This window comes from Thioalkalivibrio sp. ALR17-21, from assembly GCF_000420185.1.
Taxonomy (GTDB): domain Bacteria; phylum Pseudomonadota; class Gammaproteobacteria; order Ectothiorhodospirales; family Ectothiorhodospiraceae; genus Thioalkalivibrio; species Thioalkalivibrio halophilus.
Genome location: NZ_ATUL01000001.1, coordinates 111,035 through 166,856, shown reverse-complemented (window position 1 = coordinate 166,856; position 55,822 = coordinate 111,035). Strand labels below are relative to the sequence as shown.

Genomic DNA, 55,822 nt, shown 5'->3' with positions numbered 1-55,822 from the left:
GCGCGACCTGCTCCTGATCCAGCAGCGCGGTGAGCGCGGCGGTGTCTACCCCGCGCACCTCGCCGGTGTAATGGAAATCGACCCCGTCGCGCACTCCCAGCGGGCGGGCGGTGACGAAGTTGCCGCCGGCCACCCGCAGGCGTGCGTTGCCGGTGCCCGGCTGGCCCAGGCTGCGGGACAGAAGGCCCTCGATCTGCAGCCGCAGGCGGCCGACCGCGTCCAGCACGGCATCCAGCGCCGGGGCATCGGTGATCCGCAGACCCTCGGCGTACTGGGGCTGCAAACCACGTTCGGCCAGGCGCGCCTCGATCTGCGGGCGAGCCCCGTACACCAGCACCACGCGCACACCCAGTGCATGCAGCTTGGCGATGTCCCGCATCAGGGCCGGGAACTCCGCCGCCTGCGCGGCCTCGCCGGCCAGCGCGATGACCATGGTGCGGCCCCGGTGCGCGGCGATGTATGGCACGGCGTCGCGGAACCACGCGAGTTCCCCCGGAGCCGGGGCACGACGTGCGGGATGCGGGCGGGTTGGGTGGTCTGGCGGGTTCACGCGGCTCCCTCGCAATCCAGTTGGCCAATACAGTTGGGTGATGCGGCGGACGGGCACGGGTTCGGTCCCGGTGCCGGCATTGATTCCGGAGGCGGCGCGCGCATGGTCAGCAGGCGCCCGGTCAGGCTGTCAGTGGTCCCGGGCGGCCTCGCGCGCGGCATCCAGGCCGGGGATGCGCTCCCCCGCCTCGATCCCGTGCTGCGCGAACCATTGCGCGTTGACCTCCAGTGCGTACTCGATCGGCGCCGCCGACCAGTGCAGGCGGGTGGTCTCGGGCGCCATGGTCTCGATGTTGGTGATCTCGCCGTCGCCGTCGATAAACGCGACGTCCAGCGGGATGAGCGTATTGCGCATCCACATCGCCCGGCGATCCGGTGTATCCCAGATGAACAGCATGCCGCGGTCGTCCGCGAGCGCCTCGCGGAACATCAGGCCCTGACTGCGGCTGGCGTCATCCGCGGCCAGTTCCACCGTCAGTTCCCGGTCGCCGACCTCCAGGGTGGTCTCCGGCAGGCCGCCCTGTTCGGGCGGGCTGGCCGTGGCAGGCGCGGCCAGCGCCACCGCAGCCACCAGAACGACCAGGCCGGCCCGCCACCGTGCCGGGTGTCGGCGACGCACGGCCGGGGCCGGCCGGCCCCGGGCATGCCCTGTGCCATGGTTCATGCCGGATGCCTGCGGTCAGTTGTCACCGCTCATGCGTCCGACCGCGCAGCTGGCGAACGACTTCGCCCGGGCCCCGGCGGAGCGCAGTCCGGAGACCGAGCCGGCCTCCGGATAGCCCATGTGGGCCAGTTTCTCGCGGATCGCGTCGGCGGCGGACTCGGGCGCGGTGACCTCCACGGCCCCGTTCTCGACGTCCACCTCGGCGGATTCCACGCCCTCGACCTGCATCAGGCCCTTGCGGATGGAGCTGGCGCAGCCGCCGCACTTGATGTTCTCGACCTCGAATTTCATGAACGCTTCCTCCCCTACTGGGTATTGATGCTCGCATTATGTACGATTTCGCATTTCCACGAACGTTCGCGAGACCTGCCCATCATGCCTGCCTATCGTTCCCGCACAACCACCCACGGCCGCAACATGGCCGGGGCCCGCGCCCTGTGGCGCGCCACCGGCATGAAGGATGGCGACTTCGACAAGCCGATTGTCGCCGTCGCCAACTCCTTCACCCAGTTCGTGCCGGGACACGTGCATCTGAAGGACATGGGCCAGCTGGTCGCGCGCGAGATCGAACAGGCCGGTGGCGTGGCCAGGGAATTCAATACCATCGCGGTGGACGACGGCATCGCGATGGGTCACGGCGGGATGCTCTATTCGCTGCCCTCGCGCGAGATCATCGCCGACTCGGTGGAGTACATGGTCAACGCCCACTGCGCCGATGCGCTGGTGTGCATCTCCAACTGCGACAAGATCACCCCGGGGATGCTGCTGGCCGCGATGCGCCTGAACATCCCGGTGGTGTTCGTCTCCGGCGGGCCGATGGAGGCCGGCAAGGTGCAGGCGCCGGGGCAGGACAACGTGATCCACCTCGACCTGGTGGATGCGATGGTCAAGGCGGCCGATTCCAGCGCCAGCGACGAGGAGGTGGAGGCCGTCGAGCGTTCCGCCTGCCCGACCTGTGGCTCCTGCTCCGGCATGTTCACCGCCAACTCGATGAACTGCCTGACCGAGGCCCTGGGGCTGTCGCTGCCGGGCAACGGCTCGCTGCTGGCCACGCATGCCGCGCGCCAGGCGCTGTTCGAGGAGGCCGGGCGGCGCGTGGTCGAGCTGGCGAAGCGCTACTACGAGCAGGACGACGCCTCGGCCCTGCCGCGTTCCATCGCCACCTTCGAGGCGTTCGAGAACGCGATGAGCCTGGACATCGCGATGGGCGGTTCCACCAACACCGTGCTGCACCTGCTGGCGGCCGCGCGCGAGGGCGAGGTCAACTTCACCATGGCCGACATCGACCGCCTGTCGCGCCACGTGCCCAACCTGTGCAAGGTGGCCCCGGCGACGCAGCAGTACCACATGGAGGACGTACACCGCGCCGGTGGCGTGGTCGGCATCCTCGCCGAACTGGACCGTGGCGGGCTGATCCATCGCGACATCCCGACCGTGCATGCCCCGACCCTGGGCGCCGCCCTGGAACAGTGGGACGTGATGCGGCATGCGGCCGAATCCGAGCGTCTGTACAGTGCCGCGCCGGGCGGGGTGCCCACCCAGACCGCGTTCAGCCAGGACCGTGCCTGGGACAGCCTCGACCTCGACCGCGCCAACGGTTGCATCCGCGACATCGAGCACGCCTACTCGCAGGACGGGGGCCTGGCCGTGCTCTACGGCAACATGGCCCCGGATGGCTGCATCGTGAAGACCGCCGGCGTCGACGAGAGCATCCTGACCTTCTCCGGCCCGGCGCGGGTGTTCGAGAGCCAGGACGCCGCGGTGGAGGCCATCCTCGCTGACCGCATCCGGGCGGGCGACGTGGTGATCATCCGCTACGAGGGTCCGAAGGGCGGTCCCGGCATGCAGGAGATGCTCTATCCCACCTCGTATCTGAAGTCGAAGGGGCTGGGCAAGGACTGCGCGCTGATCACCGACGGGCGTTTCTCCGGCGGCACCTCCGGCCTGTCCATCGGCCACGTCTCGCCGGAGGCCGCGCAGGGCGGGGCGATCGGCCTGATTGAAGAGGGTGACACCATCGTGATCGACATCCCCGCGCGCGAGATCCGCATCGACGTCGACGACGCCACGCTGGCGGCGCGGCGCGAGGCGATGGAGGCCCGCGGGGCGAAGGCCTGGAAGCCCGAGTCGCGCAATCGGCCGGTGACCCAGGCCCTGCGCGCCTATGCCCTGATGACCACTTCGGCCGCGTTCGGCGCGGTGCGCGACATCTCCCCGCTGGAGGACGGCTGACGCCGGCCGCCGCGCTGCACCACCCGATTCACGCCCCGGGATCCTCCCTGCGCGCGGAGACCCCGGCGGTCAGGGCGTAGCGCATCGCGTCCTCCAGCGACAGCTCCAGCGGTTCCACCCGGTCGCGCGGCAGCATCAGGGTGTAGCCGCCGATCTGGTAGCTCATCGGCATGTAGACCGCGAGGGTCTCCGCCCCGCCCAGTGCGTCCGGCAGGCCTTCGAAGTCCTCGCGCGTGACGAAGCCGATGACGCGCGCTTCCAGCCCCGGCAGCGTGACCAGCACTGCCTGGCCGAACTGCTGGTGGATGTCGCCGGAGACCAGGTTGGTAACATCGCGCACCGTGCCGTGGATGGTCTTGACCACCGGGATGCGCTGCATCAGGCCTTCCAGCCAGTTGAACAGCCAGCGCACCACGTAGGCCTGCAGCAGTACCCCCACCGCGAATACCAGGCCGACGCCGGCCGCGATCCCCATGCCCGGCACGTACAGCAGCTCCGGCAGGATGGCCTGCAGCAGGCCGCCCAGCACCTGTTCCGCGGTGCTGCCCAGCCACCACAGCAGGGCCAGCGTGACCATCGCCGGCAGGATCGCGGCCAGGCCGGTGAGGAAGGTTCGGGAAATCTTGCGCACGCAGGTTCTCCGGAAGGGGCGACGCCTCGATCGTAACAACGCCGGGGCGGGTCGGTTCAGAACTGCCAGGTGGCGTGCAGCGAGCCGAACTCCGCGGCGCCGGTAGCCTGGCCGCTGAATTCGCGCGAGCGCCAGACATGGGTATAGCCCAGACGCACCCCGTGCCAGTGGAACACCACGCCCGCGGTGAATTCGCCCACCACCGGGTGCTTGTCCACCGAGGGCCCGTCGCGGAACAGCGGCCCGTCGAGGAACAGATCAAAAGCCATCAGGCGGGTGTCCACCCCGGCGAACAGGTAGCCGCCGGCGGTGTCGACCGCCTCGAAGGTGTGCGACCCGGACAGTGCCGGGTTGATCCGCGGTGGGCCGAAATCGCGGGGCAGGTTGCGGCCCGTGCGCAGGATCGCGCCGGCATTGGCGAAGGTGAAGGGGCTGCCGATGGAGGCGCCCCAGTGCGGGGTCAGATCCCAGTCCCAGCCGCTCCCCAGATGGCCGGATCGGCCGCGCAGCTGGCGTTCGTAGCCCAGCATCAGCGTGGGCTCGTTGCCGATCTGCGCGTCCCATCCGCGCGGATCGGGGGCGCCCGTCAGGTCATGGACCGTCTCCTGGGTGCGGTCGGCCAGGGACGCCGGGCCCACTGTCCCGAGCGTGACCTGCAGCCGGTCGAGCCGGTCGCCGTGGTCCTCGGCCAGGCTGAAGTTCAGGTACAGCCAGCCGGCGTAGGGGCGGTCGTCCGGGTCCGGCTGCTCGCGTTCGATGTCCTCCGGGGTGTACATGTTCTGCGCCAGGTGCACCGAGGTCTTCAGGCGGCCGCGTTCCTCGCGATCGACGAACAGCGGGAAGAAGTCCGCCACGTCCTGGAGCCAGGGCGGGATCCGTTCGCCGCGCCGGGTCCAGCCGGCACGCACGCCGTTGGTGTAGTAACGGTCCTCGCCGGCGAACAGGTCGTTCTCGAACTCGAAATGCAGGGCATCCACGCCGCCGCGTTCGGCCGCCGCGGGCGAGCCGGCCAGCGACCCCGCCAGAAGGGCGGTGACGGCGATTACGGAGACCGCGGGCCGGATGCGGGGAACGCTCTGGTATGATGGCGCCATGGATTTCTCCAGTCAGATCATCTTTCTCGTCGCCGTGGTCCTGCTCGGCAGCATCCTGTCCAGCGTGGTCACCTCGCGGCTGGGCGTACCACTGCTGCTGGTGTTCCTCGGCATCGGCATGCTGCTGGGTCCGGAGGGCCCCGGCGGCGTGGGTTTCGAGAATATCACCCTGGCCCATCTGATCGGTTCCGCGGCCCTGGCCATCATCCTGTTCGACGGCGGAATGCGCACGCCGGCGCGCAATTTCCGCATCGGACTCAAGCCGGCGGTGGGCCTGGCCACCGTGGGCGTGCTGATCACCTCCGGCCTGACCGGGCTGTTCGCGGTGTGGTGGCTGGGGCTGTCGTGGCTGGAGGGACTGCTGCTGGGGGCGATCGTCGGCTCCACCGACGCGGCCGCGGTGTTTTCCCTGCTGCGCTCGCGCGGGCTGGAGTTGAAGAGCCGCGTGGGGGCGACCCTGGAGATCGAGTCGGGATCCAACGACCCGATGGCGATCTTCCTGACCATCGTGCTGATCGAGCTGATCCTGATGGACCAGCCGGACTTCGGCGTGGTGGTGCTGGTCGAGTTCGTGCAGCAGATGGGGCTGGGGGCCCTGCTGGGGGTCGGGGGCGGGCTCGCGCTGCTGGCGCTGATCAACCGTGTGCCGATGTCGGCCGGGTTCTACCCGCTGTTCGCGCTGGCCGGGGCGCTGGCGATCTTCGGCCTGACCGGCATGGTGGGCGGTTCGGGCTTCCTCGCGGTGTATCTCGCCGGGCTGCTGCTGGGCAATCGGCCGCTGGAGGCCTCACAGAACATCAAGCGTTTCCACGATGGCATCGCGGCGCTGGCGCAGATCGGCATGTTCCTGATGCTGGGGATGATCGTCACGCCCTCGGAGCTGCCGCCGGTGGCGCTGGACGCGGGCCTGGTGGCGCTGGTGCTGATCCTGCTGGCACGGCCGCTGGCGGTGGCGCTGTGCCTGTACCCGTTCCGCTTCCCGTGGCGCGAGCAGCTGTTCATCGCCTGGGTCGGGCTGCGCGGGGCGGTGCCCATCATCCTCGCGCTGTTCCCGTTGCTGGCGGGGCTGGAGCTGGCGGAATACTTCTTCCACGTGGTGTTCTTCGTGGTGCTGATCTCGCTGATGGTGCAGGGCTGGACCGTGGCCTCCTCGGCGCGCTGGCTGGGTCTGGAACTGCCGCCGACCACTACCCGGGTCCAGCGCACCGAGCTGGACATCCCCGGGCAGCAGGAGATGGAGCTGGTGGGCTACCGGCTGGCGGAGACCACGCCGGTGGTGCGCGAGGCCTGGTCCGGTTTCCGTCTGCCCGGGTCGGCGCGGGTGGTCGCGCATCTGCGGGAAGGCCAGCTGCTGGAGACCCTGGAACTGCTGGACCTGCAGGCCGGCGACCATCTCTACATCATGGTCGCGCCGGCCGATCTGCCGGACCTGGACCGTCTGTTCGTGCCGCAGGAAGAGGTGCCGGAACGCCTGACCGAGCGCAGCGTGTTCGGGGAGTTTGCCCTCAACGGCGATGCCCTGCTGGGGGCGGTGGGCATGACCTACGGCGCGCCGGTGCCGCCGGAACGTCAGGGCGAGACTCTGGAGGCCTTCCTGCGCGCCGAACTGCAGACCGAGCCGGTGGTGGGGGACTTTGTGGATCTCGGGCCCACGCGCCTGGTGGTGCGCGAGATGGAGGGCGCGCGCATCACCCGGGTCGGCCTCAAGCTGCTGAAGAAGGAGTGATTATTTCTCCAGCATGGCCTTGAGCCCGGCGAGATGGGCGCGCGCCGTGAGCTGCTGGGTCTCCGGGTCCGGCGGCTTTGCGTCGGGCCAGTCGAGGTGTTCCTCGGGCAGCTCGTCGAGAAAGCGCGACGGTTCGCAGTCGAGGGTCTCGCCGTAGCGCTTGCGGCTGCGCGCGTAGGTGATCAGCAGGGTCTGCTGCGCGCGGGTCAGCCCGACGTAGGCCAGGCGGCGCTCCTCTTCGATGGCGTCATCCTCCAGGCTCACGCGGTGCGGCAGCAGCTCCTCCTCGAAGCCGACCAGGCACACGTGCGGGAACTCCAGGCCCTTGGCGGTGTGCAGGGTCAGCAGCTGCACCGCCTCGGTGTCGTCCTGGGCATCGCGGTTGCGGTCGAGGATGTCCATCAGGCTGATGCGGTTCACGATGTCGGCCAGCTCCATGCCGCTCTCGTCGTCGGCGGTTTCGTCGCCGTACTCGGCCTCCGGCGCGCGCGAGCCGGCCAGGCGCGCGACCCAGTCGATGAATTCGCGCACCTGTTCCATGCGCCGGGTGGCGGCGCGCGGGTTGGCGCTGTTGTCCAGCAGCCAGGATTCGTAGTCGATGTCCTCGACCAGCGCGCGCAGCAGGGCATCCGGGGCCTCCTCGGCCGCACGTGCGCGGAAGCCGTCGACCCAGTCGACGAAGCGTTCCAGACGCGCCCGGGCACGCTCGTCCATGTATTCGGCCAGGCCCGCCCCGCGCGCGGCCTGCAGCAGCGAGACCCCGCGCTGGTTGGCGTACTGGCCGAGCTTTTCCAGGGTGGCCGGTCCGATCTCGCGGCGCGGTACGTTGACCACGCGCAGAAAGGCGGTGTTGTCGTCCGGGTTCGCGAGCAGGCGCAGGTAGGCCACCAGATCCTTGATCTCGGCCTTCTCGAAGAACGACTGACCGCCGCTCAGGCGGTACGGGATGCCCTGTTCGCGCAGCAGCTTCTCGAACAGCCTGGATTGGTGGTTGCTGCGGTAGAGGATCGCGAAATCGCCCCAGCCGGCGTTCAGGCGGAAGCGCCGCCGCATCAGCTCGGAGACCACCCGCGCGGCCTCGGCATCGGAGTCCGCGCAGTCGATCACCTCGACCTTCTCGCCTTCGCCGAGGGCGCTCCACAGGCGCTTTTCGAACACGTGCGGGTTGTTGGCGATCAGCGCGTTGGCGGTGGCCAGGATGCGGTTGGTGGAGCGGTAGTTCTGCTCCAGCTTGACCACTTCCAGGCGCGGAAAGTCCTGCTGCAGGCGTGCGAGGTTCTCCGGGCGCGCGCCGCGCCAGGCGTAGATCGACTGGTCGTCGTCGCCGACTACGGTCAGGCCGTCGCTGACCCCGACCAGCAGGCGCACCAGCTGGTACTGGGCGGAGTTGGTGTCCTGGTATTCGTCCACCAGCAGATGGCGGATGCGGTCCTGCCAGCGGTTGCGCAGGTCGGCGTCCGCGCGCAGGCAGTCCACCGGGCGCTTGATCAGGTCGTCGAAATCCACCGCGTTGTAGGCGCGCAGGGCCTGTTCGTAGCGCGGGTAGAGATTGGCCGCGAGCAGGGCCCCGGGGGCTTCGTCGCCCGCCTGGCTGGCCTCGGCCAGCGCCTCGTCGGGGGTCAGCAGGTCGTTCTTCCAGCGGCTGATGTGGCCGATCAGGTCATCCACCTCGGCTGCGGTGTCGTCGCGGTGGGTGATCTCGCGCAGCAGCTGGCGGCAGTCGCCGGGGTCGAGGATGGAGAAGCCCGGGCGCAGGCCGGTGGCCGCCAGTTCGCGGCGCAGGAACTGCAGGCCGAAGGTGTGGAAGGTGGACACGCCCAGCCCGCGGCTCTGTTCCTTCGACAGTCGCCCCTGCACCCGCTCGCGCATCTCGCGCGCGGCCTTGTTGGTGAAGGTGATCGCGACAATCTGGCGCGCGGCCAGGCCGCGTTTCTCCACCAGGTGCGCGACCTTCTCGGTGATCACGCGGGTCTTGCCCGAACCCGCGCCGGCAAGGACCAGCAGGGGGCGGTCGGTGGTGGTGACGGCGGCGTGTTGCTGGGGATTGAGCTGTTCGGACACCGGCGGGTCGCTTCCTCGTGACGCGGGCGCGTAAACTACCCCACACATCATTGATCATAAAGCCCCGCGGCGAGTTTCCCCGCGGGGACGTCGTGGAGGCAGCGTGTCGCAATCGTCCAGTGCCGACAAGCCGGGTGCTTCCGGGGACCTGCCGGCCCTGGATGCAGGCGGTTTCCATCACTGTCTGCAGGAGGTGCCGGGTGCTGCCGTTGTCCTCTTCACCCGGCGAGGATGCAGCGCCTGTCACGCGATGGGCGACGCCCTGCGGCGCTGGCAGGTGGAGGGTGATGCTCCGGCGCTGTTCTGCGTGGACGCGGAGGTCGACACCGCACTGGTGCGCGAATTCGAGGTTTTCCACCTGCCGGCGCTGTTCGTGTTCGTGGACGGGGAATACCACGGGCCGCTGCAGACCCCGCCGCGCGTGCCGCTGCTGCGCGAGGCCCTGCAGGCGCGCCTGCGCCAGCCGCCGGAGGAGGCGCCATGAGCGCGGCGGACGTGCCCGTGGCGAAGGACTGGTGGCCGCTGGCGCGGCCCAGCGAAAGTTCGAATCAGGATGCGCGCCCGGCCGGGGTGCAGCCTGAGCTGATCGTGGTGCACGCGATCAGTCTGCCGCCGGGGGAATTCGGCGGCCCGCACGTGGAGGCACTGTTCCATAACCGCCTCGACCCGGCGGCGCATCCGTATTTCGCCGAAATCCATGGCCTGCGCGTGTCGGCGCATGTATTTATCGACCGCGAGGGTCGTGCCGTCCAGTTTGTCCCGTTTGCCCGGCGCGCCTGGCACGCCGGGGTCTCCGCGTGGCGCGGGCGCGAGCGCTGCAACGACTTTTCGATCGGGATCGAGCTGGAAGGCGATGACGATACCCCGTTCACCGCGGTGCAGTACCGTGAGCTGGCGACCCTGGTCCGCTGGCTGCGCGGCCGCTATCCGGCGATCGCCCCGGATGCCCTGGCCGGGCACTGCGACATCGCCCCGGAACGCAAGACGGATCCGGGTCCGTATTTCGACTGGACGCACCTGTACGCCCTGCTGGAGCAAGCAACATGATCGTGGACCTGATGCGACACGGAGAGCCGGCCGGCGGCCAGCGGTTTCGCGGCCACGGCTGCGATGATCCCCTGAGCGAGACCGGCTGGCGGCAGATGCAGCGCGCCGCGGCCACCGAGACCGGGTGGCAGCGGATTTTGACCTCGCCGCTGGTCCGCTGCCGGGCCTTCGCCGAGCATCTGGCGCACGAACGCGATCTGCCGTTGGCCGCGGCGCATGATCTGCGCGAGATCGGCTTCGGCGCCTGGGAGGGCCGCACCCGTGCGCAGCTACAGACCGATCGCCCGGAGGAATATCGTGCGTTCTACGCCGACCCGGAGCACAACCGGCCGGAGGGGGCGGAGATGCTGGATGCGTTTCGTCAGCGGGTGGCGGCGGCCTTTGCCGAGAGCGTGGAAGGGCCCGGCCGGTCCGACGAACACGTGCTGCTGGTGGTCCACGCCGGCGTGATCCGCGCGCTGGTCGGCGGCGTGATGGCCGTGCCGGACGGCCACCTGTTCCAGCTCGACTGCGACTACGCCAGCCTCACGCGTATCCACCGTCAGCCGGGGCGGGGCTGGCGGCTGGCGTTCACCAACCGGGTCGTGGCGGGCTGAGTCAGCCGGCGTTGCGCTTGCGCCTGGGGACCGCCTTCACCGACAGGTAGTAGTCGTTCTCGAGGATGTCGATCAGACGGTCGATGTTGGGGTGCCTGCCCGGGTTGGCGCGGGCCTCGTCGGCATGGCTGCCGTACATCAGCAGACCGGAATTGGCCGCCTTGGGGCCGATCCCGCCGAAATCCAGCGCCAGCTGGTAGTACACCTGCAGGGAGAGCTTCTGGCCCTCCTGGTTCTCGATGGTGGCGGTGGGGTTGTAGTCCTCGCCAAACAGTTCGAGGCGTTCGATATTGCTCACGTCGGGCAGTTTCCTGGACATGCCGGGCTCCTCGGATGAATCGGTGGCATTATCGGGGCTGCCCCGTCCGGCCACAACCGCCCGCAATCATGGCGGGTTCGTCGCGTCGTGCCGCTCCTGCTACGATAGCGGCTTTTCCCCGAGGACCGAGAACATGCAGGCAAGCCCGTTCCTGGAAGCCGCGCAGGCCGCGGCCGATGCCGCCGAAAAGGTGATCCGTCATTATTACGAACATGGCGTGGACGTCGAAACCAAGGCCGATGACACGCCGGTCACTCGTGCCGACGTGGAGAGCGAAGAGGCGATCCGCTCCGTCATCCGCGAACGTTTCCCGGATCACGGCTTCTACGGCGAGGAGACCGGGCAGTCGGACATGGATTCCGATTATGTGTGGCTGATCGACCCGATCGACGGCACCAAGAGCTTCGTCCGGCGGTACCCGTTCTTCTCCACCCAGATCGCGCTGATGTACAAGGGCGAGCTGATCCTGGGCCTGTCGAACGGGCCGCAGTTCGGCGAGCGCGCCTGGGCCGAGAAGGGGCAGGGGGCGTTCCTCAACGGCGAGCGCATCGGTGTGGAGAAGGGCATCACCGCGGTGGACCGCGCGACCCTTTCCACCGGCAACCTGCGCTCGCTGGCGGCACGCGGCGACTGCTGGAACGCGCTGGGCGGGATCGTCGCCGAGGTCAACCGCGTCCGCGGCTACGGCGACTTCTATCACTATCACCTCCTGGCCAGCGGCAGCATCGACTGCATCGTGGAGTCGGACGTGAACATCCTCGACATCGCGGCACTGGCGGTGATCGTGCGTGAAGCGGGCGGGACATTCACCGATCTCGCCGGCGGCGAGCTGGACCTGGACACCGGCACGGTGCTGGCGGCGGGCACCCCCGAGCTGCACGCCACCCTGCGCGAACGCCTCGGCTGGAGTTGACGGGAGTTAGCTTTCCAGCAGCCCGTGGCTGCGCAGTTTCTTGCGCAGGGTTGCGCGGTTGAGGCCCAGCACGGCCGCCGTGCGACTCTGGTTGTAGCCGCAGCGCTCCAGAACGCTGGCCAGCAGCGGACGTTCGACCTCCTCCATCACCAGGGCGTAGAGGTCGTGGCTGGACTGGCCGTCGAGGGTGTCGAAGTATTCTTCCATGGCCTGGCGTACGGATTGCGCAAGCACGCTTTCCGATTCCGCCTCGCCGGCCGGATCGCTCCCTGGCCACGCCTGTCCGTTGCCCTCCTTGCGACGTGCGGAATACCCGTTCGTGCTCATGCAGCCCTGCCAGAATCGTCCGCAGGCGAATCGCCTGATGGAATGATTGCCTCGAGGCGCCGGAGCTGTTCGCCGGCGTCCTCCAGGGCGAACAGCTCGGCCCGCAGTGCGCGGGTGGCTGCCTCGCCTCTCCCCAGCTGCTCAAGATACCAGCCGAGGTGCTTGCGGGCGATACGTACGCCCTGATGCGGACCATATTGCCGGTGCAGTGCGGCGACGTGCTCGCGCATCAGCGCCGCGATTTCCGCCGGTCCGGGTTCGGCCGGGAGGGGCTCACCGGCCAACGCGGCGCGGATCCGTCCCGGCAGCCACGGGCGTCCCTGGGCGCCGCGTCCGATCATGATCCCGGTGGCGCCGGTGCGGGCGAGGGCCCGTCGGGCATCCTCCATGCCGCGGATATCGCCATTGGCCAGCACCGGCAGGGCGGTGGCGGCCACCACCCGGGCGATCGCGTCGTAATCGGCCGCACCGCGGTAGCCCGCCGCGCGGGTGCGCCCATGGACCGTGAGCATCGCGATCCCGGCCTCCGCGGCGATCCCGGCAATGGTTTCCGCGTTCATGCGTTCGGTGTCCAGGCCCAGACGCATCTTCAGGGTGACCGGTACGCCGGTGTTTTCCGTCAGGGCCTGCAGTAGTTCGCGGACCAGCCCGGTATCGCCCATCAGGGCCGAGCCGGCGGCGCGGCTGCAGACCTTCTTGGCCGGGCACCCCAGGTTGAGATCGATGATGTCGGCACCGCGGGCGACATTCTCGCGGGCGGCATCGGCCACGGCAGCGGGCTCGTTGCCCAGCAGCTGGACGATGCGCGGTGCGGGCTCCGCGGCGTGGTCCAGACGGTGGCGGCTCTTGGCACTGTCCCACAGCTTCTGCTGCGAGGTGACCATCTCCGAGACCGCCGCGCTGGCCCCCAGGCGTCGTGCGAGCAGGCGGAAAGGCCGGTCGCTGACCCCGGCCATGGGCGCGAGGAAGACCGGCGGGTCCGAGAAATGGTGGGGGCCGAGCTGCATGCCGTCAGTTTAGCAGCCCGGACGCCCGGCGCAGGAATCCGCGTCAGCGGGGCCGGACGTGGACCCCGCTCAGGCGCGGGTGCTCGGTGCGTATGCGCAGGGCAACGGGCCAGGGTCGGTGGGCAGTCATTTGCGTGGGGGTATCACCGTCCGGGGCATAGACCCGCGGGTGGATGCGCTCGCGGGCATGGGTGCGGCCCAGAGTGTCCGACAGGGCAATATCCAGCAGCGGCCAGGCCTGAGCGCGGGATTCGCGGTTGTAGAGCTCGAAGATGAGCCAGCGGCCGCTGCCGGCGCCGGCCGGGTGCAGCGAAGGAGTGGAGACACGAACGAACTCGGGCGCGCGATGGGCGCGTTCGGGGCAGTGCAGGCGCTCGCACAGCGAGCTCCGCAGGGTCTCCAGCGCGGGCTCTTGCGTGATGGCGCGGGGCGGGAAAGTCAGTAACTGGAAGATCAGGCCCAGCAGGAGCAGCCCGGCCAGCATTGCGCCCCGGCTGTGGGCACGCGAGCGCCGGGATCTTGTGCGGAGCGATGGGGCCGGTGCGGCGGGTGCTGACGCGTGAGCCCGCTCGGGCGAATCGGCGGGCGCGGGGTGTACCGGCTCGGGTTCCGGGGATGGGTTCCACTCCGGGGTCGATGCGAAGAGCCTGGTCGGGGCGTCCGGGTTGCCGCTGGCCCGTGATGCCGTGGTCGGGGCCGCGTCCGCGCAGTCGGAGTCGGTCGGCGTGCGGGGGTATTCGTGCAGCCTCCGGACGGGCTGCACTCCGGGCCCGCTGACCGGCTCTCCGGCCGGTGCGATCTCCAGCGCCGGAAAGAATGCGAACGCCCGGCCGCAGGCTTCGCAACGCACGTGTCCGTGGGTCTCGTTCCCCGGAGGGCGGGTGACGACGTGGGCAACGCTGCAATGCGGGCAGCGGGCGAGCATTATCCGGACCGCCCGTTGTGCCGGCGAGCGGCGGGCGAATACTTCGCCGGCCGGTTACGTGCGGCGGCGACCGTCCAGCAGGGCCCAGCCATCGCGGGAATCGCGGACACCGATATCGAATGCATGGGCATAGGCCTCCATGACCTCTTCCGCCTGACGATCCAGCAGTCCGGCCATCAGGATGCGCCCGCCCGGGCGCGTGGCCGCGGTGAGCTCCGGGGCCAGTTCGATCAGCGGGCGGGTGAGGATGTTGGCCAGCACCAGATCGGAGCCGCCCTCGGGCAGCGGGTGATCGGTGAGCCCGGCCTGCAGACGGTCGCCGCCGATGCCGTTGCCCGCGGCGTTGGACTCGGTGGCCTGGACTGCCTGGGGGTCGTTGTCGATCCCGAGGGCGTGGCGCGCCCCCAGCTTGAGCGCGGCGATCGCGAGGATCCCGGAGCCGCAGCCATAGTCCAGAACCTCGAGGTCACGCGGCGGGTCCTCGGCCAGCGCGGTCAGGCACATGGCGGTGGTCGGGTGGTTGCCGGTGCCGAAGGCCAGGCCGGGGTCGAGGTGTACGAAGACCCCGTCCTCGACGTCCGGCTGTTCCTCCCACGAAGGCACGATCCACAGCGGCCCGCCGCAGTGGATGGCCTCCAGCCCGTCCAGGCCCGCGCGTACCCAGTCCTGGTCGGTAATGTCGGTGACCTGCAGCTCGGACGGGGCGGGGTCGCGCTGGAGCATCGAGGCCGAGGCCAGCTCCGCCGCGGTGCGGTCGGAAAACACGGCCTTCAGGCGGATGTCCGACCACAGCGGGTGGGTGCCCGGTGGCGGCTCGAACAGGGGTTCGTCGGCCGCATCGAACAGCTCTACGCTGACTGCACCCAGCTCGAACAGCAGCTCTTCCAGGGCCTCGGCATCGCCGGGTTCGGCCCGACATTCCAGTTCGGCAAGACTCATGCGGCCCTCAGTGTGTCTTCAGCTTCTTTTCCAGGTAGTGGATGTCGGTGGCACCCCGCTGGAAGTTGGCGTCGTTCATCAGATCGGAGTGCAGGCTGATGTTGGTGCGGATGCCGTCGACGATGATTTCGCCGAGGGCGCCGCGCATGCGCGCGATGGCGATGTCGCGCGTGGTGCCGTGGGCAATCAGCTTGCCGACCATGGAGTCGTAATGCGGCGGGACCGCGTAGCCGTTGTAGATATGCGTGTCCATGCGGATCCCGGGGCCGCCCGGCGCGTGATACTGCTGGATGGTGCCGGGGCTCGGGACGAAGGTTGCGGGGTCCTCGGCGTTGATGCGGCACTCGATCGCATGGCCGTGGATGGTGACGTCGTCCTGAGTAATGCCCAGCGGTTCTCCGGCGGCGATGCGGATCTGTTCGCGCACCAGGTCGATGCCGGTGACCTCCTCGGTCACCGTGTGCTCGACCTGCAGCCGGGTGTTCATCTCGATGAAGAAGAACTGCCCGTCCTCGTACAGGAACTCGAAGGTCCCGGCGCCGCGATAGCCGATCTCCTGGCAGGCGCGGATCAGGCGTTCGCTCATGTCGCGGCGCTGGGTGTCGGTGATCTCCGGGGCCGGGGCCTCCTCGATCACCTTCTGGTGGCGGCGCTGCATGGAGCAGTCGCGCTCGCCCAGGCACACCGCGTTGCCGTGGGTGTCCGCGAGGATCTGGAACTCCACGTGGCGCGGGCGCTCGAGGAATTTCTCCATGTACAGGGTGTCGTCACCGAAGCCCTGACGGGCCTCGTTGCGGGTCAGGGAGATTGCGTTGAGCAGCGCACCCTCGGTATGCACCACGCGCATCCCGCGGCCACCGCCGCCGGCGGCGGCCTTCACGATAACCGGGTAGCCGATCTCCCGGGCCAGCTGAAGGTTGGCCTCGGGCTCCTCGCTCAGAGCTCCCCCGGAACCGGGCACACAGGGAACGCCGGCCGAGAGCATGGACTGCTTGGCGGAGACCTTGTCCCCCATCAGGCGGATGGTCTCGGCCCGCGGGCCAATGAAGGCGAAGCCGCTGGATTCGACCCGTTCGGCGAAATCGGCATTTTCCGACAGGAAGCCATAGCCGGGGTGGAGGGCGCCGGCGTCGGTCACCTCGGCCGCGGCGATCAGTGCCGGGATGTTGAGATAGCTCTCGTTCGAGGGGGCGGGGCCGATGCAGACCGACTCGTCGGCCAGGCGCACGTGCTTGAGGTCACGGTCGGCGTCGGAGTGTACGGCTACGGTGGCGATGCCCATCTCGCGGCAGGCGCGCAGGACCCGCAGGGCGATTTCGCCGCGATTGGCGATCAGGATTTTTTCAAACATGCTCGGACCTGTGTTCGGCGAAGACGGTGAAGGCTCACGCGATGATGAACAGCGGCTGGCCGTATTCCACCGGATTGCCATTCTCCACCAGGATCTGGCGGACGGTGCCGGCCTGGTCCGCTTCCAGCGGGTTGAGCATCTTCATCGCCTCGATGATGCACAGGGTGTCGCCCACCTCCACCTGCTGTCCGACTTCGACGAACGGCGTGGCGCCGGGGCTGGGGGCGCGGTAGAAGGTGCCGACCATGGGCGCGGTCACGCGGTGGCCCTCGAGTTCCGCGGGTTCTTCCGCCGCTGCTTCCTCGGCCGCGGCCGCGGCCGCGGGAGCGGGCGGTGCGGGCGGTGGCGCGGCAGCCGGCATCGGTGCGGGCTGTGCCTGGGGTACGCCCCCGGGCGAACGGGTGATGCGCACCGACTCCTCGCCCTCGTTGATCTCGATCTCGTGGATCCCGCTCTCTTCGAGCAGGTCGATCAGTTTCTTGACCTTGCGGATATCCATGGTTGCCTATGACTCCTTGATGGCTGCAATCGCCGCGTCCAGCGCCAGCCGGTAGCCCCGCGGGCCGAAACCGGCCAGGGTGGCGGCGGCGACGTCGGCCAGCAGCGATGTCTGCCGGAACGCCTCGCGGGCATGGACGTTGCTGATGTGGATCTCGTAGAACGGGATCGCGACCCCCAGCAGGGCGTCACGCAGGCTGACGCTGGTGTGGGTCAGCCCGCCCGGGTTGATCAGTATGCGGCGCACACCCTCGGCAGGGGCCGCGTGGATGCGGTCGATCAGGGCCCCTTCATGATTGCTCTGAAAGCGGTCAAGGCTCACGCCCGCGGCGTGCGCCCGAGCGCCCAGTTCCGATTCGATGTCCGCCAGGGTGGTCTGGCCGTAGCGCTCCGGCTCCCGCTGTCCCAGCAGGTTCAGGTTGGGGCCGTTGAGCAGCAGGATGGTGGCCATGACAGGAATCGGAGGCGATCCGGGCGTGAATGGGGGCGAACACGCCGGAACATGCCGGCGAATCCACTGCCGCGATTCTGCCGCAGGGCGGGCGGGGTGTCCAGCGCCGCCGCGTGGCCATGCGAGAGAGCGACCGGCTCAGAGATACTGTTCGAGCCAGCCGTCAAGGTCGTCTTCGGTGACCTCGCCGCGATGGGTCGCGCGGATGGTGCCGCTGCGGTCGATGACCACGGTGTAGGGCAGGGCCCCGATCCGGTTCCCGTATTCAGTCTGGATCTCCATGGCTTCGTCCTGCCCGATCAGGATCGGGAATTCGATGCCGTAGGTGGCGACGAACTGTTCGGTGGCCGACTGTTCGTCCACGGCGACCGCGACGATGTTGAAATCCTCGTCGCGGTGCTGTTCCCAGGTCTCCTGGAACAGCGGCATCTCCTTCTTGCACGGCGGGCACCAGGTGGCCCAGAAGTTGAGCACCACCAGGTCGCCGTCCCACTGGCTGAAGGTCTGATCGGCCCCGTCGAGGTCCGGCAGGGTGAAATCGATCCGCGCATCCCCGGTCGGGGTGTCCTCCGCATCGGCCACATCCTCGGCATCGGCCTGTGGGTCGCCGCCGGTGGCGGTGTCCTCGGCAGTGCCGTTGTCGCCACAGGCCGTCAGCCCGAGGGCGAGCAGTGCGGCCAGCGAGCCGGCCGCGAGATGGGTGCGGGTCATGGGTGTACCCCCAGGGCATTATCCAGGTGGTCGAGGAACTCGCGCGCGTTCAGGTAACCGACGCGGCGAAACTGCGGCAGTGGTTCGCCGTCGCGGTCGTAGAACACCATCGCCGGCGGGCCGAACAGCTCGAAGTGCTGCATCAGTTCGCGGTGCTCCGAGGTGTTGTCGGTGACGTCGGCCTTCAGCAGATGGACATCCGCGGTGGCGCGGATGACCTGCGGGTCCTGGAAGGTGGTGCGTTCCAGGCGTACGCAGTCCACGCACCAGTCGGCATAGAAGTCCACGAACACCGGTTCGCCGCGTGAGGCGGCCTCCGCCACCTCCCGTTCGAGGTCTTCCAGGCTGTCGATGTAGGTGAACTCCATCTCCGTCGGTCCGCCGTCCGCGGTGGTGACGGCGGGCTGACTGAGGGTGGCCAGCGGGCGGGTCATGTCCTTGCCGCCGGTGGCCGCCCCCAGCATCAGCAGGATGCCGTAGATCAGGATCACCAGGCCGAGCCCCTTCCACAGGGTGTGCCAGCCGGACTTGCCTTCGGGCAGACTCTGCAGCGCCCCCATGTACACCGCGACCACGATGAACAGGGTGGCCCACAGGAACATCGCCACTTCGCCCGGGATGACCCGTTCCAGCAGCCAGATGCCCATGGCCAGCAGGCCCACGCCGAACACCGCCTTGATGGTATCCATCCACGGGCCGGCCTTCGGCAGCAGGCGTCCGGCCGAGGTGCCGATCGCCAGCAGGGGGGCGCCCATGCCCATGCTCAGGGAGAACAGCGCGATCCCGCCCAGCACGGCGTCGCCGGTCTGGCTGATGTAGAGCAGGGCCCCCAGCAGCGGCGCGGTGACGCACGGCCCGACGATCAGGGCCGAGAGGAAGCCCATGACACCGGCGCCGAACAGGGTGCCGCCCTCCTGGCGATTGCTGATGTTCGACAGCTTGCTCTGCACGCCCGCGGGCATCTGCAGGTCGTAGAAGCCGAACATCGACATCGCCAGCGCGACGAAGATGGCGACGAAGGTGCCGATAATCCAGGGATTCTGGAAGGCGGCCTGCAGGTTGGCCCCGGCCATGCCCGCCAGCACCCCGGCCACGGTATAGGTGAGCGCCATCGCGAGCACGAACACCAGCGAGATGAAGAACGCCTTGCGGGTGTTCATCTCCTTCTGCCCAAGGATGATGTTGGACAGGATCGGGATCATCGGGAACACGCAGGGCGTGAAGGTCAGCAGCAGGCCGAAGCCGAAGAACGCCAGGGCCACCAGCCACACGCGCCCGTCCGCCAGCTGCGCCGCGATGCGGTCCTGTTCCGAGGCCGGCGGGGCGACGGCGTCCTCGTCCTCGGGTGCGGCTTCGCCTTCATCGGGCATGGCCGCCGGGTCGGCCTCCTCGGCCAGATCGGCGGCGAAGCTGACCGCGACCTCCTGGGTCAGCGGCGGGTAGCAGATACCCGCGTCCGCACAGCCCTGGTAGTCCACCGCCAGCACGATGTCGGCGACGTCGTCGGCATCGCGCTGCACCGGCACCAGGATCTCCACCTCGTCGCGGAAGATGCGGGTCTCGCCGAAGAACTCGTCTTCGTGCAGTTGGCCGTCCGGCGGGCTGATGTTGCCCAGCTCGATGCCTTCCCCTTCGGCGACGCGCACGTCCAGCTGGTCGCGGTAGAGATAGTAGCCGTCGGCGATGTCGAAACGCAGCACCACGGCGTTCTGGCTGATCGCCTCGGCGGAGGCGGCGAACGCATCCTCGGGGTCGAGCAGATCCTCGTCCCCGGCAAGCTCGCCGGACATCTGGCCGAGCTCGTCCAGTGCGCCTTCCCCGGCCGCCGCGGTGTCGGCCTCGGCGTCACCCGGCAGGCCCGGCAGGGTGATGGATACGGTCTGGAAATGCGGCGGGTAACAGATGCCGGCATCCGCGCAGCCCTGCGAGCGTGCGGTCAGCTCGATGGTCTCGCTTTCGGCGGCCAGTACCGGAAGCTCGATGCTGACCTCGCCGCGATAGGTCTCGACCCGCCCGAAGAACTCGTCTTCCTTGATCTCGCCGTCCGGGATCGCCGGATCGCCCAGTTCCAGGCCGGGGCTTTCCGGTTCGAACTCGAACTGCTCGCGGTACATGTAGTACTCGTCCGCGATGTCCCAGGTCAGACGGATGGTGGATTCATCCACCGCCTCGGCACTGATCGCGAAGGCGTCATCCGGGTCGAGCAGGTCGTCGTCCATGCCGAACTGCGCCGCGGCCACTCCGGGCAGCAGCAACAGCACGGTGAACAGGGCGGCAAGCCAGTAACGGAGGTTCATCGGGTGCATTCGCGGATCCAGTTCAGGTAGTCGGGCAGTCCGTCCTCGATCGGCAGGGCGATGATTTCGGGGGTGTCGTACGGATGTTGATCGTGCAGGGTGGCCCGAAGTTCGGGCCAGGCCTCGCGCGAGGTCTTGATCAGCAGGGTGACTTCGCTGTCGACCTCGATGCGGCCCTGCCACTGATAGATCGAGCGGCCGGGCGGGAGCATGTGCACGCAGGCGGCGCGGCCGGCCTCGACCAGGTGGCCGGCCAGGCGTTCGGCGGCGTCGGCATCGTCCAGCGTGGTGATGACCAGCCAGGCCGGTGCGGGGTCGGATTCGCTCATGGTGATGTGCGTCCTCCTGGTTCAGTCCGGATGCTCATTCCAGGCCGAGTTCGATCCGTGCCGCCTGGCCCGCCCGCGGGGCGAGGCCCTCCGGGGGCGTGAACTCGACCCGCAGACGATAGGCGGGGGCGTCCTCTTCGCCGCTGCGCTCCCAGTCCACGTGCTCCACCCGGCCGTCGACGCGGGTGTCGTTCAGGATGACGGTGACCGGGTGCCCGGGTTCCAGGCGTGCGGCGGTATCCGCGTCCACGCGGCCGCGTGCATGCATCGGGTCGTCGCGTCCGATCACCGCGAGAACCGGCGGAACCAGCGCGGGGTTCACGTATTCGTTGCGGGTGACGTCCAGGCGCAGCACGCGGCCCTCTCCGGGCGCGGCGATCTCGGTGTCGTGCACGTCCGCGCGGGCCTGGCGGACCCGGGCGCGGGCCTCGGTCAGGCGCGATTCGGCCGCGGTGTGGTCGATTCGGGCCAGTTCCAGTTCGCGCTCGGCGATCAGGGTCTGGTCGTACAGGTCGCGGGCCTTGCGCAGTTCGCGTTTGGTTTCCGAGGCTTCCAGCTCCAGGCGTTCGACCTCGGCCTGCGCTGCGGACAGTTCCGCACGGGCCCGGCGATCGTCGATGCGGAACAGGGTGTCATCTTCCATCACCCGGTCGCCGGGCCGGACCCCGATCTCCCGGACCTGGCCCGCGACGGGCGCGGTGATCCGGTACTGCTCGCTCCAGGCGAGCTCCGCGTCCACAGTCTGGGCGCCCGCGGCCGGGCTCAGCAACAAGAGCGCGAGGCTCGCGCCGATCGCTCGCCGGGTGGTGTGCGGGATGGGGTGAATGCGGGTGTTCATGGGGTCCCTCCAAAGGCGGTGGCGTCGGCGGCGAACGGACTCAGGTCTTCGCGGCCGGTCAGCAGGGCAAGGCGTTCGTAGGCGAGGGCCAGCTCGAATTCGGTGCGGGCATTGAAATGCGCGGCCGCGCTCTGCTGGACCATGGAGTCGCCGAGGTCGGCCTCGTCTTCCATCTGATAGAGATAGCGAGCCCGGCTGATGTAGAGGTCGCGGTAGTCCATGCGTGCCAGCGCCTCGTCCCGCTGTACCTCCAGGGTCCGGATTTCGTGAACCAGTTCACGCACCCGGTTGCGGGCCCGGATCATGGCGTGGTCGCGTTCGGCCTCGGCTTCCCGGCGCTGTGCCACCGCGCGGCCGACGCGGGCATCGCCGCGGCGCCCCTCGAACAGCGGGACCTCCAGTACCAGCGCGGCGGCGAAGGGGTTGCGGTCTCCGCCGAACTCCTTGTTCCAGTAGCCGGTCTCGGCCTCGGCATACAGCCGGGGACGGCTTTCACTGCGGGCCGCCTGCACGCGGCCGGTGGCGGCCTCGACCCGCTGGCGTTCGGCGGCCAGGGCCGGGCTGCCGGACTCCAGGTCCGCCAGCAGGCTGCGCAGCTCCGGAAGCTCGGGCAGGTCCAGCGGCAGCGGCGGGCCGAGGACGTCGGCCGGCGGGCGTCCGCGGTGATGCAGGGCCTCGGCCAGCTCGGCGCGGCTGCGCTGCTGGCGGTACAGCGAGCGTTGCCGCTGGGTGAAGTGCTCCTGGTAGTCCGCTTCCGCCTCGAACAGCTCGATGTCCGAGACCTGACCCATCGCGTTGCGTTCTTCCAGACGCTCCAGCGTGACGAAGGCCGCGGCCATGGCCTCGGTGTCGCGGGCGAATGCGAGATCGGCCAGGACCACATCGAAATAGCGCTCCAGGACCTCCAGCCGGTGTCGCGCGAAGGCCAGCCATTCTTCCTGACGCGCGGCTTCGACCGCGCTGGCCTCGGCCTCCTCCCGCGCCCGGGAATGGCCGAAGTCGCTCAGCAGCTTGCGCGCGACCAGGGTTGCGCGCGAGTCGTTGTTGCGGTCGTCGGCGATGTTGTCGTTGGGCTCGATCCAGCGTGCTTCCAGGCGCGCGTCCACGCGCAGGTCACGGTCGGCGCGCGTGGCTTCCAGCTCCGCTTCGGCCGCTTCGCGTCGGGCGCGGGCCTGCTGCACGCGAGGGTGCATCGCATTCACCGCCTCGATGGCATGCTGCAGACGCAGGGGCTGGGGCAGTGGCTCGATGTCCGGCACCACCTCGGCCGCCGCGGGGCCGGCCGTGCCGACGGCCAGCACGAGGCACGCCGTCAGAAGGGCGCCGGCACGGCGCCCCCGGACAGGGAGACGAGGAGTCATGTCCGCTCCTTTGCGTTCAGCGGCCGCGCTGCTCGCGGCGGAAGCGATTGAAGTTGGTTTCTTCGTGGTGTCCCTCGGCGACAAAGCGCCCCAGGGTCAGGAATTCGTCCGCATCGCGGGTGGCCCCGGTAAAGCGGTGGATCGGTTCGCCGTCCAGGTCGAAGAACTGAAAGACCGGCGTGGCGCGCACGCGGAAGTCGCGCGTGGCGAAATCGGCCATCCGCCGGGTCTCGCCGTCGAAGTTGGTGATCTCGACGTCGCCTTCGATGTCCACGGTGAAGATGGCGAAGTGCTCGCGGTAGTAGTCCTGCACCTGCGGCTGATTGAGCACCTGGTTCTTCATGCGGTGACAGAAAGGACAGGCATCCATCTCGAAGAAGATCAGGATGCCCTTCTTGCCTTCCTCGCGAGCAAGCTCGAGCTCTTCCTGGAAATCGCCGAACGTCGGCTGGAAGAAGTGTTCTTCCGGATCACGCGGGTCTTCCTGGGCGACGGCCGTTCCGGCCAGCATGAACGCAAGGGTGAGCAGCAGGGCCGTGACGAGTCGATGGTGTAGCGGCGTGCGTGTCATGTGGCCTCCGTTCACTGGGGTCGTGTCTTGTCCTTATGACGCCGGGGAGGGTGGAGAAATTCCGTTTCTCGAGCAAGGGAACGGCGAGCAGGGTGCGCGCTCGATCGACACTTGCACCCGCGGCGTGGTCCAATGACGTTCTGTCCGCTGACACCCTCCTCACGATGCGCAATCCGCTTTTTCCGCTGCTGGTCTTTCTCGGTTTCATCCTGCTCGAGATCTTCGGGTTCGCCTGGGTCGGAGAAGCCGTCGGTGCGCTCGCCACGGTGGCGCTGGTCGTGGCGACCGCGGCCGGCGGGATCGTGCTGTTCCGGGTGCAGGGCTTCTACCACTGGCGGCGGCTGCAGCAGAGCCTGGCGCGCGGCGAGGTCCCCGCGCGCGGTCTGCTGGAGGGCTGGCTGCTGATGGCGGCCGCGGTGCTTCTGCTGGTCCCGGGGTTCTTCTCCGATGCGGCCGGCGCAGTGCTGCTGGTGCCGCCACTGCGCCGGTTGATTGCCGCGGGCATCCTGCGCCGCGGTCTGGTGCGGGCGCGGACCGGCCCGTTCCAGGGGTCCGGCCATGACGCCGGCGGCCCGATCGAGGGCGAGTTCCGCCGGCACGATGACGAGGCCGGCGGCCGCGACGTGCTCGATCACGATTCCGGCGACGACGATCGGCGTCGCTGACCCCCTTCCGGTCGCGTTTCCGTGCTCTTGACTCGTGTTCGTTCGCCCCTATTATTAGCACTCGTTACGGGTGGCTGCTAACAGGGCATCCATCCGGTTCCCTCAGACCCCTGTTATCGACAGACAGAAAGGAGTTTCCACCATGAATCTGCGGCCTTTGCACGATCGCGTGATTGTGAAGCGCATGGAAGAAGAACGCACCACGCCCGGCGGCATCGTGATCCCGGATTCGGCGGCCGAAAAGCCGATCCGCGGCGAAGTCGTGGCCGTGGGCAACGGCAAGATCCTGGACAACGGCGAGAAGCGCGCGCTGGACATCAAGGCCGGCGACAAGGTGCTGTTCGGCAAGTACTCCGGCACCGAGGTCAAGGTCGACGGCGAAGAAGTCCTGGTGATGCGCGAAGACGACATCATGGCCGTCATCGAGGGCTGAGCCCGCATTCGCGTCACGTAGTTTTATTCAATTTCAGGAGCAGAATCCGACATGAGTGCAAAAGAAGTCCGCTTTGGCAACGATGCCCGTACCCGCATGGCCAAGGGTGTGAACACCCTCGCCAACGCCGTGAAGGTCACCCTCGGTCCGAAGGGCCGCAACGTGGTGCTCGACAAGGCCTTTGGCGCCCCGACCGTGACCAAGGACGGCGTGTCCGTGGCCAAGGAAATCGAGCTGGAAGACAAGTTCGAGAACATGGGCGCGCAACTGGTCAAGGAAGTCTCCTCGCAGACCTCCGACAGCGCCGGTGACGGCACCACCACCGCGACCGTGCTGGCCCAGTCCATCGTGCACGAAGGCATGAAGGCCGTGACCGCCGGCATGAACCCGATGGACCTGAAGCGGGGCATCGAGAAGGCCGTGACCTCCGCCACCGAGGAGATGAAGAAGCTCTCCAAGCCGTGCACCGAGCACAAGGCCGTGGCCCAGGTCGGTTCCATCTCCGCCAACTCCGACACCGCTGTGGGCGAGATCATCGCCGACGCGATGGACAAGGTTGGCAAGGAAGGCGTGATCACGGTCGAGGAAGGCTCCTCGCTGGAGAACGAACTGGATGTGGTCGAGGGCATGCAGTTCGACCGCGGCTACCTGTCCCCGTACTTCGTCAACAACCAGCAGAGCATGAGCGCCGAGCTGGATGATGCCTACATCCTGCTGGTCGACAAGAAGATCTCCAACATTCGCGAGCTGCTGCCGGTGCTGGAAGGCGTCGCCCAGAACAGCAAGCCGCTGCTGATCATCGCCGAGGACATCGAGGGCGAGGCCCTGGCCACGCTGGTGGTGAACTCCATGCGCGGTATCGTCAAGGTCGCCGCCGTGAAGGCGCCCGGCTTCGGTGACCGCCGCAAGGCCATGCTGCAGGACATCGCCGTTCTGACCGGTGGTCAGGTGATCTCCGAAGAGGTCGGTCTGTCGCTGGAGAAGGCCACGGTGGAAGACCTGGGCCGCGCCAAGAAGGTGCAAGTGTCCAAGGAAAACACCACTATCATCGACGGCATGGGCAACAACGACGACATCCAGGGTCGTGTCGGCCAGATCCGCAAGCAGATCGACGAAGCTACCTCCGACTACGACAAGGAAAAGCTGCAGGAACGCGTGGCCAAGCTGGCCGGCGGTGTTGCGGTGATCAAGGTCGGTGCGGCCACCGAGGTCGAGATGAAGGAGAAGAAGGCGCGCGTCGAGGACGCCCTGCACGCCACGCGTGCGGCCGTCGAGGAAGGCGTGGTGCCCGGCGGTGGTACCGCGCTGCTGCGGGCCTGCAACGCCATCCGCGAGCTCAAGACCGACAACGAGGAGCAGAACGCCGGCATCAACATCGCCCGCCGCGCGATGGAAGAGCCGCTGCGCCAGATCGTCTACAACACCGGTGACGAGCCGTCCGTGGTCCTCAACCAGGTGCTGGAAGGCGAGGGCAACTACGGCTACAACGCCGCAACCAGCGAGTTCGGCGACATGATCGAGATGGGAATCCTGGATCCGACCAAGGTGACCCGTTCGGCGCTGCAGAACGCGGCATCGGTCGCGGCCCTGATCATCACCACAGAGGCGATGGTGGCCGATCTGCCGAAGAGCGACGACAACGCCGGCGGTGGCGGCGGTGACGACATGGGCGCCATGGGTGGCATGGGCGGAATGGGAGGCATGGGCGGCATGATGTAATGCCGGCCCGGCCTCACCGGTCAGCCCTCGGGACCCCGCTTCGGCGGGGTCTTTTTGATGGAGGCGCCGTCAAAATGTCTCATGTACGGCACAGCGTTGTGACATCGAGACAGAATCCACGTTTGATCGCGTGCAAAACCGTGAATGGTGTGCCACTATCAAGGCGATGTGGAAGGTCCGGGCCGTGAGCCGTCCTTCCGTCCGGATAGGGCCGGGATCGGTGTGCAGGCGTCGCTTCCTGAATTCCCGCAATCCGTCGTCATCGTTTCTCCAAGGAGGCAAAGAATGAATCAGAAGCTTGTCAAGAACCTGCTGGCCGCCTCGGTGGCCTCACTCATGTTCGGCGCGGCCGGCCAGGCCGTGGCGGGCAGCCACTCCAACCCCGCCGCCAACGTCACCGACTCCTCCGGTGCCGTGGTCATCGACGGTTCCGGCGAGTGCGTGCGCACCTCGAGCTGGGCGCCCGAGTACGTGCGCCATTCGCAGTGCGCCGGCTACATCGAAGAAACCGCCGAAGCGCCCGAGCCGGATCCGGAACCCGCTCCGGCCCCGAGCCCCGAGCCGGAATTCGAAACCACGACCCTGAGCGCCGAAGTGCTGTTCGAATTCGACAGCGCCGAGCTGCGTTCCGAAGGCCGTTCCGAGCTGCGTGACCTGGTGGCCGACCTGACGGCCGAAGGTGCCTCGTACACCTCCGTGCTGGTCGAGGGTCACACCTGCACCATCGGCCCGGCCGATTACAACCAGGGCCTGTCCGAGCGTCGCGCGCAGAGCGTGGCGGACTTCCTCGCTTCCGAGGGCATCCGCGAGAGCGACATCGAGTCCATGGGTCATGGCGAAGACCGTCCCACCGCGGACAACTCCACCCGCGAAGGCCGCGAGGCCAACCGTCGCGTGGAAGTGACCTCCGACGTGGAGCGCCGGGTCGACTGATCCGGACCGCACCGTAGCGGAGACTCGAACCCCCGGTCGTGTTTTGCGACCGGGGGTTTTTTTGCTCCTGTGGCCGCGGTGTCAGCGCTCGTGGCGGTAGATGAGGTCGATCGCCTGGCCCTCGCTGCCCGAGGAGGTCTCCACGCTCAGCGAACGGGTCAGTTCATAGCGCAACAGTACCCGCGAGGTGTTGTCGAACAGCCCGACCGTATACCGCAGCAGCAGCCGTGGCGACAGGTAGAGCCCCAGGGTCAGCGCGCTCTGGTCGAGGCCGCCATCGGTGTCCAGCTCCACTTCGTCCAGGCCCAGCTCCGAGCCGATGCGCTGGGTGATCATCGCCCCCTGTTCCAGCCCCCAGCCGGCGGCCGCTGCAGCCAGCAGGTTGCCGTCGGATTCCGATGCCCCGGACAGCGGCCGGCCGGTCAGCAGGTAGGACAGGGCCTCGGTCTCGTCCATCGGCGGTTCGGAGAAGATTCGGCTGCGCAGGGCCTCCGGGGTGCCGCCGATCTCCAGGCCCACGGTCACGTTGTATTCGGGCACGCGGCGCACCGCGCGCAGGTCGAGATCGGGCGCCTCCGGCGGCCCCTGGAACAGCAGGATGCCGCGGTCGATCTGCAGGTCCTGGCCGTAGGAGGTGTATTCGCCTTCGGGGATACGGATCTCGCCGAACATCTGCGTCGGGCGCCCGGTGACCTGTTCCACGTCCACTTCGCCGGCAAAGCGGGCCGTCAGGCCGAAGCCGTCGAAGCGTACGTCATCGCCCAGATGCAGGCGCACGCGGATATCGATGGGAAACGCCGCCGTACGCTCCTCTTCCTCACCGACGATGACCTGGTCGCCCGATACCCGCACCGCGCCCGGCGGCAGGTCGGGCGGGCGCAGGCGGGCGCGCGGCACGCTGATGCCGCCACGGATCGCCAGGCCCTCGTCCGGGCGGAAGCGGATGCGCAGGGCCGGATCGATCAGGGCCTCGCCATCGGCGCGGTTGACCGCCAGGAAGTCTTCCCCGTCGACCCGCAGCAGGACCTGCGGGCCGTCCTCGCCGAGATCGGCGCGGCCGTCCAGGTCGATCCGGCCCTCGCCGGACTCCAGTGCCCCGCTGATCGTCATCTCGCGCGCGGACAGGACATCGGCGCGCAGCTCCGGGATCGCCACGTCGATGCCCGCCTCGGGGATCGTGACCCCGCCATCGTGGAAGCGCAGTCCGCCTTCCACCAGCGGGTCCTGCAGCGGCCCGTCCAGTCCCAGCGCCAGCTCGAACGCGCCGCGCAGGTTCTCGATCTCCGGGCTGGTGGCCGCGAGCCAGGCAAGATCCTCCAGCCGCGCCTCCAGGTCGCCCTGAATGCCCGTCACCCCGTCTTCCTCGCGCAGGGCGATGTCGGCCCGGGCCATGCCGTTGTCGAGGAAGTCCAGGCGCAGCGCGGCATCCACGTCCCGGTCGCGCACCCGGGCCGTCAGTCGGGTGTCCCGCCACGGGACCTCCTGCAGGAGGTCGTCGCCGTCGCGTACCTGCAAAACGCCATCGCTCGGGGTGACGGCGAGATCCGCATCCAGCCGGCCGTCGGCGTCCAGACGCCCGTCGGCCTCCGCATCCACGGTGCCCTGCAGGGCCAGTTCCGGGGGCAGCAGCGGTTGCAGCCAGGCCAGGTCGATGGCTCCCAGGCGGGTGGCGAAGCTCGCCTCCCCGGAGGGCTCCAGGCGGCCTTCGGCGCAGATCTCGCCGCCGTCGCGTTGCAGGCACAGCCGTTCCAGGCGCGCCGACTCGGGACCGCCTTCCACCGCCACCGGCCCCGCCAGTGACCAGCGTCCGGCGAGCGGCTGGTCGAGCGTGAGCTGCTGGATGCGACCCTTCCAGTGCAGCGCTTCGGTGTCCAGACCGCCATCCACGGCCAGCTCCAGCTGGCCGAATTCGGCGGCCTCCAGATCCAGCCGCGCCCGATGCTCGCCGGCGGTGCCATCGGCGCTCAGCCGCAGGCGTTCGATCAGGGTTTGCCCCGCGCTCGCGACCCCGTGCAGGTTCAGGTCGATCTCGGCCGGGGCGGTCTCCGCGAGCCCGGTGTTCGCCTCCAGTTCCAGCCGTTCCAGGGCGAAGTCCTCGTAACGCAGTTGCGCGCCGCGGCCGCGGGCGGTGATCCGCGGCGCCTCGCGTTCGCCATGCAGGCGGGCATCCAGCTCGAGTTCGCCACCCAGTCCCGGCATCAGGGCGTCCAGCCCGGGTGCCTGCAGCGCGAGGTCCAGGTCCAGGGTGTCGGCCACGCGCCCCGCGATCCGGGCCCGGTTGTCCCCCAGCCCGAGTACGAGCTCGCGGATGTCGAGGATCTCGTCTTCCAGGCGCAGTTCGCCGCTCCCGGACACCGGCTGCTCGCGCAGATGGCCGTCGAGCCGGCGGATGCGGGCCTCCACCGTCGGTCCGTCTTCCGGGTCCAGCCGGCCCGCGGTGTGCAGGTCCAGGGCAAGGCGCCCGGGGAAATCGGGGGCGGCCAGGCCGGGATCGAGCTCGCGCGCGCGCAGGTCGAGGTCCCAGTCCAGGCCGGCGCCGTAGCCCACCTCGCCGCTCAGGCCCAGGTGCGCTCCGGGGTCGCTGCGCAGGTTGAGCTCACGGATGCGGGCGCGCTGGGCGTCCAGCTCCACGCGGCCGTCGCCGCGCACCCCGACCCCCTGTGCGCTCGCCTCCAGCGCGGTCAGCGCCAGGCCGGCATCGAAATCGGCCTCGGCCGGTGCCAGGGCGCCGGTCAGGGCGAGCCGCAGGCGGTCCAGCCGGGCATCGGCATCGGGCCGGAACTGCGCCGCATCCACTCCCTCGAGGTCGAGGTCCAGGGCGAACGGCCAGCGGGTCTCGGGATCATCGGCCGCCGCCTGCAGCCCGTCCAGGTGCCCCTGCAGGCTCAGGCGGGCATCGCCCAGCGCGAAGCTTCCCCGCTCGAAGCGGGCGCGGCCTTCGGCCAGCAGCAGGTCCAGCTCGCCGGTCAGCGGCTGGTCTTCGAAATGGCCGTCCAGCTCGGTGAGGGTGACGGCGGCCTCCAGCGCGGCCAGCGGATTCTCAGCCGCCAGCGGCAGGCGTCCCCGGCTGCTCGCGCTCAGGCGCCGGATTCCGGCATCCAGCTCCGGCATGTCGTCCAGTGCCGTTTCCAGCGCCGCGAGGTCGAGCGCGTCGAGGTCCAGACCGAGGTCCCAGGTGAGGTCATCGGCGAACCCCGCGTCGCCCCTGACAGTGAGGTTCCCCGCCGCGGAGCGCAGAGCCAGGGTCTCCAGGCGGGCGGATTCCAGGTCGCCGTGCGCCGCGAGCAGCAGGTCCAGTGCGGGCCAGGGTTCCATGCGCGCGCCGGCGGTCAGATCCAGGTCCCATTCGTCCGGCGTGGCGCTGGCACGCAGCCGGCCGGCATCGATGGCCAGCCGGGTCTCGGGATCCGGCACCAGCTCGAAGGCTTCCCACGCATGCTCCAGCTCCAGCATCGGATCCGCGAGGGCGCGGTGGAGGGTCGCGCGGGTCTCCATCCGCGGGCCGGCCTCGACCACGTGGTCGAGGTGCAGGCTTTGCAGCAGTTCGCCCTCGAGCGTCAGCGAGCCCCGGGCGTCGTCACGCTCCAGCAGTTCGCTGGCTGCATCGGGGAGCCGCAGTAACCACCGGCCTCCGGCCTCCAGCGGATAGTCGCCGCGGGCCCGCAGCCGGGCATGCAGGCTCAGTTCGAGTTCCGGTTCCGGCAGGGCCAGGTCCAGGTGGTGGAGGTGGAAGCGGGTGCCGCGCGCGCTCAGTCGCGCCTGCATGCGTGTCATCGCAAACAGTTCCTCGCCGGCGCGCGTGACCCGGAAGTCGGTCAGATGCACCCGGTCGAGGTGGACGCCCAGCAGCGGGATCCGGATGCGGTCGGGCAGTTCCAGGGGCAGGGGGAGTTCCCCGGGTGCGTCCGCCTCGTCATCCGGTGTCTCGGGCAGATCCACCCGCACCCCGCGCGCACCGAGTTCGCCGAGGCGCAGATCGAAGGCGAGCAGTCCCGCCGGGTCCAGCGCCACCCGTGCCTCGTCGACCGCGATCGAGGGTCCTTCCGGCAGTTCGAGCGAGAGCCCGCGCACGGCGACCCCCCGGAACAGCGTACCCTCGACTTCCGCGATGCTCAGCTCTACCGGGGCGTGGCGTTCGGCCTGTTCGGCCAGCCAGCGCGTCCCGGATTCGCTGGACAGCAGGGCGGCGAGGCCGGCGAGCACGCCGAGCAGCAGGAGGACCAGTATGCCGGTCGCGCGGGCGCCGATGCGCAGCCAGCGGCTCAAAGGTCCGGCCCCATGGAAAAGTGAATGCGGAAGTCGTCGTCCGAATCCGGTCCGTGGGCCAGATCGAGACGGATCGGACCCACCGGCGAGCGCCAGCGCACGCCGATCCCGCCGCCGTAGACCGTGTCGAAGTCGGAGAAGTCGTCGAAGGCGTTGCCGGCGTCCACGAAGATCGCCGCGCTCCAGTCCCCGAACACCGGGATCTCGTATTCGGCACTGCCCACCAGGCGGTGTCGTCCGCCGATGATGTCGCCGTCGTCGTTCTTCGGCCCCAGTTTCTGGTAGCCATAGCCGCGGATGGAACCGTCGCCCCCGGCGAAGAAGCGCAGGGAACTGGGCAGTTCGCGCACCGAATCGACCTCGGTGAAGCCGACATCGGCGCGCAGCAGGGCGCGCCCCGGTCCCAGACCGCGGATGTAGCGGGCGTTGCCGCGCACCTGGGCGAAGCTGGTGGTGGAGAGGAGCTCCTCCGCGGCCCCCTGGACCGTGCCCTCCAGGCGGTAGCCCCGGCGCGGGGTCATCGGGTCGTCGGCCTCGGTGCGGCTCACGCGATACGACGGGATCAGCAGCTTCGAGGTGTCGGTCTGGTCGCCGACGGTGAAGTCCTCGTATTCGTAGCGCAGCATCTCCGTGGTCTGCCACCCGGAATCGCGTTGCAGCACCCGGCTGGTGCCCAGCTGGAAGCGGTCGTATTCCTGAGTGCCGGTGTCCTCGGTCCGCCACGAGGTGAACAGGTTCAGGCGTTCGCGCAGCGGGTCGCGCAGCGGGATCTCGTAATTGAAGGCCACGCCGGAACGTACCGGCGAGGCCTCCACCTCGCCGGTATAGCGATGTCCGCGCCGGTTGGCATAGCGGTTTTCCATGCCGAAGCGGGTGCGCGGGCCGATGTCGGTGGAATAGCCGATGCCGGCCTCGAAGGCCAGGCGGTTGCGCGGCTCCAGTTCGACCATCACCGGTACCCGGCGCTCCTCGGCCTCGTCACGCAGCGGGCGCACGCGCACCGATTCGAAATAGCCGCTGTTGTTGAGATTGCGCTGCAGTTCGATGATTCGTGCGGAGGCATAGGGCTCCCCGGGTTCGAACGGCAGCAGACGCTGCATGAAACGCCCGCGCAGGATGTCCTGTTCGATGGTGATCTCGCCGAGCTCATAGCGCGGCCCGGTGTCCATGTGCAGGCGGATGGCGGCCGTGCGTTCGTCGGTATCGACCTCCAGTCGGCGCAGCGTGAACTCGGCCTCGAAATAGCCGCGTTCGGCCGCGACCCGGGTAAAGCGTGCGCGCAGGGCGTCGTAACGGTCGTGGCGCAGCACGTCCCCGGTGGTGATCTGCGTCTGCATCAGGATGGTCTCGAACGCGGGATCCACGCGGCCCTCCCCGTCCACCTGCAGGTCCAGCCGTTCGACCGTGGTGGGCGGGCCGGGGTCGAAGGTCAGGTTCAGGGTCCAGCAGGGGTCCGCGTCGCGTTCCAGCGACAGTTCCAGCTCCGGATGGTAGTGGCCGATGGCGCGCAGGGCGTCGCGGGCGCGGCTTTCGGCGTCGCGCAGCACCCGGCTCTCGCGGAATTCGGGCAGCTCGCAGCGCTGGCGCGCAAGGTCGAGGGTTGCCTCGATGTTGTCGCGCTGTTCGGCGGTGCCGCCCTCCAGTACCAGGCGGGGCCGCTCGTCACCGGCTGCCGGGGAGGTAAGCAGGGGCAGGGCCCCGAGCAGGGCCGCGAGGAGGAGGCGGCGCAGCCGGACGAATGGCGGGATGAGAATCATCGATGACGGGTCACGCGATCACGGGGCAACGGCCGAATGTTGCCGACAGGTTCGGTCCATGTTTCTCCGAGTGACAAGGCGGGTCGCGGGTTCCGCTCCCCGGTGTTCAGCGGGAGGGGTCAGCCGCCGGGGCAGTCGACGCCACTTTCCCGCGAGAATACCACCAGATGGGAGAAATCCAGGCGCAGGCGGACATGCTCGCCGATCACGAAATTGTCGTGCGACGGTGCCATGCACTGCACGCTGAGGCCGTCGGGCAGGCGCAGGGTGTAGAGGAAATCCGCACCGCGGAAGGCCTTGTCCAGGACCTCGGTGCGGACCTCGCCGTTCTCGTTGTCGATGGCGATGTCGTCCGGGCGTACCAGCACGTCGACCGCGGTGCCGGGGGCGAGGTCCTCCGAAAGCGGGCCCTGCAGGTGGCCCAGGGCGGTGTCGACCTGATTGCCGGGTTCCACCATGCCGGGGATCAGGGTGCCTTCGCCGATGAAATCCGCGACGAAGCGGTTGGCCGGCCGGTGATAGAGGTTGTAGGCGCTGTCCAGCTGGGCGATGCGCCCCTCGTGGATGACGGCGATGCGGTCGGCGAAGGCGAACGCTTCGTTCTGATCGTGGGTTACCAGGATCGCCGTGGTGTTCTCCGCGCGCAGGATCTCGCGCACCTCGCGCGCCAGTTCGCCGCGCAGCTCGACGTCCATGCTGGAAAAGGGTTCGTCCAGAAGCAGCAGGCCCGGGCGTGGTGCTAGGGCACGGGCCAGGGCGACGCGCTGTTGCTGTCCCCCCGACAGCGCGTGTGGATAGCCTGGTTCATAGCCGATCAGGCCGACCAGCCGCAGGAGCTGTCGCACCCGTTCGTCCTGCTTCGCGCGGCTCCAGTGGCGGATGCCGAAGCGCAGGTTGTCGCCCACTGACAGGTGCGGGAACAGGGCAAAATCCTGGAACACCATGCCCACACCGCGCTTTTCCGGAGGCACGGTGAAACCGGGGTCGCTCATCGTTCGACCGTTCATGCGAACCTCACCGCGCATCACCGGCTCGAAGCCGGCGATCGCGCGCAGCAGGGTCGTCTTGCCGCAGCCCGAGGGCCCGAGGAGGCAGCCGATCTGGCCTTCGGGAAGCTGCAGTGACGCGTCGTGGACGACGGGCTGTCCGTCGTAGCCGATGTCGATGTGGTCGAGATCCAGAAGCGGTGTATGGGGTACCTGCATCAGCGGTCCTGTGCTTCGTCGGCGGACGGATTCATGGTGGCGCCGGCGGGCGCTGCCAGTGCTCGCGAACGTGGCCGGCGGCCGGGGTCCTCGGCAGGTTCGTCTGCCGGCGCGCCCTGGCCGGGGCGCGAGCGCCCGATGGTCGTCGACAGGAGGATAACCGGAACCAGCCCGACCAGCACGATGGCGAGCGCCGCGCTGGAGGACTCCCGCAGGCGCTCGTCCCCGGCCAGCTCGAAGGCCCGCACCGCCAGGGTGTTGAAGTCGAACGGACGCAGGATCAGCGTCGCCGGCAGTTCCTTGAGGACGTCGACGAACACCAGCAGCAGGGCGGTCAGCAGCGTGCCGCGCATGATCGGCATATGGACCCGCCACAGGGTCTTGACCGGGTGCAGCCCGAGCGAACGCGCGGCGTCATCCATGCTCGGCTGGATCTTGCCCAGGCCGGCCTCGACGGTCTGCAGCGACACCGCGAGGAAGCGCACGGCGTAGGCAAACAGCAGCGCGAACACCGTGCCGGACAGCAGCAGCCCGGTGCTGACGCCGAAGGTGTCGCGCATGAAACTGTCCAGCGCGTTGTCGAAGGCCGCGAACGGGATCATGATGCCGATCGCGATCACCGTGCCCGGTACCGCGTAGCCCATGCCGGCGATGCGGACCGCCACGTGGGTGATCCGCCCCCCCTCCATGCGCTGGGCGTAGGCGAGCACGAGGGCCAGCGCGACCGCGATGATCGCGGCGGCGATGGCCAGCCAGAAGGTGTTGAACACCAGTCCGGCGAAACGCGGATTCATCCACTGGTCGGTGGTCTGGAACGCCCAGATGGCCAGCTGCACCGTGGGGATCAGGAAGCCGAACAGAACCGGCAGCAGGCAGGCGAGGAAGGCGCCGGAGGCCTTCCAGCCGCGCAGGCGGTAGCGCGGCAGCGTGGAATAGCGGCGACTGGTGTGGTGGAAGCGGGCCTTTGCGCGCGACCAGCGCTCCAGCAGGATCAGCACGAACACGAAGCTCAGCAGCACGGCCGCCAGCTGGGCGGCTGCGGCCGGGTCGCCGAGCCCGTACCAGGTGCGGAAGATGCCCGTGGTGAACGTGCTGACACCGAAATAGGCCACAGTGCCGTAGTCGGCCAGCACCTCCATCAGCGCCAGGGTCAGCCCGGCGATGATCGCAGGGCGGGCCAGCGGCAGGGCGACCCGCCGAAAGCCCTCCCAGGGGCCGGCGCCCAGCGTGCGCGAGACCTCCAGCACGCAGACCGACTGCTCCAGGAAGGCCGCCCGGCTGAGCAGGTAAACGTACGGGTAAAGCACCAGCAGCAGCATGACCATTGCGCCGCCCAGCGACCGGATCTCGGGGAACCAGTATTCGCCGTAGCCCAGCCCGGTCAGCTCGCGGATCAGCCCCTGCACCGGCCCGGAAAAGTCGAGCATGCCGGTGTAGGTGTAGGCGATGATGTAGGCCGGCATCGCCAGCGGCAGCATCAGCGCCCACTGGAAGACCGAGCGGCCCGGAAACTCGCACATGCTGATCAGCCAGGCCACCGGCACGCCGATCAGCAGTACGCCGATCCCCACCCCGACCAGCAGCACCAGGGAGTTGGTGACATAGTCGGCCAGCACCGTCTGGCGCAGGTGCTCCCAGACCTCCCCGGCGGGAATGAACACGTGTCCGAAGATCACCAGCACCGGCAGGGCGAGGACCAGCGCGGTGACCACCGCCACCAGCGACCACGGGCTGAGCGGCAGCCGCGGGCGGCGAAAGGCGGGCATGCGGGCCCCGGTGCTGGTGGTGGCTTGGGTCATGGAGTGCAAATAGTAAAGGTTCTTGTTTCGAATTCCATGGGTGGCCTCGCAGTTCGCGGGGAGTACGGCCTCTGCCGCGTTCCGGGGGGGACATGCAAGGCCCCGACCACGGGGTGGCCGGGGCGCTGCCGGGGTCTTCGGGGCAGGCGGGATCAGCGCCAGCCGCCGCGGTCCATGATGCGCACGGCCTCGGCGTTGTTTTCGCCCAGGATGTACAGCTCGATGTCGTCGGAGACGAAGTCGCCGAAACCGGCGAGGATGTCGCTGGTCGGAGCATCGTCACGGATCGGGTATTCCTGGTTGGCTTCGGCGTACCACTCCTGGGCCGATTCCGATGTCAGGTACTCGATCAGCCGCACTGCGTTCTCCTGGTTGGGCGCGTGGGCGGTGACCCCGGCGCCGGAGATGTTCACGTGGGTGCCGCGGTCGTCCTGATTGGGCCAGAAGACCCCGATCTGTTCGGCCACTTCGCGATCACGCCCTTCGCCTTCCAGCATCATGCCGAGGTAGTAGGTGTTGGCGATGGCGATGTCGCACACGCCGTCGGCCACCGCGCGGATCTGGTCGCGGTCACCACCCTGCGGGCGCCGGGCCATGTTGGCCACGATGCCTTCCACCCATTGCTGGGCGGCATCTTCGCCCTCGCTGGCGATCATGGAGGCGACCAGCGACTGGTTGTAGACATTGTCGGAAGAACGGATGCAGATCCGGCCTTCCCACTGCTCGTCGGTCAGGGCCTCGTAGGTCGACAGCTCGGACGGGTCGACCCGGTCGGTGTGGTACATGATGGGCCGGGCGCGCATGGACAGGCCGAACCACTCGCCATCCGGGTCGCGGTAGCGCTCGGGGACGTTGTTCTCGAGGGTTTCGCTCTCGATGCCCTGGAGAACCCCGGCCGCGTGAGCCTGGTGCAGACGTCCGGCGTCCGTGGTGATGAATACGTCGGCGGGCGAATTGCGGCCTTCCTGCCGCAGCCGCTGGAGCAGAGCGTCGGCACCCCCGGTCACCAGGTTGACCTCGATCCCGGTCTCGTCGGTGAAGTCTTCCAGCAACGGCTGGATGAGCTGTTCCTGGCGTGCGGAATAGAGGTTGACCTCTCCGGCGCCCGCGGCGCCGTTATCGGCGTCGGGGCCACAGCCAGCAAGCGGCAGAGTGACGGCCACCGTGGCGGCGGCACCGATGATCCAGTTCAGGGGGCGGGTCTGCATGGCCGTTGGTCCTCAGACGGTTGGTTTTTGTAGTTGATTCGCCATAAAAGCGAGAACGATTGTTATTTGTATTATCTTCCGTGGTCAAGTCCCATCATCCGGATTGTTTGTCGCGGCGGCCCGCCCCGGACGTGCACAACGATCGGTGTTTCCCTAATCTGAGACCCATGGACAAGCCACTGCCGCAGACCCCCGCCCCGCTGCCCGCCGCGCTGGAGGACGAGATCCGGCGCCTGTGGGAGGAAATGGAACCCGCGCAGGGCGGGCCACCGCCGGACTCGCTCCCCGCCGAGCACCGGCCGCTGGCCTTCAGCCATTACCTGGTGCAGACGGTGCGGCGCCATCCCGCGTATCTGCTCGAGGCGCTGGACGACGGGGGGCACATGCCCGCCTGTAACGACGCGGACTTTCATGCAGTCCTGCAGGCCCGGGTGGACGCCGCGGAGGACGAGGACGGCCTGCGTCGGGCGCTGCGCGAGACGCGCCATCGCGAGCTGCTGCGGATTGGCTGGCGCGACCTGGCCGGCGCGGCGGACCTGGAAGAAGTCATGCACGATCTCAGCCGCCTGGCGGATGGCCTGATCGGCGCGGCGCTGGGATGGCTGGATACGCGTTACCGCGAGCGCCACGGCCAGCCGCGCAGCGCCGAGGACGGATCGCCGCAGTCGCTGGTGGTGCTGGGGCTGGGCAAGCTGGGTGGCGGCGAGCTGAATTTCTCCTCCGACATCGATCTGATCTTTGCCTTCGAGGAGAACGGTGAGACCGACGGCGCGAAGCCGCTGGACAACCCGACCTATTTCCAGCGCCTCGGCCGGGCGCTGATCGCGGTGCTGTCCGAGGTGACCGCGGACGGCTTCTGCTACCGGGTCGACATGCGCCTGCGGCCGTTCGGGGATACCGGCCCCCTGGCGATGCACTTCGACGCGATGGAGGATTACTACCAGGCCCATGGTCGGGAGTGGGAACGCTACGCGCTGATCAAGGCGCGGGTGATCGCCGGGGACGTCGAGGCCGGCGGGCGCCTGATGCGCCGGCTGCGCCCGTTCATCTATCGCCGTTACCTGGATTACGGCTCGCTGGCCAACCTGCGCCAGCTCAAGCAGATGATCAACGACGAGTCCGCGCGCAAGGGGCGGTTCGAGGACGTCAAGCACGGCGAGGGCGGGATCCGCGAGATCGAGTTCATCGGCCAGGCCTTCCAGTTGATCCGCGGGGGACGCGATCAGGCCCTGCAGCGGCGCGACCTGCTGGGCGTGCTGGCGGTGCTCGGGGAGCGCGAGCTGCTGCCCGATTACGTGGTGGAACAGCTGGAGCGCGGTTATCGTTTCCTGCGGCGGGTGGAGAACCGCCTGCAGATGCTCAACGACCAGCAGACCCATCGTCTGCCGCGCGAGGGCGATGACCGCGCGCGCCTGGCGCTGGCCATGGGGTTCGAGGACGAGGGCAGTTTCGAGGCCGCGCTGGTACGCGAACAGCACCGGGTCCATGCCCATTTCGATCAGGTCTTCGTTGCCCCGCAGCGGGCCGGCGAAGAAAGCATGGAGGACTCGCCGGAGGCCGATCGCGAACAGCAGATCCAGCGGCTGTGGATGGGCACGCTGAACGAGGACGAGGCCCGTGAGGCGCTGGCCGGACTCGGCTTCAACGATCCCGGATCGGCCTTCGCCGGCATCAATGATCTGCGCGAAAGCCCCGGGGTGCGGGCGATGAGCACCACCGGGCGTCAGCGTCTCGACCGGCTGATGCCGTTGCTGCTGGGGGCCATCGCCGAGCAGGACGCGCCCGACGATGTCCTGCCGCGGGCGCTGCAGCTGATTCGCACCATCGCGCGGCGCTCGGTGTATCTGTCGCTGCTGGTGGAAAACCCGCTGGCGCTGTCCCAGCTGGTGCGCCTGGTGGGCGCGAGTCCGTGGATCAGCGACCAGCTGACCCATCATCCCCTGCTGCTGGACGAACTGCTGGATCCGCGCGCGCTGTACGCTCCGCCGGACCGCGAGGGCCTGCAGGCGGAACTGGAGGACGAACTGGCCCGCTTCCCGGGGCAGGACCACGAGCAGATGCTGGACCGCCTGCGGCAGTTCAAGCAGGTGCAGACCCTGCGCGTGGCGGCGGCCGACATTACCGGGTTCCTGCCGCTGATGAAGGTCTCGGATCATCTGACCTGGCTGGCGGAGGTGCTGCTGGAACAGGTGCTGCACCTGGCCTGGGAGCACATGGTGCAGCGTTTCGGCGCGCCGCAGTGCGGCGAGGATGCCAGCGCCTGCCGTCCGGCGCGTTTCGCGGTCATCGGCTACGGCAAGCTGGGTGGCTTCGAGCTGGGCTACGGTTCGGATCTCGATGTGGTGTTCCTGCACGACAGCGATGACAGCGCCAGTGCGCGCACCGCCGGGCCGAAGGTGATCGACAACAGCGAGTTCTTTGCCCGGGTCGCCCAGCGGGTGGTGCATCTGCTGGGGGCGTTCACCGCCTCCGGGCGGCTGTACGAAGTAGACACGCGGCTGCGCCCCTCGGGTACGGCCGGTTTGCTGGTTTCCGGGCTGGAGGCGTTCCGTCGCTACCAGGACGAGTCGGCCTGGACCTGGGAACACCAGGCACTGGTGCGGGCGCGCTTCGTGGCCGGAGATCGGTTGCTCGGCGAGGACTTCGCCGCCCTGCGCCGGGAGGTTCTGACCCGTCCGCGCGATGCCGATGCCCTGCGCCGCGAGGTGGTGGAGATGCGCCAGCGCATGTTGACCGAGCACGCGTCGAAACCGGGCGATGGCTTCCACCTCAAGCGCGACCGTGGCGGTATCACCGATATCGAATTCATGGTTCAATACTGGGTTCTGGTTGCCGCGCACGAGTATCCGGCAGTGTGCGAATACCCGGACAAGATCCGCACCCTGGAGGCCCTGGGCGCCAGTGGCGTGATCGACGCCGGGTTCAGCAGCGAACTGGCCGATGCCTACCGCGATCTGCGCAACCGCATCCACCGTTTGACCCTTGCCGGGCGCGACGCCCGCGTGGAACAGCCGGATGCGGAGCTGGAGGCGGTGCGCGCGCGGGTGACGCGTGCCTGGGAGAGCGTATTCGGCGATGCCGATGTTGATGCTGCTTCCCGCGGCTGACCCGACGGAACAACACGAAACCGAGGACGCAAGCGATGTCGATGGCCGACCGGGACGGGGTGATCTGGCTGGATGGCGAGATGGTGCCCTGGCGGGATGCGAAGACCCATGTTCTGACCCACACCCTGCACTACGGGATGGGGGTGTTCGAGGGTGTCCGGGCCTATCCCACCGATCACGGGCCGGCCATCTTTCGTCTCGAGGATCACACGCGGCGCCTGTTCAACTCCGCCAAGATCCTCGGCATGACCCTGCCGTTCACCGCCGAGCGTCTGAACCGTGCACAACAGGCGGCGATCACCGAGAACAATCTCGAGAGCGCCTATCTTCGGCCGATGGCCTTCTTCGGTTCCGAAGGCATGGGCCTGCGCGCCGACAATCTCGAGGTGCACGTGATGGTGGCGGCCTGGAGCTGGGGCAGCTACCTCGGCGACGACGGCATCGAGAACGGCATCCGCATCCGTACCTCGTCGTTCAGTCGGCACCACGTGAACGTGACCATGTGCAAGGCCAAGGCCAACGGCAATTACATGAACTCGATGATGGCCCTGCAGGAGGCCACCCGCTGCGGATATGACGAGGCCATGCTGCTGGATACCGAGGGCTACGTCGCCGAGGGCAGTGGCGAGAACATCTTCATCATCCGCGACGGGGTGATCTATACCCCGGATCTGACCTCGGCCCTGGACGGCATCACCCGGCGCACGGTGATCGAGCTGGCGGCCGAGGAGGGCTTCCGCGTGGTGGAGAAACGCATCACCCGCGACGAGGTTTACATCGCCGACGAGGCCTTCTTCACCGGGACCGCCGCCGAGGTCACCCCGATCCGCGAGGTGGACGACCGGCCGATCGGTACCGGCAGCCGCGGCCCCATCACCGAACTGCTGCAGTCGCGCTATTTCGACGTGGTCCACGGCCGTGACTCGCGGCATCAGGACTGGCTGACCTACGTCTGAACGGCGCGACCCCGACCCGGAGCGAGACCCGAACCATGGTGAATCCCGATACCGCCAGCCATCAGGACCAGTACACGACCGCCAATGCCGAGACGACGGTACGCGTGACCCAGCGGGATCTCCCGCTGCACTGCCCGACGCCCGGCACGGCCCTGTGGGCTTCCCATCCGCGGGTGTTCATCCCGATCGACGAGACCGAGGACGGGCGCTACCAGTGTCCCTATTGCGGCACGATCTACATCCTCGAAGACGCCGCCGACTGATCCCCCCGCCCGGGCCCGGCACGATCCCGGACCCGGGCGCAGGTACGACCATGACCCTGCCCCCCCTGGATCAGGCCCGCGTGCTGGTCGCCGGCGATCTGATGCTGGATCGCTACTGGCACGGCGCGACCGACCGCATCTCGCCGGAGGCGCCGGTGCCCGTGGTGCACGTGCGCGACATCGAGCAGCGTCCGGGCGGGGCCGGTAACGTCGCCCTGAACCTGGCCGCGCTGGGCGGTCGTCCCGACCTGGTGGGGGTGACCGGGGACGACACGGCCGCGTCCGATCTGTCCGCATTGCTGGAGGAGGCGGGTGTTCGCTGCCACTTCCGGCGCCGGTCGGGGGCCGCGACCATCACCAAGCTGCGGGTCATCAGTCGTCATCAGCAGCTGATCCGGCTGGATTTCGAGGACGGTTTCCCCGGCGCCACGGCCGGTGACCTGCTGGCGGATTTCGAACCGTTGCTGAGCGACTGCCAGGTGGTGGTGCTGTCCGACTACGCCAAGGGCGCGCTGCGCGACCCGCAGCCGCTGATCCGCGCGGCGCGGGCCGCCGGCCGCCCGGTGCTGGTGGACCCCAAGGGCACCGATTTCTCCGCCTACCGCGGCGCCAGTCTGGTCACGCCCAATCTCGCGGAACTGGAGGCCGTGGCCGGTCCCTGTCCGGACACGGCGGCGCTGGAGCGCGCGGCCACCGGTCTGCTCCGCGAGCATGGTATCGAGGCGTTGCTGGTCACGCGCGGCGCGGAAGGCATGACCCTGTTCCGTCCCGACCGGCCGCCAGTGCATCAGCCGGCCAGGGCACGCGAGGTGTTCGACGTGACCGGTGCCGGCGACACGGTGATCGCGACCCTCGCGGCCGCGGTGGCGGCCGGCGAGACGCTGGAGGATGCGATGCATCTGGCCAACCTCGCCGCCGGGATCGTGGTCGGGAAGCTGGGCACCGCGACGGTCTCGCCGTACGAACTGCGCGCGGCGCGGCACGAGCCGGAGGGCGCCGATCGCGGCGTGCTGTCCCGCGCCGGGCTGATGGCCGCGCTGGAGCGCGCGCGGGCCGCCGGCGAGCGCATCGTGATGACCAACGGCTGCTTCGACCTGCTGCATGCCGGGCACGTGGCCTATCTGGAGCAGGCCCGGGCTCGCGGCGACCGGCTGGTGGTGGCGGTCAACGACGACGCATCGGTACAGCGCCTGAAGGGTGCCGGACGACCGGTAACCCCGCTGGAGGGCCGCATGGCCGTGCTCGCCGGACTGGCCGCGGTCGACTGGGTAGTGCCGTTCGCCGAGGACACCCCGGCGGAGTTGATTGGCGAGATCCTGCCCGACGTACTGGTCAAGGGCGGCGACTACAGGCCGGAAGAGATCGCGGGTTATGATGCCGTCACCGCCGGCGGTGGCCGGGTCGAGGTGCTGGACTTCGTCGACGGCTGTTCGACCAGCGCGGTGATGGAGCGTATCCGACAGGGCCATTACTGAGGCAACACCGACACATGAAAGTACTCTATCTCGTGGGCATGGGGCGCAGCGGCTCGACCCTGCTGGACATCCTGCTGGATGCGCACAGCCAGGTGCGCGCGCTGGGCGGGGTCCGGCGCCTGGCGCATTACGCGCGCAAGCATCCCTGCCCCTGCGGCGCGCCCAGCTTCCGGGCATGCGAGTTCTGGTCGGCGGTGAACGCCCGGCTGGAGGAGCGTCTGGGCTGCAACCTGGAGACCCTGGACGTACATGCGCGCGATCCGGCGCGTTTCAACGAGCACAACCGCACGCTGTTCGAGGTGGTCTCGGAGGTCAGCGGCGTACCGTTCGTGACCGACAATTCCAAGTCGGTGCAGCGCCTGCGCCGGCTGATGGCCGCCCCGGACATCGAAGTGGTGCCCATCCACGTGCTGCGCGACCCGCGCGGGCGGGCGCAGTCGCTGCGCAAGCGCAAGCAGCAGAACTATATCCCCACCTTCTCTTATTCCCATCGCTCGCTGCGGCTGTACCACCTGCTGCGCAACGAGCCGCATATCGTGGTGAACTACGAGAAGCTGGCCTACGACCCCGAGGACCAGCTGCCGAAGCTGATGGAACGTCTGGGGCTGGAGTTCGAGCGCCCGCAGCTCGACTCCTGGGCGGAGATGGCGCATCACAATATCGGTTCGGCGGATGTCTTCCGCAAGACCGAGGGGAGCGTGATCTGGCCGGACGATGCCTGGAAGCAGGTGATTCCGCCGTACATGCAGCGCATCCAGAACGTGATCGCCTGGCCCGGGCGCGTGGCCAACGACGCCAAGGAGCGTCGCTGGGGTCTGGACTGACGCACCCGCGTCCGCAGCCGGTCAGCGCGCCTCGCTGACCCGCAGCAGCCACTCCCGGTCGTGCTGCGCGGCACGCAGAAAGCCGCGCGCCCTCGGCCGGGCAAAGGCCAGCGGCAGCGGATCGAGGATCCACAGATTCCGGCCGTCGCTGCCCAGCATGTGCGGATCCCGCCCGCGGAACCGGATCCCGTAGTCCCGCAGACCCGCCCACAGCGTCTCGGCCACTTCCGGACCGGGCGGAGGGCCGCCGTCCGTCAGCGGGTGCATGTCCGGGATCGCCTCCTGGACAAGCCAGATCATGCCGCAATCCGCGGCGACCACCGCCACCGGCCGCGGCACCGCCAACCCCAGCCGCCGGAGGGTGAGCGCATGGCTCCAGACCCGACGCGCGACCCGGCGGGTGAGGGCCGGGCGCAGCAGGGCGGGCAGGGTCTGCCAGGGTGCATCAATCCGCCGGGCGCAGAGTTCGGGCGTGTCCGATGAGGCGACGGTCTCCGGCAGCTCGCCGGTCGCGTACAGCTGGCGGGCGATCTCGCCGGCCCGTTCGCGCGTCAGGCTGCGCCGGTCGTGGATGATCCCGAGGTCGTCGCTGCGAAAGCGCGGGTAGTGCTTCCAGCCGCGTGCCGCGCGGTGCGCAACCCGGCGGGCATGGCGCACGCGGGCGTGGCGCAGTGCCCCAAGGAAACGTTCCAGCTCGGCCTCGCTCGCGTCCCAGCCGCGCAGTTCGTGGTAGCGCCGGAAGCCCTCGCGGATGCGCGCCTCGGGCACGCGGGTCTTGGACGCGTACAGCCGCTGCAGGTGGCGCAGGGCGGCTCGCCGTCCGAGGGCGGCTCCACGCTGGCGCACCCGGTCCCCGTCGATCGCATACAGCCTTCCGTCGCGGGGGATGAAGTTCAGCCAGTTGAGATCGTTCTGCACGATGCCGGCGCGGTGGTGTTCGGCCAGGGTGGTCAGCAGCCGGGCATGGGCCTCGTGCCCGGGATCGCCGCCGGGCGGCGGCCAGGGGGTATCCGCCTCGACCAGGTCCAGCACCAGCAGCCACGCGCGGTATTGCGGGCAGTAGCCGGCATGGTGCACCGCCGGCGCGGGCACGCCGGCCGCCTCCAGCCGGCGCGCCCCGCGCGTGCCACGGCGCCATTCGGCCCACTGGGCGATGCGCCCGAGATAGAACTTGGCGACCACCGCCCGATCGTCGGGTAATCGGGCGCGAAAGATCCGTCGCTTGCCCGGGTATTCGTGGAGACAGTCCTCCAGCGCGAGGGTCCCGAGGCCCGGGATCTCCGGGCGGTCACCGGTTTGTGGAAGTCGGGGCATCGAATTCGTAGCCCAGCAGGTCCAGGTCGCGGCGGTAATGCTGCGCCACCATCTCCGCCAGGGTGTCGTCGTAGTAGCTGCGATAGTCGTCGCGTTCGCTGGCGCGGCGCAGATGCGGAAGCTCGGGCGTCGGGATCCCGATGCGCTGACAGATCGTGGCGAAATCCTCGTGCAGGTTCTCGTAGCGGCCGATGAAATCCACGATCACCCGCCCCTGCAGATCGACGATGTATTCGTGCTGCAGCTCCGCCGAGGTGTCCAGCATGTAGTCGTACGGCCGTTCGGGGTCGAATTTCAGCCGCAGGAAATCGCCGAAGGTGCTTATGCCCTCCAGTACTTGGGGCTTCTCCCGCCGGATGTGGTGCCAGGAGCTCACCTGCAGATCCCAGGGATTGCGCACGATCGCGCACTTGAACAGCTCGCGGTAGACCGGCTCCGGCAGCATCTCCTTCGCTGCGATCGCCTTCGCGTGCCGGGGAAACTTCAATCCCAGTTTGTGCCGGGGGCGGGTCAGCTGACTGACCTGGCTGGCCGCCCACAACGGGATGCTGTACCAGCCGCCCCAGCGATACGGCCGCAGCGCCGCCCGGATGCTGGTCCCGCCCGTCTTGGCGATGTGCACGAACAGGAAATTCTTGCGATAGGAAATCAGCATAAATCGGAGTTCGGCTGCGAACGGTCGCGGTATTGTAACCGCGGCCGCATCAGGAATCCGCGGGGTTGCGCCGCGCGTTCAGTGAGCGCAGGGCATGGAGTACGGCCTCGTCGGCGTCCCGCCGCGAGGCCTGGCGACGCAGCCAGTCGCGGTGCACGAACTGGATCTCTCCGACGACCTGCGAAACCCCGGCCAGCCGGGCGACCGCCAGCCGATGATTGCCGTTCGCCACCTTGATGAATTCGCCCTCCGGGCCGATGGCTACGCCGATCTCGTCCTTGCCGAGGCCGGCGACGTATCCATTCTCCGCCATGTTGCGGGCGAGGCCACGGTACCGCTCGAGGTACTTGTCCAGTGAGCGCGCGATCTTCTCTTCGGCCTGGCCCTCGGTTTTTCCACGGGCCCGATAGTAGCGATGCAGCGCCTCGATGTGTTCGGAGCGGCTGCGTTCTTCGTCCAGTAGATGTTCCAGCAGGGCGTAGATCGGGTGCTGGTCGAAGGGTTCGGTCCGCCGGTGCCACTGCCCGCGACGCACGCGGCGGGGCAGGAACAGCCCGTCCAGGAAAAACCGGGCCTTGGACGCCGGATCGCGCTTGGACAGGTAGCGCCGGAGTTCCCGGGTAGGCAGGTTGACGAGGACGGGCGGTTTCATGGGGTGTGTGCTTCCGGCTTGGTCGTTGGCGCGATGCCCAGCGCCTCCAGATAGGCGCGGGCGCTCGTTTCGACGGTGTAGTTGGCGACGGCCTGTTGCAGCAGTCCCGGTTCGATGGGTGCCTCCAGCCCGCGGGCCATCCCTTCGGCCAGCGCGGAGGCATCGCCCACCGGGACGAGCGGGCCGAGGCGGCCCCCGGCGAGGATGTCGCGCGGACCGCTCGGGCAGTCCGTCGACACTACCGGTGTCCCGAGCGCCATGGCTTCGACCAGGACATTGGGCGATCCCTCGAAGCGGGATGACAGCACGAACAGGCTGGCAGCGCGCATCAGCGGATACGGATTGGTTCGGAAACCCGCCAGATCCACATGGTGGGCGATGCCCAGTTTGCGCGCCAGGCCCTGCAGGCGGTCCCGCTCCGGCCCTTCCCCCAGGATAATGAGCCGGCAGGGTCGCCGGGCATGCAGCAGCCCGAAGGCCCGCAGGAGGGTAGCGAAATCCTTTTGCGGTCGCAGTCGGCCCACCGCCAGGATCACCGGTGTTTCGGGTCGTGTGGCCGCTTCCAGCCACGGATGATCCGCCGCTTCTTCGGCTCTGGCACTCAAAGAGGGCGAAATCACCGGGTTGGCGATCACGCGGAAACGCTTCGACGGGATGCCCCCGATGCGGGAGAGGTCGTCGGCCACCGGCTGCGCCACGGCAACGATGGCATCCGCATGAGGGTACAGTCGCCGGACGGGGCGGTAACGCAGCCATCGCTGCAGGGCGGTCTTGTCGGCCAGCGAGCCGCTGAGGTGCATCCCCATCCGCAGAACGATCCGCGTCGGGACCCGTGCCAGCCGGCGCGCGCGCAGGGCCACGCGGCCGGCGCGATCCTTGGCCGCCAGCAACGCGTCGGGGCGCTGGCGACGCAGGTAGCGGGTGACCGCGGGCAGTGCCAGCAGAGAGGTGCGCGCATCCAGCCGGATCACATTGACCTCTGCCGGAATGCCTTCCACATGGCCGCCGCGGGCCTTCATCAGCAGCAGGTCCACCTGCACGCCGGCATCCACGAACCCGCGCAGCAGATGGTTCATCATCTTTTCGACGCCGCCATCCCCGGTGTAGGAAACGAGTACGGCCAGCCGCGGGGTTGTCATGCCGGTTTCCGTTCCTCGTTGTAGGCCTGAAGCAGGTGCGGCCAGCCGAGGGCGCCGCGTTCGCGGGTCGCCGGCCATTTGTGCAGCGAACGCCGCAGACGCGACAGGTTGTCCTGAAGCGCACGATGGTAGCCGATCCGGCCCCGGTCCCAGTCGATCAGCCAGACCTGCCCGTTGCCCTGGATCAGGATGTTGCGGGCGTTGAGATCCGCATGCCAGGCGCCATGGGCGTGGAACCGGGCGATCACGCGCCCGACCGCATCCCACAGTTCGGGCGTGTCCTTTCCGTCCTCGATCCATTCGTCCAGCGGGTGACTGTCCGGGATGCGTTCGCTCAGCAGATCGCCACGATACACCGGCCCGTGGCGGCAGACCCGTGCGGCCCCCGGACGCGGGACCGGCAGCCCCAGTTCGTGCAGTTGCGCCAGCAGCCGCCACTCGCGCACCGGCCGGCTGCGCTCCAGCCCGGTCCACAGGTAGGTATCCGTGGCAACCCGCGCCATCAGTCCGCCCCGCCAGTAATGGCGCAGGACCCAGTCGCGCCCCTCGTGATGCAGGAAGTGGGTCGCACGACGACCGCTGCTGCTGCCGGTCCACTGACCTCGTGCCCGCAATGCCTCGGGATCGAACAGGTCGTTATTGCACTCCTGGAGCATTTCGGGGTTGGACAGGATACGGCAATTTCCGATATCCGGATGCGGATTCCATCGTTCCGGTGTCCCGGAAAAAGGTCGCATCATGATGATTGCCCCGGTGCATCGGGTTTGTTCCTGGTCAGGATCCTCGAGATTGCGAATGCAAGGGGCAGAGCCAGGATCGGACCGTAGAAATGCTCCATGGTATATCGATGCAGGATTTGGGCATTCATGGCCCAGAAAAACAGCGCGGGCAGGAAGGCCAGGGTGTAGATCCCGATCGCACGAGTGCTCCCCGCCATGCCGAACATGCGCCACGCGGCTACGGCAAGGATGATCGTGAAGATGGCGATCATGCCGTACCCGACAAGACCGAAACGGACCAGGATGTCGAGATGGGAGTTGTGGAAGGTATCGTCGCGATCCTCAAGTTGGGGGGGGATCGGGAATTCTTCCGTAAGGTGGCGCTGGTCGGCGGCACCCCGCCCCACCAGGGGACGTTCGAGGAAGCGTTCCCATGCAAATGCCCAGTAGACGACCCGGACGCCCACGGAATCGCGCTCCAGCTCCTCGACATTCCCGTGAAAAGGCAGAGCAATCGTCTGCTGTACGGTGTCTGCGGTCTGCTCCCAGCGTTCACTGATGTGGTCCCAGCTGAAGGTGGCCAGAGTGCCAGCGGCAAGCAGCATCGCCACGATCGCACCCAGCAGTGTTCCCCGGATGCGGTGAAGGTCTCTGCGATATGCCCAGACACTCAACGCAAGTACCGCAATTAGCGCGATCGCCAGAGTGAGCCAGCCATTGCGGCTCTTGGTTGCGATGATCGAGGCAATGAAGAAAGCAAGAAGCGCCAGAGAAAACAGGCTGCCACCGAGCAGAAGGAACCAGCGTGTTCGTGATGGCGCAGACGACAGGGTGGCGAAAACGAACACGGTCGTGATCACGAGGGCCGTAATGATGGCCGGGAGCTTGATGGCCGAGGATCGGAATCCCAGTTCCATGTTGTACCGGTCGGTGGTCTGGAGGGCTGCCACGAGGTCCGCCGGTGAGATGTGCATTGCCAGATAAACGCAGTAACCGGCCAGCAGCAGGGCTATCGTGACCAGACCATGGCGGAGCCAGTTTCCCGTGGCAGCCAGGGCGAGGCCGTAGATCATCACGGGCACGATCGCGGTCTTCATCCAGGTGGTCATCTCGTCCCAGTGTGAGGAAGCCAGATCCGGGCGTTCGAACAGGGCTGCAAATGCCGTCCGCAGGACCACGTAAACGGCAAAAGCCACGGGGAGCCAGATCAGAGGAGACCCTTTCAGGTCTGACCAGTTGCGGCGGACGAAAAGGATCCCGAGGATCAGAAGGATCAGCTGGAAGCCTTGTCCCAGAGAGATGGACAGGGGGGCCACGAACGCACCCGCATAGAGGGCTCCGGCGGCCCAGAGGCCGAGGGCATCCCCGGGCAGGAAGGTCTGGCTGGATGCAGGGGCCTGGGTGTTCATCATGGATGGGCCGAATGTGCCAAGGGGGGCTTAGAGGGTCGTATTTTGCCAGTGTTTCCCGTGGGGCGCAGGGGGTGTCGCTGGAGCCGGAGGCGGGCCCTGAGCGGTCGGCCGCTGTATCATGGCGGCGGAATTCACGTGTCCTGGAGTCCGGCTCCGGACATATGGGCGGGGACAACATGCCAGATATCGTCCTTTTCGGGATGTTTCGGCCGTGGGGCGGGACCTACCGGCGATTGATGAACCAGATCCACGTCTGGACCCGGGATGGCTGGTCGGTGGAGCTGGTGACCTTTCGCGACGGTGAGATGTTCTATCCGGATGAAATGCCGGAATCGGTGGCCTGCGTTCATCTGGGGACCCGGGGGAAGCTTGCGACAGCGGTGGCGCTGTGGCGGTACATGCGGCGGCGGCGCCCGGCCGTTGTCCTGTCGGTCAATCACATCACCAACGTGATCCTGGCTCAGGCGGGGATGCTGCCGGATACGGGGGCGAAGCGGTTCCTGAGCGTTCCCAACACGTTTGGTGAATCCGAAAAGCTTGCCGCGGAACCGCGCCGGCGGGAGCAGAAGTTCCGCCAGATTCGCCGCTGGTACCCGCGTTCTTACGGGGTGATTGCGGTATCCGACGGGGTGCGCCGGGACCTGGTCGAAAACGTCGGGCTGAAGGGAGTGGACGTACAGCGGATCTATAGCGGGTCCGTTGCATCGGGCACCCTGGAAAGGGCCGGGGAGCCGGTGGACCACCCGTGGCTTGCCGAGGATTCCGCGGTGCCGGTGATTCTGTCGGCCGGCCGTCTGGTCCCGCAAAAGGACTATCCGACGCTGCTGCGAGCCTTCGCCCGCTTACGGGAACGGCGCGAGGCACGTCTGATCATCGTTGGCAAGGGGCGCGAACAGGAGCAGCTGGAGGCGCTCGCCCGTGAGCTGGGCATCGAGGAGCATGTCGATTTTCCCGGGTTTGCCGCCAATCCGTATGCCTGGATGGCCCGGGCGGATGTGTTTGCTCTGTCGTCCCGCTGGGAAGGACTGGTGAACGTGGTCATGGAGGCACTGGGGCTTGGCGTTCCCGTGGTCTCGACGGATTGCCCCAGCGGTCCACGGGAGATCCTGGCTGACGGGCGCTACGGGGTCCTGGTACCGATGAAGGATCCGGAGGCGCTGGCCGAGGGACTGGATCGAGTCCTGCGGGGCGAGGGACCGGTTTTTGATCGGGACGAGGCCGTAGATCGGTTCCGTGCGGAAACCGCGGCCGCTGCCTACCTGGACTTTTTCGGGCTTCAGCGCCTTCAAACGGGGCAGGCCGCATGAGGATGTCCTGGCGAGGCTGGAAAGAGCGGCGTCGGGTAGTCGGACTATTGAGGGCCCTGGAGCACTGTCTTGCGCCCGGCGAGTGGCGGCTGCAGGGATCGCTGGCGTGGCTGCCTGCAGGGGTGGACGGGGAACCGGATGCCTATCAGCAGCGTCTGCGGGATACCTTGTTGGCCAGTGAGGGCGGGCGGGTTCCTCCTCCGGTCCATGTGACGGTCCGGGCGGAGGGGGGGGAGCCGGGTATGGACACCCTGATCGCTCGAGGTGTCTGGACCTTGTTGGTGGAGCGCTCGCGCAACCGGGTCTTGCGGGTCACGCGGGATGCCGAACGTGTGCAGCGCTTGCTGGAAAATGCGCGCTGGCTGTCCTCGGCGTATCGGTGCCCGCGGCTGGAACCGGCGGCGGACCTTCCGCGGGGGTTCGCCGGCGTAAGCGAATCCTTTGTGGAGGGCACGCCGATCCGCGAGGCTCCCGAGACGGTTTGGGAATCGGCCTATCGCGACCTGCTGCAGATGTGCGGCGTGCATGCCCGCCGATGGGAGGGCCGGTTCGACCTGGATCCGGTCCGGCAGGAGCTCGATTGCTGGACCCTGCCGCACTGGCTTTCCCGGGCAGTTGAAGGTCACCGGTCTCGCTGGGAACCCATGTTGCTGGGATGCCCGCTGCTCGCGAGTCATGCGGATTGCCACAATGGCAACGTGTTCGTACTGCCCGATGGTTCGGTAACCCTGATCGATCTGGAGCGGGTGCAGTCGGTGCCTTTCTTTTTTGACGCCCTGTCCCTGTTGCGTGGTTCGGCCGCGGTCAATCAGTCTCTGCGGCGTGCCTTTCTGGCAGGGCATTTTGATACGGCACTGGCCGAGGTCTGGGCCGCCGCGGGGCAGACCTGGGACCCCGAGGGGCGTGAGGGTGCCTTGCTGGCAATGGCAATGGCCCATGCGTTTCGTCCGCAGTTCGCCCGGGCGTCCTCGCGCAAGCGTCGGGAGAAATTCATCGGGGCGTGCGAAAAGTTGCGGGCCGACTGCGGGTGGGAATGATTCATGCAGAGAGTCGAATTCATGGGCCCTCCGGGCGTGGGCAAGACCACGGTGCTGCGCTATCTGCAAGACGAGCGTGTCCCCGGGGTCGGGGCGCTGCACTCCCCGCTCTGGCTTCCGCTGTGGGCCGAACATCAGCGCAAGCGGCCGAATGCCGCGACCCGTTACCTGGAATCGGCCCTGTATGCCCGCAAGGGTCTCCGGCGCTGGATGCGTCCCAGGCTGGAAAAAGAGATGATCCGCCATGCCCTGCGGGAATTGCGTAACGCGCCCGCGCCGTGGCCGGAGTTTCTGCGTGGCGCGCTCGAAGGCCCGGATCCGGGGATTTCGCCGGCTCTTGCTATTGAACGGATGAGGAGTTTTGGTTTCAGCACGGCGCAGGCATGGGTGACCGATCGCCTGGCCCGCGAAGGAGCGGTGGTTTTCGACGAGGGGCTGGCGCAGCGGGGGATCAGCCTAGGGCAGGGCATGGATGCGGACCGAACGCGTGAATACTATCGGCTGATGCCCGCGCCTGCTGCCGTTGTGCGCATCGAGGCCCCGGCCACGGAGATCCAGGCCCGGCTTCGGGACAGGAACCCGGATGTCACGCGTTTTCACGCCATGGTGGAGCAGGGGCTGGAGATTGGAGAGCGGGCCGGAGAGACATTGCGGGAACGTGGAATCCCGGTTGTCGAAATTGACGCCTCCGGCGACTTCGGGGCAACGGCGCAGGATGCGGTCCGGGCGCTGAAAAGCCTGCCCGGAATGTCAGACCGGTGAGGCACGATCCGGCTCGAGGCTGTAACCGAAGGCCTCGAAATCCTCGCGGTACAGACGGCGGATGCGGTCGATGGACCTCCCGTCATAATATTCCGCGAGCCTTTGAGTCGAATCGGTTCGATGCGGATCCCAGTTGGCGATCTCGGGGTTGTCCCGGACGTCGAAAAGACGGTGCAGCAGTTGCGGAAGGTCTTCATCGATCCGTTCCAGGTGCCCGAGATGGTCGAGACGCCGGCGTTCTCGCGGCAGGAGTGCCACCTGCGGGGCCCAGTGGGGGCCGCGATAGAGATCGCCCTGTTCCAGGCGTGCGAGGAATTCCGCAAAACCGGGCGGCTCCTCGTCCGGGGCTGACGAGTGCTGCCCGGCGCCCAGGTGTTTTCTGGCTGGTGGTCGGCCGCGGACGACCTTGTCGAGGTAGGCTGACAGGGTGCGGTGAAACGGGTTGCGAACAAACGTGAACAGGAAGTAGTGGCGCCAGGCCTCGCGGCTGACGCGGATGCCGACCTCCCTTGGATGGCGGTAGCCGCCGATCTTGTCCCCCCGTTCCCGGATCGCGTCGCGCTGATCCTGCGAAATCCCCGGGTCGTGGTTCAGCAGGGTGTTGCCGACAGTCGAATGACCGGCCTTGGGGATGCGATAGAAGACGAACCGGCTTGATGTCGATATCAGGATGCGCGGATTGACGCGGTGGCGCGCGACCCGGCCGTCGAGACCGGACAGCAGGGGGTTGAACCTTTCGTCGAGAGCGCGGCGCAGGTGCATGGCGGGCAAAATATAGCACAGCAGGCCCGGCCTCCACGTGGCCTGGTTTCCTTAACGGGGGCGACAGCATTGAACTCGCAATTGGTGATTTTTGCACCCTTCAAGGCCTGGGGCGGGATCGAGCGCAAGATGCTGATCCTGAATCGGGAGTTCCTGCAACTGGGCATCCGGCCCCGGCTTGTGCTGACCCGCGGCGGACAGGTGCCCTACCCGGAGGAACTCCCGGCGGCCGTGGAGGTAGTGGATCTTCAGAGCAGGGGTAAATTCGACAGTCTGTTCAAGCTGCGGCGTCTGCTGCGGCAGGATCCGCCCGGGGCCGTGCTGACCGCCAAGGACCATTCGGCCAAGGTAGCTGTGCTGGGGCGCATGCTGGGGTGGGTGCCGTCGCCGGTGTTCGTGAAGGTGACCAATACTCCGAGCCAGACGTTGCGCCGCCGATTCAAGCGCCGTTCGGCGCGCTGGCTGTACCGGCATGCCGACCGGGTCATCGCGATCTCCGAAGGCGTCCGGAATGACCTGATCGAGCATTTTGACGTGGATCCCGAACGGATCGAGGTGATCTACAACCCGACCGTAACCCCGGATATCCCCGAGCGCGTGAAGGCGCCGGTGGATCATTCCTGGTTTGCTGGCGACGGTCCGCCGGTCATTGTCGGCGCCGGTCGCCTGACGCCGCAGAAGGACTTTGCCACGCTGCTGGAGGCCTTCGCCCGGGTGCACGAACGGCGTGCGGTGCGGCTGGTGATCCTGGGCGAGGGGCCCCTGCGTGAAGCCCTGCTGGAGCAGGCACGGCGGCTGGGGGTGGCGGAGGCCGTTGACCTTCCCGGCTATGTCCCGGACCCGCTACCCTATTTCGCCCGGGCCGGGGTCTTCTGCCTTTCTTCGCGTTATGAAGGGCTGGGTAACGTGCTGATCGAGGCCCTGGCGGCCGGGGCGCCGGCGGTGGCCACCGACTGTCCGTCCGGCCCGGCCGAGATCCTCCAGCATGGGCGGATCGGCCCGCTCGTGCCGGTGGGCGACGCGGATGCCCTGGCCGCAGCCCTGCAGGCGACGCTGGAAAATCCGCCCGGCGAGGAGCGGATTCGCGAAGGCCTGGACCGCTTCCGCAGCGACCGTGTCGCCCTTCGGTATGCGCAGGTCATGGGGCTGGTGCCGCGAGAAGGAGAAACTCCGTGATTGTCAGCCATCGCCATCGATTCATTTTTATCCATTGCCGCAAGGTAGCGGGAAGCTCCATGAAGGTGGCCCTCGCGCCCCATCTGAGCGGACGCGACCTGATGCTCGGGAGCCTGCACGAGGCCCTGCGGGATGTGGACCCCCGCCAGGGGTGGATTCTTCGCCAGCTGATGACGCCCGGCGGGCTGCGGGAGCTGGTCGATGCGCGGCGCAAGAATCGTGACTGGCGTTCCGCGCTGAACAAGGTGGTCAAAAAGCGCGCGAAACGCCGGCTCGGACTCTCTTCATCGTCGCACCCCCCGGCGGCCGAGGTTCGGTCGGCCTTCCCGAGAGAATGGGATCGGTATTTCAAGTTCTGTTTTGTGCGCAATCCCTACGAACGTGCGGTTTCCGATTACCTTTATCGCACCCGTAACGAGTCGAACCCTCCTGCCTTCAGGGAACATCTTGCGGAACTCCATCGGGAGGCCGAAGCAGGCAAGACCAAGCATGACAACTGGCCGATGTACACCATTGATGACCATGTGGCGGTAGACTTTGTCGGCCGTTTTGAGAACCTCGATGCCGACTTTCGCGAGGCGATGACCCGGGTGGGGCTCAAGGACGTTGCCCTGGCGTTCGAAAAGCGCCGCGATTATCCGCGGCCATGGCAGGATTATTACGGTGCGGACGAGAAGGGGCTGGTGGAGCGGCTTTACCGCCGCGAGATCGAATATTTTGGTTATGGATTCGACGATTCGTCGGCAGGCGGGGCATAACCGAGCCGGGCCAGCCGGTCGGATACGCTGGTGGCAAAGGCGCGCAGCTCTTCATCCTGCTGCCAGGCGTGGGCCCGGTCGG

Annotated in this window: 53 protein-coding genes (2 of these 53 cut by a window edge); 20 read left to right on the top strand and 33 right to left on the bottom strand. The window is 68.1% G+C overall.

All coding sequences use genetic code 11. The features are described from left to right. The 3 genes from argA to G020_RS0100830 form a co-directional block, all read right to left on the bottom strand. On the bottom strand, positions 1–550 hold the 5' portion of the coding sequence (argA, locus tag G020_RS0100840; RefSeq protein ID WP_081647367.1) for an amino-acid N-acetyltransferase. It extends 809 nt beyond the left edge of the window; 550 of the gene's 1,359 nt are visible here — the first part of the coding sequence; the start codon lies at positions 548–550; its stop codon lies off the left edge, out of view. A 129-nt stretch (positions 551–679) separates the two neighbouring features. After that, positions 680–1,213 (bottom strand): DUF192 domain-containing protein, encoded by a 534-nt coding sequence (locus G020_RS0100835; protein ID WP_019590975.1) that lies wholly within the window; start codon positions 1,211–1,213, stop codon positions 680–682. Between the two features lie 15 nt (positions 1,214–1,228). Then, positions 1,229–1,504, bottom strand: a complete 276-nt coding sequence (locus G020_RS0100830; RefSeq protein WP_019590976.1) for a heavy-metal-associated domain-containing protein — start codon at positions 1,502–1,504, stop codon at positions 1,229–1,231. Positions 1,505–1,588: 84 nt separating this feature from the next. Between G020_RS0100830 and ilvD the strand changes: the two genes are divergently transcribed. Next, complete coding sequence (ilvD, locus tag G020_RS0100825) at positions 1,589–3,445, top strand: dihydroxy-acid dehydratase (RefSeq protein WP_019590977.1); 1,857 nt, start codon at positions 1,589–1,591, stop codon at positions 3,443–3,445. Positions 3,446–3,473: 28 nt separating this feature from the next. Here the strand turns inward: ilvD and G020_RS0100820 are convergent, their stop codons facing one another. Continuing rightward, positions 3,474–4,076, bottom strand: a complete 603-nt coding sequence (locus G020_RS0100820) for a DUF502 domain-containing protein (protein WP_019590978.1) — start codon at positions 4,074–4,076, stop codon at positions 3,474–3,476. A 56-nt stretch (positions 4,077–4,132) separates the two neighbouring features. Beyond that, complete coding sequence (locus G020_RS0100815; protein WP_024328284.1) at positions 4,133–5,170, bottom strand: lipid A deacylase LpxR family protein; 1,038 nt, start codon at positions 5,168–5,170, stop codon at positions 4,133–4,135. Between G020_RS0100815 and G020_RS0100810 the strand changes: the two genes are divergently transcribed. Beyond that, a complete protein-coding gene (locus G020_RS0100810; RefSeq protein WP_019590980.1) occupies positions 5,169–6,896 on the top strand; it encodes a potassium/proton antiporter in 1,728 nt (575 codons plus the stop codon). The genes G020_RS0100815 and G020_RS0100810 overlap by 2 nt on opposite strands. Here G020_RS0100810 and G020_RS0100805 read toward each other — a convergent pair whose 3' ends face one another. Next, on the bottom strand, positions 6,897–9,005 hold the full coding sequence (locus tag G020_RS0100805; RefSeq protein WP_051130306.1) for a UvrD-helicase domain-containing protein: 2,109 nt from the start codon (positions 9,003–9,005) through the stop codon (positions 6,897–6,899). 55 nt (positions 9,006–9,060) lie between these two features. On the opposite strand from G020_RS0100805, the gene G020_RS0100800 reads away from it, so the two are divergent. From G020_RS0100800 to G020_RS0100790, 3 genes are read left to right on the top strand one after another with little or no spacing between them, the layout of a single operon-like run. Next, the gene (locus G020_RS0100800) at positions 9,061–9,441 is read left to right on the top strand and encodes a thioredoxin family protein (RefSeq protein WP_024328282.1); all 381 of its coding nucleotides are present in this window, start codon (positions 9,061–9,063) and stop codon (positions 9,439–9,441) included. Then, positions 9,438–10,004, top strand: coding sequence for a 1,6-anhydro-N-acetylmuramyl-L-alanine amidase AmpD (ampD, locus tag G020_RS0100795; RefSeq protein ID WP_024328281.1), 567 nt, complete (start codon positions 9,438–9,440; stop codon positions 10,002–10,004). Before G020_RS0100800 ends, ampD begins: the two co-directional genes overlap by 4 nt. Then, complete coding sequence (locus G020_RS0100790) at positions 10,001–10,600, top strand: histidine phosphatase family protein (protein ID WP_024328280.1); 600 nt, start codon at positions 10,001–10,003, stop codon at positions 10,598–10,600. The genes ampD and G020_RS0100790 overlap by 4 nt, the downstream gene beginning before the upstream one ends. Position 10,601: 1 nt before the next feature. On the opposite strand, the gene G020_RS0100785 is transcribed toward G020_RS0100790, so the two are convergent. Continuing rightward, complete coding sequence (locus G020_RS0100785) at positions 10,602–10,919, bottom strand: DUF2322 family protein (RefSeq protein ID WP_024328279.1); 318 nt, start codon at positions 10,917–10,919, stop codon at positions 10,602–10,604. Positions 10,920–11,052: 133 nt separating this feature from the next. Between G020_RS0100785 and G020_RS0100780 the strand changes: the two genes are divergently transcribed. After that, positions 11,053–11,832, top strand: coding sequence for an inositol monophosphatase family protein (locus G020_RS0100780; RefSeq protein ID WP_024328278.1), 780 nt, complete (start codon positions 11,053–11,055; stop codon positions 11,830–11,832). 6 nt (positions 11,833–11,838) lie between these two features. On the opposite strand, the gene G020_RS0100775 is transcribed toward G020_RS0100780, so the two are convergent. The 13 genes from G020_RS0100775 to G020_RS0100715 form a co-directional block, all read right to left on the bottom strand. After that, positions 11,839–12,159: a helix-turn-helix domain-containing protein gene (locus tag G020_RS0100775; RefSeq protein WP_018947497.1), complete on the bottom strand. Its 321-nt coding sequence runs from the start codon at positions 12,157–12,159 to the stop codon at positions 11,839–11,841. Further along, positions 12,156–13,166, bottom strand: coding sequence for a tRNA dihydrouridine synthase DusB (dusB, locus tag G020_RS0100770; protein ID WP_024328277.1), 1,011 nt, complete (start codon positions 13,164–13,166; stop codon positions 12,156–12,158). Before dusB ends, G020_RS0100775 begins: the two co-directional genes overlap by 4 nt. A 43-nt stretch (positions 13,167–13,209) precedes the next feature. Continuing rightward, positions 13,210–13,650 (bottom strand): DUF3426 domain-containing protein, encoded by a 441-nt coding sequence (locus tag G020_RS15475; RefSeq protein WP_231363026.1) that lies wholly within the window; start codon positions 13,648–13,650, stop codon positions 13,210–13,212. 495 nt (positions 13,651–14,145) lie between these two features. Then, positions 14,146–15,030 carry a 50S ribosomal protein L11 methyltransferase gene (prmA, locus tag G020_RS0100760; RefSeq protein ID WP_024328275.1) on the bottom strand — a complete coding sequence of 295 codons (885 nt, stop codon included), beginning with the start codon at positions 15,028–15,030 and terminating at the stop codon, positions 14,146–14,148. A gap of 7 nt (positions 15,031–15,037) precedes the next feature. Next, the gene (accC, locus tag G020_RS0100755; RefSeq protein ID WP_024328274.1) at positions 15,038–16,381 is read right to left on the bottom strand and encodes an acetyl-CoA carboxylase biotin carboxylase subunit; all 1,344 of its coding nucleotides are present in this window, start codon (positions 16,379–16,381) and stop codon (positions 15,038–15,040) included. Between the two features lie 34 nt (positions 16,382–16,415). Beyond that, a complete protein-coding gene (gene accB, locus G020_RS0100750; RefSeq protein ID WP_024328273.1) occupies positions 16,416–16,880 on the bottom strand; it encodes an acetyl-CoA carboxylase biotin carboxyl carrier protein in 465 nt (154 codons plus the stop codon). A 6-nt stretch (positions 16,881–16,886) separates the two neighbouring features. Further along, entirely contained in the window at positions 16,887–17,330 is a 444-nt protein-coding gene (gene aroQ, locus G020_RS0100745) for a type II 3-dehydroquinate dehydratase (protein WP_024328272.1), read from the bottom strand. A gap of 138 nt (positions 17,331–17,468) precedes the next feature. Next, positions 17,469–18,041, bottom strand: coding sequence for a TlpA disulfide reductase family protein (locus G020_RS0100740; RefSeq protein ID WP_024328271.1), 573 nt, complete (start codon positions 18,039–18,041; stop codon positions 17,469–17,471). Continuing rightward, positions 18,038–20,347, bottom strand: coding sequence for a protein-disulfide reductase DsbD (gene dsbD, locus G020_RS0100735; RefSeq protein WP_024328270.1), 2,310 nt, complete (start codon positions 20,345–20,347; stop codon positions 18,038–18,040). Before dsbD ends, G020_RS0100740 begins: the two co-directional genes overlap by 4 nt. Next, the gene (gene cutA, locus G020_RS0100730; RefSeq protein ID WP_019022734.1) at positions 20,335–20,667 is read right to left on the bottom strand and encodes a divalent-cation tolerance protein CutA; all 333 of its coding nucleotides are present in this window, start codon (positions 20,665–20,667) and stop codon (positions 20,335–20,337) included. The genes dsbD and cutA overlap by 13 nt, the downstream gene beginning before the upstream one ends. 34 nt (positions 20,668–20,701) lie before the next feature. Then, a complete protein-coding gene (locus G020_RS0100725) occupies positions 20,702–21,505 on the bottom strand; it encodes an efflux RND transporter periplasmic adaptor subunit (protein WP_019590987.1) in 804 nt (267 codons plus the stop codon). Further along, positions 21,502–22,806 (bottom strand): TolC family protein, encoded by a 1,305-nt coding sequence (locus G020_RS0100720; RefSeq protein WP_024328269.1) that lies wholly within the window; start codon positions 22,804–22,806, stop codon positions 21,502–21,504. The genes G020_RS0100725 and G020_RS0100720 overlap by 4 nt, the downstream gene beginning before the upstream one ends. A gap of 76 nt (positions 22,807–22,882) precedes the next feature. Next, positions 22,883–23,437, bottom strand: coding sequence for a thioredoxin family protein (locus G020_RS0100715; RefSeq protein ID WP_024328268.1), 555 nt, complete (start codon positions 23,435–23,437; stop codon positions 22,883–22,885). Positions 23,438–23,601: 164 nt separating this feature from the next. Between G020_RS0100715 and G020_RS0100710 the strand changes: the two genes are divergently transcribed. From G020_RS0100710 to G020_RS0100695, 4 genes are all read left to right on the top strand, one after another. After that, positions 23,602–24,102 carry an FxsA family protein gene (locus G020_RS0100710; protein ID WP_024328267.1) on the top strand — a complete coding sequence of 167 codons (501 nt, stop codon included), beginning with the start codon at positions 23,602–23,604 and terminating at the stop codon, positions 24,100–24,102. A gap of 142 nt (positions 24,103–24,244) precedes the next feature. Continuing rightward, the gene (gene groES, locus G020_RS0100705; RefSeq protein ID WP_018947484.1) at positions 24,245–24,535 is read left to right on the top strand and encodes a co-chaperone GroES; all 291 of its coding nucleotides are present in this window, start codon (positions 24,245–24,247) and stop codon (positions 24,533–24,535) included. 51 nt (positions 24,536–24,586) lie between these two features. Beyond that, positions 24,587–26,254, top strand: coding sequence for a chaperonin GroEL (gene groL, locus G020_RS0100700; protein WP_024328266.1), 1,668 nt, complete (start codon positions 24,587–24,589; stop codon positions 26,252–26,254). A gap of 285 nt (positions 26,255–26,539) precedes the next feature. Further along, on the top strand, positions 26,540–27,187 hold the full coding sequence (locus G020_RS0100695; protein WP_024328265.1) for an OmpA family protein: 648 nt from the start codon (positions 26,540–26,542) through the stop codon (positions 27,185–27,187). 81 nt (positions 27,188–27,268) lie between these two features. Here G020_RS0100695 and G020_RS0100690 read toward each other — a convergent pair whose 3' ends face one another. The 5 genes from G020_RS0100690 to G020_RS0100670 all read right to left on the bottom strand — a co-directional run bounded on the left by G020_RS0100690 (position 27,269) and on the right by G020_RS0100670 (position 37,422). Then, on the bottom strand, positions 27,269–31,453 hold the full coding sequence (locus G020_RS0100690; protein ID WP_024328264.1) for a translocation/assembly module TamB domain-containing protein: 4,185 nt from the start codon (positions 31,451–31,453) through the stop codon (positions 27,269–27,271). Continuing rightward, positions 31,450–33,183: an autotransporter assembly complex family protein gene (locus G020_RS0100685; RefSeq protein WP_024328263.1), complete on the bottom strand. Its 1,734-nt coding sequence runs from the start codon at positions 33,181–33,183 to the stop codon at positions 31,450–31,452. The genes G020_RS0100690 and G020_RS0100685 overlap by 4 nt, the downstream gene beginning before the upstream one ends. Positions 33,184–33,329: 146 nt before the next feature. Continuing rightward, positions 33,330–34,415 (bottom strand): ABC transporter ATP-binding protein, encoded by a 1,086-nt coding sequence (locus G020_RS0100680; RefSeq protein ID WP_024328262.1) that lies wholly within the window; start codon positions 34,413–34,415, stop codon positions 33,330–33,332. Beyond that, on the bottom strand, positions 34,415–36,214 hold the full coding sequence (locus tag G020_RS0100675) for an iron ABC transporter permease (RefSeq protein ID WP_024328261.1): 1,800 nt from the start codon (positions 36,212–36,214) through the stop codon (positions 34,415–34,417). The genes G020_RS0100680 and G020_RS0100675 overlap by 1 nt, the downstream gene beginning before the upstream one ends. Positions 36,215–36,366: 152 nt before the next feature. Then, positions 36,367–37,422 carry a Fe(3+) ABC transporter substrate-binding protein gene (locus G020_RS0100670; protein ID WP_024328260.1) on the bottom strand — a complete coding sequence of 352 codons (1,056 nt, stop codon included), beginning with the start codon at positions 37,420–37,422 and terminating at the stop codon, positions 36,367–36,369. 167 nt (positions 37,423–37,589) lie between these two features. Between G020_RS0100670 and glnE the strand changes: the two genes are divergently transcribed. Genes glnE through G020_RS0100645 form a run of 5 tightly spaced genes read left to right on the top strand, consistent with a single transcriptional unit; the run spans position 37,590 to position 44,047 of the window. After that, on the top strand, positions 37,590–40,529 hold the full coding sequence (glnE, locus tag G020_RS0100665; protein WP_024328259.1) for a bifunctional [glutamate--ammonia ligase]-adenylyl-L-tyrosine phosphorylase/[glutamate--ammonia-ligase] adenylyltransferase: 2,940 nt from the start codon (positions 37,590–37,592) through the stop codon (positions 40,527–40,529). A 35-nt stretch (positions 40,530–40,564) separates the two neighbouring features. Next, positions 40,565–41,485 (top strand): branched-chain amino acid transaminase, encoded by a 921-nt coding sequence (locus tag G020_RS0100660; RefSeq protein ID WP_024328258.1) that lies wholly within the window; start codon positions 40,565–40,567, stop codon positions 41,483–41,485. 35 nt (positions 41,486–41,520) lie between these two features. Continuing rightward, a complete protein-coding gene (locus G020_RS0100655; RefSeq protein WP_018947474.1) occupies positions 41,521–41,748 on the top strand; it encodes a zinc-finger domain-containing protein in 228 nt (75 codons plus the stop codon). A gap of 50 nt (positions 41,749–41,798) precedes the next feature. Next, positions 41,799–43,223, top strand: a complete 1,425-nt coding sequence (hldE, locus tag G020_RS0100650; RefSeq protein ID WP_024328257.1) for a bifunctional D-glycero-beta-D-manno-heptose-7-phosphate kinase/D-glycero-beta-D-manno-heptose 1-phosphate adenylyltransferase HldE — start codon at positions 41,799–41,801, stop codon at positions 43,221–43,223. A 14-nt stretch (positions 43,224–43,237) separates the two neighbouring features. Next, the gene (locus G020_RS0100645; RefSeq protein WP_024328256.1) at positions 43,238–44,047 is read left to right on the top strand and encodes a sulfotransferase; all 810 of its coding nucleotides are present in this window, start codon (positions 43,238–43,240) and stop codon (positions 44,045–44,047) included. Between the two features lie 21 nt (positions 44,048–44,068). Here the strand turns inward: G020_RS0100645 and G020_RS0100640 are convergent, their stop codons facing one another. Genes G020_RS0100640 through G020_RS0100615 form a run of 6 tightly spaced genes read right to left on the bottom strand, consistent with a single transcriptional unit; the run spans position 44,069 to position 49,938 of the window. Continuing rightward, complete coding sequence (locus G020_RS0100640; protein ID WP_024328255.1) at positions 44,069–45,361, bottom strand: hypothetical protein; 1,293 nt, start codon at positions 45,359–45,361, stop codon at positions 44,069–44,071. Continuing rightward, positions 45,336–46,016, bottom strand: a complete 681-nt coding sequence (locus tag G020_RS0100635) for a sulfotransferase family 2 domain-containing protein (RefSeq protein ID WP_024328254.1) — start codon at positions 46,014–46,016, stop codon at positions 45,336–45,338. The genes G020_RS0100640 and G020_RS0100635 overlap by 26 nt, the downstream gene beginning before the upstream one ends. 49 nt (positions 46,017–46,065) lie before the next feature. Beyond that, positions 46,066–46,668, bottom strand: coding sequence for a hypothetical protein (locus G020_RS0100630; RefSeq protein ID WP_024328253.1), 603 nt, complete (start codon positions 46,666–46,668; stop codon positions 46,066–46,068). Further along, on the bottom strand, positions 46,665–47,807 hold the full coding sequence (locus tag G020_RS0100625) for a glycosyltransferase (RefSeq protein ID WP_024328252.1): 1,143 nt from the start codon (positions 47,805–47,807) through the stop codon (positions 46,665–46,667). Before G020_RS0100625 ends, G020_RS0100630 begins: the two co-directional genes overlap by 4 nt. After that, the gene (locus tag G020_RS0100620; RefSeq protein ID WP_255349522.1) at positions 47,804–48,547 is read right to left on the bottom strand and encodes a 3-deoxy-D-manno-octulosonic acid kinase; all 744 of its coding nucleotides are present in this window, start codon (positions 48,545–48,547) and stop codon (positions 47,804–47,806) included. Before G020_RS0100620 ends, G020_RS0100625 begins: the two co-directional genes overlap by 4 nt. Continuing rightward, complete coding sequence (locus G020_RS0100615) at positions 48,544–49,938, bottom strand: O-antigen ligase (RefSeq protein WP_024328250.1); 1,395 nt, start codon at positions 49,936–49,938, stop codon at positions 48,544–48,546. The genes G020_RS0100620 and G020_RS0100615 overlap by 4 nt, the downstream gene beginning before the upstream one ends. Before the next feature lie 176 nt (positions 49,939–50,114). On the opposite strand from G020_RS0100615, the gene G020_RS0100610 reads away from it, so the two are divergent. The 3 genes from G020_RS0100610 to G020_RS0100600 all read left to right on the top strand — a co-directional run bounded on the left by G020_RS0100610 (position 50,115) and on the right by G020_RS0100600 (position 53,044). Then, positions 50,115–51,245, top strand: coding sequence for a glycosyltransferase (locus G020_RS0100610; RefSeq protein WP_024328249.1), 1,131 nt, complete (start codon positions 50,115–50,117; stop codon positions 51,243–51,245). A gap of 242 nt (positions 51,246–51,487) precedes the next feature. Then, positions 51,488–52,282, top strand: coding sequence for a phosphotransferase (locus tag G020_RS14845; RefSeq protein WP_081647366.1), 795 nt, complete (start codon positions 51,488–51,490; stop codon positions 52,280–52,282). Between the two features lie 36 nt (positions 52,283–52,318). Next, on the top strand, positions 52,319–53,044 hold the full coding sequence (locus tag G020_RS0100600) for a hypothetical protein (protein WP_231363024.1): 726 nt from the start codon (positions 52,319–52,321) through the stop codon (positions 53,042–53,044). On the opposite strand, the gene G020_RS0100595 is transcribed toward G020_RS0100600, so the two are convergent. Continuing rightward, positions 53,033–53,806: a sulfotransferase family protein gene (locus G020_RS0100595; RefSeq protein ID WP_024328246.1), complete on the bottom strand. Its 774-nt coding sequence runs from the start codon at positions 53,804–53,806 to the stop codon at positions 53,033–53,035. The genes G020_RS0100600 and G020_RS0100595 overlap by 12 nt on opposite strands. Positions 53,807–53,887: 81 nt before the next feature. Here G020_RS0100595 and G020_RS0100590 point away from each other — a divergent pair, with 81 nt between their 5' ends. Both G020_RS0100590 and G020_RS0100585 read left to right on the top strand, forming a co-directional pair. After that, positions 53,888–54,982: a glycosyltransferase gene (locus tag G020_RS0100590; protein ID WP_024328245.1), complete on the top strand. Its 1,095-nt coding sequence runs from the start codon at positions 53,888–53,890 to the stop codon at positions 54,980–54,982. After that, positions 54,979–55,740, top strand: a complete 762-nt coding sequence (locus G020_RS0100585) for a sulfotransferase family 2 domain-containing protein (RefSeq protein ID WP_024328244.1) — start codon at positions 54,979–54,981, stop codon at positions 55,738–55,740. Before G020_RS0100590 ends, G020_RS0100585 begins: the two co-directional genes overlap by 4 nt. Here G020_RS0100585 and G020_RS0100580 read toward each other — a convergent pair. Further along, on the bottom strand, positions 55,704–55,822 hold the 3' end of the coding sequence (locus G020_RS0100580; RefSeq protein ID WP_024328243.1) for a sulfotransferase. Its footprint extends 781 nt past the window's final position; only the last 119 of its 900 coding nucleotides appear in the window; its start codon lies beyond the right edge, outside the window; it ends in the stop codon at positions 55,704–55,706. The two genes, G020_RS0100585 and G020_RS0100580, sit on opposite strands and share 37 nt — an antisense overlap.

Coding starts and splice junctions, on each gene's coding strand:
- G020_RS0100835 (WP_019590975.1), bottom strand. CDS start 1,213: ATGAACCATGGCACAGGGCATGCCCGGGGCCGGCCGGCCCCGGCCGTG.
- G020_RS0100830 (WP_019590976.1), bottom strand. CDS start 1,504: ATGAAATTCGAGGTCGAGAACATCAAGTGCGGCGGCTGCGCCAGCTCC.
- ilvD (WP_019590977.1), top strand. CDS start 1,589: ATGCCTGCCTATCGTTCCCGCACAACCACCCACGGCCGCAACATGGCC.
- G020_RS0100810 (WP_019590980.1), top strand. CDS start 5,169: ATGGATTTCTCCAGTCAGATCATCTTTCTCGTCGCCGTGGTCCTGCTC.
- G020_RS0100815 (WP_024328284.1), bottom strand. CDS start 5,170: ATGGCGCCATCATACCAGAGCGTTCCCCGCATCCGGCCCGCGGTCTCC.
- G020_RS0100805 (WP_051130306.1), bottom strand. CDS start 9,005: ATGTGTGGGGTAGTTTACGCGCCCGCGTCACGAGGAAGCGACCCGCCG.
- ampD (WP_024328281.1), top strand. CDS start 9,438: ATGAGCGCGGCGGACGTGCCCGTGGCGAAGGACTGGTGGCCGCTGGCG.
- G020_RS0100790 (WP_024328280.1), top strand. CDS start 10,001: ATGATCGTGGACCTGATGCGACACGGAGAGCCGGCCGGCGGCCAGCGG.
- G020_RS0100785 (WP_024328279.1), bottom strand. CDS start 10,919: ATGTCCAGGAAACTGCCCGACGTGAGCAATATCGAACGCCTCGAACTG.
- G020_RS0100780 (WP_024328278.1), top strand. CDS start 11,053: ATGCAGGCAAGCCCGTTCCTGGAAGCCGCGCAGGCCGCGGCCGATGCC.
- G020_RS0100775 (WP_018947497.1), bottom strand. CDS start 12,159: ATGAGCACGAACGGGTATTCCGCACGTCGCAAGGAGGGCAACGGACAG.
- dusB (WP_024328277.1), bottom strand. CDS start 13,166: ATGCAGCTCGGCCCCCACCATTTCTCGGACCCGCCGGTCTTCCTCGCG.
- G020_RS15475 (WP_231363026.1), bottom strand. CDS start 13,650: ATGCTGGCCGGGCTGCTCCTGCTGGGCCTGATCTTCCAGTTACTGACT.
- prmA (WP_024328275.1), bottom strand. CDS start 15,030: ATGAGTCTTGCCGAACTGGAATGTCGGGCCGAACCCGGCGATGCCGAG.
- accC (WP_024328274.1), bottom strand. CDS start 16,381: ATGTTTGAAAAAATCCTGATCGCCAATCGCGGCGAAATCGCCCTGCGG.
- accB (WP_024328273.1), bottom strand. CDS start 16,880: ATGGATATCCGCAAGGTCAAGAAACTGATCGACCTGCTCGAAGAGAGC.
- aroQ (WP_024328272.1), bottom strand. CDS start 17,330: ATGGCCACCATCCTGCTGCTCAACGGCCCCAACCTGAACCTGCTGGGA.
- G020_RS0100740 (WP_024328271.1), bottom strand. CDS start 18,041: ATGACCCGCACCCATCTCGCGGCCGGCTCGCTGGCCGCACTGCTCGCC.
- dsbD (WP_024328270.1), bottom strand. CDS start 20,347: ATGCACCCGATGAACCTCCGTTACTGGCTTGCCGCCCTGTTCACCGTG.
- cutA (WP_019022734.1), bottom strand. CDS start 20,667: ATGAGCGAATCCGACCCCGCACCGGCCTGGCTGGTCATCACCACGCTG.
- G020_RS0100725 (WP_019590987.1), bottom strand. CDS start 21,505: ATGAACACCCGCATTCACCCCATCCCGCACACCACCCGGCGAGCGATC.
- G020_RS0100715 (WP_024328268.1), bottom strand. CDS start 23,437: ATGACACGCACGCCGCTACACCATCGACTCGTCACGGCCCTGCTGCTC.
- G020_RS0100710 (WP_024328267.1), top strand. CDS start 23,602: ATGCGCAATCCGCTTTTTCCGCTGCTGGTCTTTCTCGGTTTCATCCTG.
- groES (WP_018947484.1), top strand. CDS start 24,245: ATGAATCTGCGGCCTTTGCACGATCGCGTGATTGTGAAGCGCATGGAA.
- groL (WP_024328266.1), top strand. CDS start 24,587: ATGAGTGCAAAAGAAGTCCGCTTTGGCAACGATGCCCGTACCCGCATG.
- G020_RS0100695 (WP_024328265.1), top strand. CDS start 26,540: ATGAATCAGAAGCTTGTCAAGAACCTGCTGGCCGCCTCGGTGGCCTCA.
- G020_RS0100680 (WP_024328262.1), bottom strand. CDS start 34,415: ATGCAGGTACCCCATACACCGCTTCTGGATCTCGACCACATCGACATC.
- G020_RS0100675 (WP_024328261.1), bottom strand. CDS start 36,214: ATGACCCAAGCCACCACCAGCACCGGGGCCCGCATGCCCGCCTTTCGC.
- G020_RS0100670 (WP_024328260.1), bottom strand. CDS start 37,422: ATGCAGACCCGCCCCCTGAACTGGATCATCGGTGCCGCCGCCACGGTG.
- glnE (WP_024328259.1), top strand. CDS start 37,590: ATGGACAAGCCACTGCCGCAGACCCCCGCCCCGCTGCCCGCCGCGCTG.
- G020_RS0100660 (WP_024328258.1), top strand. CDS start 40,565: ATGTCGATGGCCGACCGGGACGGGGTGATCTGGCTGGATGGCGAGATG.
- G020_RS0100655 (WP_018947474.1), top strand. CDS start 41,521: ATGGTGAATCCCGATACCGCCAGCCATCAGGACCAGTACACGACCGCC.
- hldE (WP_024328257.1), top strand. CDS start 41,799: ATGACCCTGCCCCCCCTGGATCAGGCCCGCGTGCTGGTCGCCGGCGAT.
- G020_RS0100645 (WP_024328256.1), top strand. CDS start 43,238: ATGAAAGTACTCTATCTCGTGGGCATGGGGCGCAGCGGCTCGACCCTG.
- G020_RS0100640 (WP_024328255.1), bottom strand. CDS start 45,361: ATGCCCCGACTTCCACAAACCGGTGACCGCCCGGAGATCCCGGGCCTC.
- G020_RS0100635 (WP_024328254.1), bottom strand. CDS start 46,016: ATGCTGATTTCCTATCGCAAGAATTTCCTGTTCGTGCACATCGCCAAG.
- G020_RS0100630 (WP_024328253.1), bottom strand. CDS start 46,668: ATGAAACCGCCCGTCCTCGTCAACCTGCCTACCCGGGAACTCCGGCGC.
- G020_RS0100625 (WP_024328252.1), bottom strand. CDS start 47,807: ATGACAACCCCGCGGCTGGCCGTACTCGTTTCCTACACCGGGGATGGC.
- G020_RS0100620 (WP_255349522.1), bottom strand. CDS start 48,547: ATGATGCGACCTTTTTCCGGGACACCGGAACGATGGAATCCGCATCCG.
- G020_RS0100615 (WP_024328250.1), bottom strand. CDS start 49,938: ATGATGAACACCCAGGCCCCTGCATCCAGCCAGACCTTCCTGCCCGGG.
- G020_RS0100610 (WP_024328249.1), top strand. CDS start 50,115: ATGCCAGATATCGTCCTTTTCGGGATGTTTCGGCCGTGGGGCGGGACC.
- G020_RS14845 (WP_081647366.1), top strand. CDS start 51,488: ATGGACACCCTGATCGCTCGAGGTGTCTGGACCTTGTTGGTGGAGCGC.
- G020_RS0100595 (WP_024328246.1), bottom strand. CDS start 53,806: ATGCACCTGCGCCGCGCTCTCGACGAAAGGTTCAACCCCCTGCTGTCC.